Annotated in this window: 56 protein-coding genes, 1 pseudogene and 1 riboswitch (2 of these 58 running past the window's edge); of the genes and pseudogenes, 26 read left to right on the forward strand and 31 right to left on the reverse strand. The window is 46.7% G+C overall.

Going from position 1 to position 57,671, the window contains the following annotated elements; all coding sequences use genetic code 11:
• The 9 genes from NE536_RS02485 to NE536_RS02525 all read left to right on the forward strand — a co-directional run.
• Positions 1 to 406, forward strand: partial view of an outer membrane lipoprotein carrier protein LolA gene (locus NE536_RS02485; protein ID WP_261271693.1) — the 3' portion only. The gene continues 368 nt to the left of window position 1, outside the view; only the last 406 of its 774 coding nucleotides appear in the window; its start codon lies beyond the left edge, outside the window; its stop codon occupies positions 404 to 406.
• Between the two features lie 2 nt (positions 407 to 408).
• The gene (locus tag NE536_RS02490) at positions 409 to 2,940 is read left to right on the forward strand and encodes an MMPL family transporter (protein WP_261271694.1); all 2,532 of its coding nucleotides are present in this window, start codon (positions 409 to 411) and stop codon (positions 2,938 to 2,940) included.
• 23 nt (positions 2,941 to 2,963) lie between these two features.
• Positions 2,964 to 4,253, forward strand: coding sequence for an NAD(P)/FAD-dependent oxidoreductase (locus tag NE536_RS02495; protein ID WP_261271695.1), 1,290 nt, complete (start codon positions 2,964 to 2,966; stop codon positions 4,251 to 4,253).
• A 4-nt stretch (positions 4,254 to 4,257) separates the two neighbouring features.
• Entirely contained in the window at positions 4,258 to 5,046 is a 789-nt protein-coding gene (locus NE536_RS02500; protein WP_261271696.1) for a DUF3261 domain-containing protein, read from the forward strand.
• Between the two features lie 49 nt (positions 5,047 to 5,095).
• Positions 5,096 to 6,295, forward strand: a complete 1,200-nt coding sequence (locus NE536_RS02505) for a beta-ketoacyl-[acyl-carrier-protein] synthase family protein (protein ID WP_261271697.1) — start codon at positions 5,096 to 5,098, stop codon at positions 6,293 to 6,295.
• A 1-nt stretch (position 6,296) separates the two neighbouring features.
• Positions 6,297 to 6,833 carry a hotdog family protein gene (locus tag NE536_RS02510; RefSeq protein WP_425347523.1) on the forward strand — a complete coding sequence of 179 codons (537 nt, stop codon included), beginning with the start codon at positions 6,297 to 6,299 and terminating at the stop codon, positions 6,831 to 6,833.
• Positions 6,834 to 6,997: 164 nt separating this feature from the next.
• A complete protein-coding gene (locus NE536_RS02515) occupies positions 6,998 to 7,723 on the forward strand; it encodes a 3-ketoacyl-ACP reductase FabG2 (RefSeq protein WP_261271698.1) in 726 nt (241 codons plus the stop codon).
• The gene (locus NE536_RS02520; protein ID WP_261271699.1) at positions 7,724 to 8,983 is read left to right on the forward strand and encodes a beta-ketoacyl-ACP synthase; all 1,260 of its coding nucleotides are present in this window, start codon (positions 7,724 to 7,726) and stop codon (positions 8,981 to 8,983) included.
• Between the two features lie 28 nt (positions 8,984 to 9,011).
• A complete protein-coding gene (locus tag NE536_RS02525) occupies positions 9,012 to 9,755 on the forward strand; it encodes a hypothetical protein (RefSeq protein ID WP_259527445.1) in 744 nt (247 codons plus the stop codon).
• 726 nt (positions 9,756 to 10,481) lie between these two features.
• On the opposite strand, the gene NE536_RS02530 is transcribed toward NE536_RS02525, so the two are convergent.
• Entirely contained in the window at positions 10,482 to 11,315 is an 834-nt protein-coding gene (locus NE536_RS02530) for a metal-binding protein (RefSeq protein ID WP_261271700.1), read from the reverse strand.
• A gap of 608 nt (positions 11,316 to 11,923) precedes the next feature.
• On the opposite strand from NE536_RS02530, the gene NE536_RS02535 reads away from it, so the two are divergent.
• A complete protein-coding gene (locus NE536_RS02535) occupies positions 11,924 to 12,379 on the forward strand; it encodes a GNAT family N-acetyltransferase (RefSeq protein WP_261271701.1) in 456 nt (151 codons plus the stop codon).
• A gap of 51 nt (positions 12,380 to 12,430) precedes the next feature.
• Here the strand turns inward: NE536_RS02535 and NE536_RS02540 are convergent, their stop codons facing one another.
• Positions 12,431 to 13,618 (reverse strand): benzoate/H(+) symporter BenE family transporter, encoded by a 1,188-nt coding sequence (locus NE536_RS02540; protein ID WP_261271702.1) that lies wholly within the window; start codon positions 13,616 to 13,618, stop codon positions 12,431 to 12,433.
• Between the two features lie 163 nt (positions 13,619 to 13,781).
• Between NE536_RS02540 and NE536_RS02545 the strand changes: the two genes are divergently transcribed.
• A complete protein-coding gene (locus NE536_RS02545; protein ID WP_261271703.1) occupies positions 13,782 to 14,357 on the forward strand; it encodes a helix-turn-helix domain-containing protein in 576 nt (191 codons plus the stop codon).
• A gap of 146 nt (positions 14,358 to 14,503) precedes the next feature.
• Complete coding sequence (locus tag NE536_RS02550; RefSeq protein ID WP_063884976.1) at positions 14,504 to 14,827, forward strand: rhodanese-like domain-containing protein; 324 nt, start codon at positions 14,504 to 14,506, stop codon at positions 14,825 to 14,827.
• A gap of 84 nt (positions 14,828 to 14,911) precedes the next feature.
• Here NE536_RS02550 and azoR read toward each other — a convergent pair whose 3' ends face one another.
• The 6 genes from azoR to NE536_RS02580 form a co-directional block, all read right to left on the reverse strand.
• Positions 14,912 to 15,508 carry an FMN-dependent NADH-azoreductase gene (azoR, locus tag NE536_RS02555; RefSeq protein ID WP_261271704.1) on the reverse strand — a complete coding sequence of 199 codons (597 nt, stop codon included), beginning with the start codon at positions 15,506 to 15,508 and terminating at the stop codon, positions 14,912 to 14,914.
• A 159-nt stretch (positions 15,509 to 15,667) separates the two neighbouring features.
• On the reverse strand, positions 15,668 to 16,120 hold the full coding sequence (locus NE536_RS02560; RefSeq protein WP_261271705.1) for a thioesterase domain-containing protein: 453 nt from the start codon (positions 16,118 to 16,120) through the stop codon (positions 15,668 to 15,670).
• Positions 16,121 to 16,267: 147 nt separating this feature from the next.
• Complete coding sequence (gene dtd / locus NE536_RS02565) at positions 16,268 to 16,705, reverse strand: D-aminoacyl-tRNA deacylase (protein WP_006079790.1); 438 nt, start codon at positions 16,703 to 16,705, stop codon at positions 16,268 to 16,270.
• A 17-nt stretch (positions 16,706 to 16,722) separates the two neighbouring features.
• Positions 16,723 to 17,328, reverse strand: coding sequence for a hypothetical protein (locus NE536_RS02570; RefSeq protein WP_261271706.1), 606 nt, complete (start codon positions 17,326 to 17,328; stop codon positions 16,723 to 16,725).
• Complete coding sequence (locus NE536_RS02575; protein WP_261271707.1) at positions 17,325 to 18,290, reverse strand: alpha/beta fold hydrolase; 966 nt, start codon at positions 18,288 to 18,290, stop codon at positions 17,325 to 17,327. The genes NE536_RS02570 and NE536_RS02575 overlap by 4 nt, the downstream gene beginning before the upstream one ends.
• 36 nt (positions 18,291 to 18,326) lie before the next feature.
• Entirely contained in the window at positions 18,327 to 19,295 is a 969-nt protein-coding gene (locus tag NE536_RS02580) for a virulence factor BrkB family protein (protein WP_063884972.1), read from the reverse strand.
• Between the two features lie 81 nt (positions 19,296 to 19,376).
• Here NE536_RS02580 and NE536_RS02585 point away from each other — a divergent pair, with 81 nt between their 5' ends.
• The 4 genes from NE536_RS02585 to NE536_RS02600 all read left to right on the forward strand — a co-directional run bounded on the left by NE536_RS02585 (position 19,377) and on the right by NE536_RS02600 (position 22,959).
• Entirely contained in the window at positions 19,377 to 19,598 is a 222-nt protein-coding gene (locus NE536_RS02585; RefSeq protein ID WP_006079786.1) for a hypothetical protein, read from the forward strand.
• Between the two features lie 29 nt (positions 19,599 to 19,627).
• Entirely contained in the window at positions 19,628 to 20,281 is a 654-nt protein-coding gene (locus tag NE536_RS02590; protein WP_261271708.1) for a DUF2959 domain-containing protein, read from the forward strand.
• A gap of 266 nt (positions 20,282 to 20,547) precedes the next feature.
• Positions 20,548 to 21,762 carry a 4Fe-4S binding protein gene (locus NE536_RS02595; RefSeq protein ID WP_261271752.1) on the forward strand — a complete coding sequence of 405 codons (1,215 nt, stop codon included), beginning with the start codon at positions 20,548 to 20,550 and terminating at the stop codon, positions 21,760 to 21,762.
• 174 nt (positions 21,763 to 21,936) lie between these two features.
• The gene (locus NE536_RS02600) at positions 21,937 to 22,959 is read left to right on the forward strand and encodes a GGDEF domain-containing protein (protein ID WP_261271709.1); all 1,023 of its coding nucleotides are present in this window, start codon (positions 21,937 to 21,939) and stop codon (positions 22,957 to 22,959) included.
• Between the two features lie 300 nt (positions 22,960 to 23,259).
• Here the strand turns inward: NE536_RS02600 and typA are convergent, their stop codons facing one another.
• A complete protein-coding gene (gene typA, locus NE536_RS02605) occupies positions 23,260 to 25,071 on the reverse strand; it encodes a translational GTPase TypA (RefSeq protein ID WP_106651716.1) in 1,812 nt (603 codons plus the stop codon).
• A 1,035-nt stretch (positions 25,072 to 26,106) separates the two neighbouring features.
• Here typA and glnA point away from each other — a divergent pair.
• Positions 26,107 to 27,516, forward strand: a complete 1,410-nt coding sequence (gene glnA, locus NE536_RS02610) for a glutamate--ammonia ligase (protein WP_106648392.1) — start codon at positions 26,107 to 26,109, stop codon at positions 27,514 to 27,516.
• A 350-nt stretch (positions 27,517 to 27,866) separates the two neighbouring features.
• Here the strand turns inward: glnA and NE536_RS02615 are convergent, their stop codons facing one another.
• The 6 genes and pseudogenes from NE536_RS02615 to NE536_RS02640 form a co-directional block, all read right to left on the reverse strand.
• On the reverse strand, positions 27,867 to 28,901 hold the full coding sequence (locus NE536_RS02615; RefSeq protein ID WP_261271710.1) for a transposase: 1,035 nt from the start codon (positions 28,899 to 28,901) through the stop codon (positions 27,867 to 27,869).
• Positions 28,902 to 28,940: 39 nt separating this feature from the next.
• Positions 28,941 to 29,138 (reverse strand): hypothetical protein, encoded by a 198-nt coding sequence (locus NE536_RS02620; RefSeq protein WP_261271711.1) that lies wholly within the window; start codon positions 29,136 to 29,138, stop codon positions 28,941 to 28,943.
• A 765-nt stretch (positions 29,139 to 29,903) separates the two neighbouring features.
• Positions 29,904 to 30,674 carry a hypothetical protein gene (locus NE536_RS02625; protein ID WP_261271712.1) on the reverse strand — a complete coding sequence of 257 codons (771 nt, stop codon included), beginning with the start codon at positions 30,672 to 30,674 and terminating at the stop codon, positions 29,904 to 29,906.
• A 55-nt stretch (positions 30,675 to 30,729) separates the two neighbouring features.
• Positions 30,730 to 30,888 carry a hypothetical protein gene (locus NE536_RS02630; RefSeq protein ID WP_261271713.1) on the reverse strand — a complete coding sequence of 53 codons (159 nt, stop codon included), beginning with the start codon at positions 30,886 to 30,888 and terminating at the stop codon, positions 30,730 to 30,732.
• 220 nt (positions 30,889 to 31,108) lie between these two features.
• A pseudogene (locus tag NE536_RS02635) lies at positions 31,109 to 33,284 on the reverse strand (peptidase domain-containing ABC transporter).
• The gene (locus NE536_RS02640) at positions 33,284 to 34,531 is read right to left on the reverse strand and encodes a beta-barrel domain-containing protein (RefSeq protein WP_261271714.1); all 1,248 of its coding nucleotides are present in this window, start codon (positions 34,529 to 34,531) and stop codon (positions 33,284 to 33,286) included. Before NE536_RS02640 ends, NE536_RS02635 begins: the two are co-directional and overlap by 1 nt.
• 459 nt (positions 34,532 to 34,990) lie before the next feature.
• On the opposite strand from NE536_RS02640, the gene NE536_RS02645 reads away from it, so the two are divergent.
• A complete protein-coding gene (locus tag NE536_RS02645; RefSeq protein WP_261271753.1) occupies positions 34,991 to 35,248 on the forward strand; it encodes a YceK/YidQ family lipoprotein in 258 nt (85 codons plus the stop codon).
• A gap of 165 nt (positions 35,249 to 35,413) precedes the next feature.
• On the opposite strand, the gene NE536_RS02650 is transcribed toward NE536_RS02645, so the two are convergent.
• Together NE536_RS02650 and NE536_RS02655 are read right to left on the reverse strand one after the other, a co-directional pair.
• A complete protein-coding gene (locus NE536_RS02650; protein WP_261271715.1) occupies positions 35,414 to 36,535 on the reverse strand; it encodes an aminotransferase class V-fold PLP-dependent enzyme in 1,122 nt (373 codons plus the stop codon).
• 4 nt (positions 36,536 to 36,539) lie between these two features.
• Positions 36,540 to 37,718: a PrnB family protein gene (locus NE536_RS02655; RefSeq protein ID WP_259544427.1), complete on the reverse strand. Its 1,179-nt coding sequence runs from the start codon at positions 37,716 to 37,718 to the stop codon at positions 36,540 to 36,542.
• Between the two features lie 264 nt (positions 37,719 to 37,982).
• Here NE536_RS02655 and NE536_RS02660 point away from each other — a divergent pair, with 264 nt between their 5' ends.
• Positions 37,983 to 39,326 carry an anaerobic C4-dicarboxylate transporter gene (locus NE536_RS02660; protein ID WP_261271716.1) on the forward strand — a complete coding sequence of 448 codons (1,344 nt, stop codon included), beginning with the start codon at positions 37,983 to 37,985 and terminating at the stop codon, positions 39,324 to 39,326.
• 67 nt (positions 39,327 to 39,393) lie between these two features.
• On the opposite strand, the gene NE536_RS02665 is transcribed toward NE536_RS02660, so the two are convergent.
• A complete protein-coding gene (locus NE536_RS02665; protein ID WP_261271717.1) occupies positions 39,394 to 40,005 on the reverse strand; it encodes a TetR/AcrR family transcriptional regulator in 612 nt (203 codons plus the stop codon).
• A 167-nt stretch (positions 40,006 to 40,172) separates the two neighbouring features.
• On the opposite strand from NE536_RS02665, the gene NE536_RS02670 reads away from it, so the two are divergent.
• The 3 genes from NE536_RS02670 (at position 40,173) to NE536_RS02680 (ending at position 42,745) form a co-directional block, all read left to right on the forward strand.
• Positions 40,173 to 41,258: an MBL fold metallo-hydrolase gene (locus NE536_RS02670; RefSeq protein ID WP_261271718.1), complete on the forward strand. Its 1,086-nt coding sequence runs from the start codon at positions 40,173 to 40,175 to the stop codon at positions 41,256 to 41,258.
• A 344-nt stretch (positions 41,259 to 41,602) separates the two neighbouring features.
• Positions 41,603 to 42,193 (forward strand): hypothetical protein, encoded by a 591-nt coding sequence (locus NE536_RS02675; protein ID WP_261271719.1) that lies wholly within the window; start codon positions 41,603 to 41,605, stop codon positions 42,191 to 42,193.
• A 39-nt stretch (positions 42,194 to 42,232) separates the two neighbouring features.
• Positions 42,233 to 42,745 carry a M23 family metallopeptidase gene (locus NE536_RS02680; protein WP_107949659.1) on the forward strand — a complete coding sequence of 171 codons (513 nt, stop codon included), beginning with the start codon at positions 42,233 to 42,235 and terminating at the stop codon, positions 42,743 to 42,745.
• A gap of 133 nt (positions 42,746 to 42,878) precedes the next feature.
• Here the strand turns inward: NE536_RS02680 and NE536_RS02685 are convergent, their stop codons facing one another.
• Complete coding sequence (locus tag NE536_RS02685; protein WP_319000217.1) at positions 42,879 to 43,148, reverse strand: DUF2986 domain-containing protein; 270 nt, start codon at positions 43,146 to 43,148, stop codon at positions 42,879 to 42,881.
• Between the two features lie 414 nt (positions 43,149 to 43,562).
• Between NE536_RS02685 and NE536_RS02690 the strand changes: the two genes are divergently transcribed.
• Entirely contained in the window at positions 43,563 to 45,740 is a 2,178-nt protein-coding gene (locus tag NE536_RS02690; RefSeq protein WP_261271720.1) for a TonB-dependent receptor, read from the forward strand.
• 70 nt (positions 45,741 to 45,810) lie between these two features.
• Here the strand turns inward: NE536_RS02690 and NE536_RS02695 are convergent, their stop codons facing one another.
• Positions 45,811 to 45,978 carry a YqaE/Pmp3 family membrane protein gene (locus NE536_RS02695; RefSeq protein ID WP_261271721.1) on the reverse strand — a complete coding sequence of 56 codons (168 nt, stop codon included), beginning with the start codon at positions 45,976 to 45,978 and terminating at the stop codon, positions 45,811 to 45,813.
• A gap of 263 nt (positions 45,979 to 46,241) precedes the next feature.
• Between NE536_RS02695 and NE536_RS02700 the strand changes: the two genes are divergently transcribed.
• The gene (locus tag NE536_RS02700; protein WP_261271722.1) at positions 46,242 to 47,411 is read left to right on the forward strand and encodes a GGDEF domain-containing protein; all 1,170 of its coding nucleotides are present in this window, start codon (positions 46,242 to 46,244) and stop codon (positions 47,409 to 47,411) included.
• Positions 47,412 to 47,459: 48 nt separating this feature from the next.
• Here NE536_RS02700 and NE536_RS02705 read toward each other — a convergent pair whose 3' ends face one another.
• The 4 genes from NE536_RS02705 to NE536_RS02720 are packed head-to-tail and all read right to left on the reverse strand — an operon-like array spanning position 47,460 to position 50,752.
• The gene (locus NE536_RS02705; protein WP_261271723.1) at positions 47,460 to 48,152 is read right to left on the reverse strand and encodes a TIGR01621 family pseudouridine synthase; all 693 of its coding nucleotides are present in this window, start codon (positions 48,150 to 48,152) and stop codon (positions 47,460 to 47,462) included.
• A gap of 34 nt (positions 48,153 to 48,186) precedes the next feature.
• The gene (locus NE536_RS02710; RefSeq protein WP_220591751.1) at positions 48,187 to 49,443 is read right to left on the reverse strand and encodes a sensor histidine kinase; all 1,257 of its coding nucleotides are present in this window, start codon (positions 49,441 to 49,443) and stop codon (positions 48,187 to 48,189) included.
• 49 nt (positions 49,444 to 49,492) lie between these two features.
• Positions 49,493 to 50,170, reverse strand: coding sequence for a response regulator transcription factor (locus tag NE536_RS02715; RefSeq protein WP_006079763.1), 678 nt, complete (start codon positions 50,168 to 50,170; stop codon positions 49,493 to 49,495).
• 60 nt (positions 50,171 to 50,230) lie between these two features.
• Positions 50,231 to 50,752: a hypothetical protein gene (locus NE536_RS02720; RefSeq protein WP_006079762.1), complete on the reverse strand. Its 522-nt coding sequence runs from the start codon at positions 50,750 to 50,752 to the stop codon at positions 50,231 to 50,233.
• 492 nt (positions 50,753 to 51,244) lie between these two features.
• Between NE536_RS02720 and NE536_RS02725 the strand changes: the two genes are divergently transcribed.
• Positions 51,245 to 51,406, forward strand: coding sequence for a hypothetical protein (locus NE536_RS02725; protein WP_261271724.1), 162 nt, complete (start codon positions 51,245 to 51,247; stop codon positions 51,404 to 51,406).
• Between the two features lie 14 nt (positions 51,407 to 51,420).
• Here NE536_RS02725 and NE536_RS02730 read toward each other — a convergent pair whose 3' ends face one another.
• The 7 genes from NE536_RS02730 to moaA form a co-directional block, all read right to left on the reverse strand.
• A complete protein-coding gene (locus tag NE536_RS02730; protein ID WP_261271725.1) occupies positions 51,421 to 52,524 on the reverse strand; it encodes an ABC transporter ATP-binding protein in 1,104 nt (367 codons plus the stop codon).
• Complete coding sequence (gene modB, locus NE536_RS02735) at positions 52,505 to 53,185, reverse strand: molybdate ABC transporter permease subunit (RefSeq protein ID WP_261271726.1); 681 nt, start codon at positions 53,183 to 53,185, stop codon at positions 52,505 to 52,507. The genes NE536_RS02730 and modB overlap by 20 nt, the downstream gene beginning before the upstream one ends.
• An 8-nt stretch (positions 53,186 to 53,193) precedes the next feature.
• Entirely contained in the window at positions 53,194 to 53,994 is an 801-nt protein-coding gene (modA, locus tag NE536_RS02740) for a molybdate ABC transporter substrate-binding protein (protein ID WP_259574405.1), read from the reverse strand.
• A 77-nt stretch (positions 53,995 to 54,071) separates the two neighbouring features.
• Positions 54,072 to 54,539 carry a molybdopterin synthase catalytic subunit MoaE gene (gene moaE / locus NE536_RS02745; RefSeq protein ID WP_006079757.1) on the reverse strand — a complete coding sequence of 156 codons (468 nt, stop codon included), beginning with the start codon at positions 54,537 to 54,539 and terminating at the stop codon, positions 54,072 to 54,074.
• Between the two features lies 1 nt (position 54,540).
• Positions 54,541 to 54,792, reverse strand: a complete 252-nt coding sequence (gene moaD, locus NE536_RS02750; protein ID WP_006079756.1) for a molybdopterin synthase sulfur carrier subunit — start codon at positions 54,790 to 54,792, stop codon at positions 54,541 to 54,543.
• 116 nt (positions 54,793 to 54,908) lie between these two features.
• Positions 54,909 to 55,385 (reverse strand): cyclic pyranopterin monophosphate synthase MoaC, encoded by a 477-nt coding sequence (gene moaC / locus NE536_RS02755; protein WP_006079755.1) that lies wholly within the window; start codon positions 55,383 to 55,385, stop codon positions 54,909 to 54,911.
• Positions 55,386 to 55,481: 96 nt separating this feature from the next.
• Complete coding sequence (moaA, locus tag NE536_RS02760; protein WP_261271727.1) at positions 55,482 to 56,462, reverse strand: GTP 3',8-cyclase MoaA; 981 nt, start codon at positions 56,460 to 56,462, stop codon at positions 55,482 to 55,484.
• Positions 56,450 to 56,583: riboswitch (molybdenum cofactor riboswitch) on the reverse strand. (Overlaps the previous gene by 13 nt.)
• A 247-nt stretch (positions 56,584 to 56,830) precedes the next feature.
• On the opposite strand from moaA, the gene NE536_RS02765 reads away from it, so the two are divergent.
• Positions 56,831 to 57,671: the 5' portion of an electron transfer flavoprotein-ubiquinone oxidoreductase gene (locus NE536_RS02765; RefSeq protein WP_259588069.1), read on the forward strand. Its footprint extends 809 nt past the window's final position; 841 of the gene's 1,650 nt are visible here — the first part of the coding sequence; the start codon lies at positions 56,831 to 56,833; its stop codon lies off the right edge, out of view.

The following is a 57,671-nucleotide window of genomic DNA, read 5'->3' on the forward strand; positions in this document are numbered from 1 at the left end:
CCAGCGCGATAGCCAAGGTCGAGTGCAGGTCAGCAAGGCCGATGCCTCGGCAAGCGCTGCCGCTATGGGCGATTTATTACCCAGCCTAGTGCGCGCTATGCTCAGTGGTGATATTTCCGGTTTAAGCGAAAACTTCGAGCTGCACTTTCTCATCACAGACAAGTTAAGCCCAGACGGCCAATGGCAATTAGGCCTAACGCCCAAAGATCCCTTAATGAAAAAAGCTATCGCCAATATGGTGTTAGAAGGTGGCGATGTGTTGCAATCCTTAGTGCTGCTGAGCGCCGCGCCGAATGTGACATCACAGGATATGACCCGCATCGACTTTATTGCGCTTTCCCAAGGCACACTCAGCGAAACCGAATTGGCGCAGTATGCGTTGGCGCTCGAGGCGAGCAAACCTTAGCCATGGCCTCCAACTTCGCCGCGCGCGCCAATCAAGCTTTGATGCAATCTTCCCCTAAGTGGCGCCTCGTCGTTTGGTTGCTATTGATGCTGTCAGCAAGTCTGTGGACGCTGCAACTCTGGCAAAACGGCGCACGGGTGCAGAGCGATATTCTCGCCATGTTGCCGCATTTACAGCAAGACAAACTCACAGAGCGCGCCCTTAACCAAGTTGAAGCCACGCTCGCCGACCAAGTCTATATTGCGCTCGTCGCCAAGGATGAAACCACAGCAATCGCTGCGGCTAAGCTGTTGATGCAAAAGCTTGAAGCTGACCTTGTTGCAAGGGGTAAGCAAGGCGCGCTAACCGATATCCGCAGCGCCGATATGCAGCTCGGCGAAGTGCTAGGGCAATTCTATTTTCCCCACAGATTTAAATTACTGACAGCGCCGCAAGCCGAAGCATTAGCCAGCCAAAATATTGAAAGTCTGATTGAGGCAGCCACAGCGCAGTTTTACAACGCCTTTAGTTACGCCAATAGCAACTTGCTCGCCCAAGATCCGCTGCTGTTATTCCCGGCCAATTTACTCGCCCTCGCACCGAGTTCAAAAGTCAGGGCCAGCCAAGGGATACTGCTCGCGAATCAAGGCGATAATGTTGCCGCGGTCGTCATGGCAAAGGGGCGAGAAAGCGCTTTTAATCCCAATGCGCAATTAGCGCAGATGACGGCATTAACTGCGGCCTTGGATGCGGTTGAAGAAGGCTATCCAGATATTACCGTGCTCAAAGCTGGTGCCCTGTTTCATGCCCTTGCGGCAACGCAAACGGCTAAGAGTGAAATATCGATCCTCGGCCTAGCATCCTTACTTGGGGTGATAGCCTTAGTTTGGTTGGCGTTTCGCTCAGTGATGCCGCTACTGTTGGCGATTGTCACTATTTCCAGCGGGCTGTTGCTCGCAGTGACTTTTACCTTAAGTGTGTTTGGCGAGCTGCATTTACTCACCTTAGTGTTTGGCACTAGCTTGATTGGCATTGCCATCGACTACAGTTTTCATTTTTACTGCGAACGCTTAAGCGATACAGAGCGGAGCGCACAGGCCACAGTGGCGTATATCTTCCCAACGGTGACGCTCGCCTTTATCACCAGCGCCTTGGCTTACGTCGGCATAGGTTTAGCGCCGTTTCCCGGCATGCAGCAAGTCGCGATTTTCTGCGCAGCAGGTTTACTTGGGGCCTATCTCACCCTCATTCTCGCCTATCCACTGTTAGCGGGAAGTCGTTTGCCTGAAGGCTCCCGCCCGTTAGCGCTCGCGGGAACTTACCTTGCCTGTCTCACTCAGTTATCGAAACGATTTACCACGCCGTTAGGCATGGGCCTATTTGCTTTAGTGATAGTTGTTTGGTGTCTGATTGGCGTATCAAAGTTAACCGTCGATGACGATATTCGCCATTTGCAGCAAAGTCCTGCAAGCGTGACTGAGCCAGAAAACCAGCTACGCCAGTTACTCAGTGGCGGCACAGATAATCAATTCTTATTGGTACGCGCACCGAGCGAAGAAGCGCTGCTGCAACAGCTTGAGCGAGTGTCACCCATGCTCAATGCCGCTATCGCTAACCAAGAGTTAGGCAACTATGTCAGCCTCAGTCGTTATCTGCCCAGCCATCGAAAACAAGACACGGCTTACCACTTACAGGGCGAAATCTATCAAACTCAGATAGATACTGTGCTCACAAGCCTTGGTTTGGATGAAAATCTAAAGCCAGAACTGCAAGCCGCCTATTTGGCCGCGAAAACAGAGTACATCACGCCTGCTGCATTCTTTACGCTAGGGGCCGGCAAGCAACTCGCGCCGCTGTGGCTCGCGCCAAATGAGGCTAACAGTCCAGTCAGCAATGGCGCGCTAAATGATGATGGGGCAAGCGCAGAACATGGCGCGGAGCATGGAGCAGATCAGGGTGCCGATTATGGAGCTGATTATGGTGCAATAGTCCTCCTTGGCGGCATTCAGCAAATCGATGCCCTTAAGGCGCGTTTTACCCATGATGAAAGCGTACAACTTATCGATAAAGTCGCGGACATTTCCGCCGTCATGGGCCACTACCGACTGTTAACCCTAAAGCTGTTAGCCCTTGCACTTGGCATCGCACTCTTGTTGTTTAGCCTGAATTTCGGCTTTAAAAAAGCCGCGGTTGTGGTTGCCGTGCCGGCCCTTGCGGCCTTGCTCACGCTCGCAACCTTAGGCTTAACGGGCTCGCCACTGAGTCTGTTCCATGCACTGGCGCTCATTTTAGTTTTCGGGATTGGCATAGACTACAGCTTGTTTTTTGCCTCAGCCCAGAACCACGGCAAGGCAGTGATGATGGCGGTGTTTATGTCCGCCTGCTCGACCCTATTGGCCTTTGGTTTACTCGCCTTTAGCCAGACCCAAGCGATTCATTACTTTGGCTTAACCCTGTCGCTGGGCATAGGGTTTACCTTTTTACTTTCGCCGTTGATTTTGACTACAACACAGGCTTTAACCAACAATCCGCTTCTAACGACTAAAAAGTCCTGATGACTACAAGGAACGTACTTTACATGTCTACACCCGTTCACGATTTATCAACTATGCCAAATTCACTCGATATCGATGTGGCCATTATCGGCGCAGGGCCTTCAGGTGCCATCGCCGCTAGCCTGCTGCACCTGCAAGGTAAGCGTGTGCTGGTGTTAGAGAAACAGCATTTTCCTCGCTTCTCCATCGGCGAAAGTTTACTGCCCTGCTGCATGCAATTCATCGAAGAAGCGGGCATGTTAGATGCGCTCAATGCTGCCGGATTCCAGCATAAAAATGGCGCCGCCTTTCGTCGCAATGGCACTTATACCACCTTCGATTTTACCGATAAATTTACCCCAGGGCCGGGCACCACGTTTCAAGTGCAGCGCGCCAGTTTCGATAAACTGTTAGCCGATACCGCCCAAAGCCAAGGGGTCGACATCCGCTACGGCGAAACGGTCGAGGCTATCGATTTAACCGAGAACCCACGCTTAACAGTGCGCAATGAACAGGGCGAGCTTTATCAAATCAATGCCCAATATGTGCTCGATGCCAGCGGGTTTGGGCGCGTGTTACCCCGCTTGCTCAACTTAGAAAGTCCGTCTTGCCTGCCTCCGCGCAGCGCCATCTTTACCCATGTGGAAGACAACATCAGCGATGCTAACTTTGATCGTAATAAGATTTTGATCAGCGTCCACCCTGAACATAAGGACATTTGGTACTGGCTCATTCCCTTTAGCAATGGTCGTTGTTCACTCGGCGTGGTGGCTGAGCCGCAATTACTTGAGCGTTTACAAGGTTCCCTTGAGCAACAATTGATGAGCATAGTCAACGAAGAACCAGGGCTAAAAGCCCTGCTGGCCAATGCGAAAGTGGTGCAGGAATGCGCCACGCTCAAAGGTTATTCTGCCAATGTGTCACGCCTTGCGACCGACAAGTTCGCGCTATTGGGTAATGCGGGCGAGTTCCTCGATCCGGTGTTTTCCTCCGGTGTGACTATCGCCATGCAATCGGCGTCTATGGCGGCAAAATGCCTAACGAAACAACTCAATGGCGAAGCGGTTGACTGGCAAGCCGATTACTCAACGCCTTTGATGCAGGGCGTGAATGCCTTCCGCACCTATGTGCAAGCTTGGTATGATGGCCGCTTTCAGGATGTGATCTTCTATGAAGAACCGAACGAGCGTATCAAGCAGATGATTTGTTCTATTCTGGCGGGCTATGCTTGGGATACGAATAATCCCTTTGTTAAAGACTCGGAGCGCCGCCTGAATATGATAGTCGAACTGTGCCGAAATCCAGCCGCCACTCCAGCATTCGCAGAGGTCTAATCGCATGCTGCTAAACCTTAACGCTAAATGGCTAATCATCCCCGCGCTATTGCTCGCAAGCCTTGGGCTAACGGGCTGTAGTGAACTGCTGTTCAGGCAGACCTGTGTCGGACTCGCTAAGGATATGCGTTATTGTTTGGCACCATTGCCCCATGACTTTGCTCCCGCGACCGATAAGCCGTTGACTCAGCCAAGGATAAAGTCCACGACTGAGCCTACAACTAAGCCCGCCATCATGGCGAGTCAGCAAACCGACAGCAACACAGGCGTATCTTCTCCCCAGTCCTTTAGCCAAAAAGTCAGTATTAAAGTGGGGAAAGAGTCCCACGAACTGCTCACTCAATTGGAGTTAGAGGGCGAGCGCATGACGCTCGTGGGTTTAGCGCCACTCGGACAGGCGTTGTTTACCTTGGTTTATGATGGGAATACACTCAGCAGTGAGCAAAGTGTGCTGCTGGGCGACAATTTTAAAGCCGAGTATTTAATGGCGATGATGCAACTGATCTATTGGCCTGAGCAGAGTATTCGCGCCCATTTGGAAGGTGGTCATTTAGTGACTGGTCTTTGCGATACGGTTGAGGGAAATAAGAGCGACACGCTTGTCGATACCCGAATGAATACAATCCCCTGTCGCCAGATCTATAGCCAAGATACCTTGATCAGTAAAAGCGCCCTGCAAACCCATGTGGTGCAAATCCGTTATCAACAAGATGTCGGCGATGCCCTATGGCAAGCCCACATCAGCCTAACTATGCCACAGGCCAAGTTTGAGCTAGAAATCGAACCTATTTAACCTTTTAACACCCGCACTTCACTGTGCCATGGTAAAAAAACGATACGCTATGATGAACAGAGTCGCCATTACACAAATTGGACTGTGTACCCCGCTAGGGCAAGATCCCCAGCAGGTTTTAGACCGCCTGATCGCAGGCGATACCAGCGCGATGCAGCGCAGTGACACACTCCTGTTCGAGCACCCAACCTTAGTTGCACCCGTGACGGCTGCGCTACCAAGCATTCCTGCAAAGCTCATCCAGTTCGATTGCCGCAATAACCAGTTACTGCTGTGCGCCGCACTGCAAATTGCCGCCACAGTTGAACAAGCGAAACGGGATTTGGGTCATGCCCGCATTGGCGTTGTGTTAGGCACCAGCACCTCTGGCATATCTAAAGGTGAAGCGGCCCTAAGCTATCGCAATCAACACGGCCACTTTCCGGCGGATTACCACTATTTCCAGCAGGAACTCGGCAGCACTAGCGACTTTTTGCGCCAATATTTTGAGCTAGATGGCCCTTGCTACACGATTTCAACCGCCTGCTCCTCCAGCGCCAAAGTCTTTGCCAGTGCCAAACGTTTACTCAGCGCTAACCTCTGCGACATGGTGATTGTTGGCGGTGTCGACAGTTTGTGCCAACTCACAGTTAATGGTTTTAATGCTTTGGAATCTGTGTCCAAAGGCCACTGCAATCCTTTTAGCATCAACCGTGATGGCATCAATATCGGCGAAGGCGCAGCACTTTTCGTGCTAACGGCGGGCGAGTCCGATGTGATGCTCGCGGGTATTGGCGAGTCGAGCGACGCCCATCATATTTCGGCGCCACATCCCGAAGGTGCAGGCGCCATCACCGCCATGCAAGCGGCGTTGCAGGATGCAAACATTGCAGCACAAGACATCAGTTACATTAACTTGCACGGCACAGCCACACCCAAAAATGATGCGATGGAAAGCCGCGCTGTGGTTGAAGTATTTGGCGCCAACACGCCGCCCTGTAGCTCGACCAAACCCTTAGTCGGCCATACCTTAGGTGCAGCTGGCGCGATTGAAGCTGCCTTCTGCTATTTATTGCTTTCGGCACATAATCGCGACCAAGCCCTGCCGCCCCATCAATGGGACGGACAAGTCGATCCGCAGGATCCGTCCATAGCCTTAGTCGAACGCCATCGAGTCGCCGCCAAAGGCGCACTTAACTATGTGATGAGTAATTCCTTCGCCTTTGGCGGCAGCAATGCCAGCCTGATTTTTTGCCGTAACGAGGCCTAAAATGATGCCCTTTATTCAATTCAATTTACCCTTTTCTGAGCAGGATATTGCCGATTTCATCCCCCACAGGGCGCCGATGATCTTGGTCGATAAGATCATCTCTTATCAACGTGATACCTTAGTTACCGAAGTCACGATCACGCCGAAAAGCCCCTATTTCGACGATAAACATCAAGCCGTACCCAATTATGTGGGTATCGAATATATGGCCCAAAGTATTGCCGCACTGGCCGGAGTAGAAGCTAAGCTGCGCAATGATAAAATCCGCGTGGGTTTTCTGTTGGGGTCGCGCAAATTAGCGCTACATGCCAAGCAATATGAACTCGGGCGCACCTATCGCACCCAGGTAAACCGTCTCTATCAAGAGGAGTCGGGATTAGCGGTATTCGATTGCCAGATTTATCTGCTGCCCAAAGCCGGAAGCGATCAAGAAAAAATCTTAGTCGCCACAGCGAATGTGAATGTGTTCCAACCTCAAGACACGCAAGCCTACCTTGATGGAAATCAAGACGCGGGCAATAGAAGCCTTGGACACTGACTCAGACACTAATATCGAGGCAATGCAAAGACCATGCTATAGCAGCAAACTGAATTAGCCTGTCGATAAAAGCGTTAGATTAAACGCCTTAGCAAGCAGCCTTTACCATAAATACATGAAACCCCATACCGACTCCTAAAGATAAAATGGGGTGGAGAAAACAAATGAATAACAGAGTATTAGTCACAGGTTCGAGCCGCGGCATAGGTAAAGCCATTGCCCTCAAACTGGCCGCAGCAGGCTTCGATATCGCCCTGCATTACCACAGCAATCAAACGGCGGCCGATGACACTGCCGTTGAAGTTCGCGCGCTTGGAGTCGATGTGAGCCTGCTCAAATTTGATGTCGCCGAACGCGCGACAGTCAAAGCTGCCATCGAAGCCGATATCGAGGCCAATGGTGCCTATTACGGCGTGATCCTCAATGCTGGCATCAACCGCGATACAGCCTTTCCCGCCATGACAGAAAGCGAGTGGGACAGCGTCATTCACACTAACTTGGACGGTTTTTATAATGTGATCCATCCCTGCGTGATGCCTATGGTACAAGGCCGAGAAGGTGGACGTATCATCACTTTAGCTTCGGTATCTGGGATTGCGGGCAACCGTGGACAAGTGAATTACAGTGCCTCCAAAGCGGGCATTATCGGCGCGACTAAGGCACTGTCATTAGAACTGGCAAAACGCAAAATTACCGTCAACTGTATCGCCCCGGGCTTGATAGAAACCGACATGGTGGCCGATATCCCTAAGGACATGGTCGAGCAATTAGTGCCGATGCGCCGTATGGGTAAACCCAATGAAATCGCCGCCTTAGCCGCATTTTTAATGTCTGACGATGCAGCCTATATCACTCGCCAAGTGATATCGGTCAATGGAGGCATGATCTAAATGAGCGAGGCGACAAATCAAACACGCTTGGGTAAACGAGTGGTCATCACAGGTGTTGGTGGTATTACCGCCCTAGGCCATGATTGGCCAACCATTGCGGCGAGCCTTAAGGCGCAGAAAAACTGCGTCGTCACTATGAGTGACTGGGATAGATACGACGGACTCAACACCCGTTTAGCCGCGCCAATTACTGACTTTGAAGTGCCAAGCCATTATTCGCGCAAGAAAATTCGTTCCATGGGTCGGGTTTCCATCATGGCAACCCGCGCCAGTGAACTGGCTTTAATCGATGCGGGGTTGTTGGATGACCCTATCGTGTCCTCGGGTGAAATGGGCATCGCCTATGGTTCATCCACGGGCAGTACCGATCCTATTACCGCCTTTGGCGATATGCTGAAAACGGGCGATATGTCGGGCATCACCGCAACGAGTTATATCCGCATGATGGCGCACACCACAGCGGTGAACGTCGGCGTATTCTTCGGCTTAAAGGGCCGAATTCACACCACCAGCAGCGCGTGCACTTCGGGTAGCCAAGGCATAGGTTACGCCTATGAAGCTATCAAATACGGTCAGCAAACCTTAATGTTGGCGGGCGGCGGCGAAGAACTCTGCCCCACCGAAGCTGTGGTGTTCGATACCCTGTTTGCCACCAGCACTAAAAACTCGACGCCCGAACTCACGCCACGCCCCTTTGATGCGGATCGCGATGGCCTCGTCATTGGCGAAGGGGCTTGTACACTGGTGCTCGAAGAGCTCGAACACGCCAAGGCGCGCGGCGCCAAGATTTACGCTGAGTTAGTCGGTTTTGGCACAAATTCCGACGGTCAACACGTCACCCAACCGAATGCGCAGACCATGGAAATAGCCATCAGATTAGCCCTCAAAGATGCGCAGCTTGAGCCTAGCGCCATAGGTTATGTGAACGCCCACGGCACAGCAACCGACCGTGGTGACATTGCCGAGAGTCACGCGACTCAAGCGGTGTTTGGCGCAGATACGCCAATTTCATCCCTTAAAAGCTACACGGGCCACACCTTAGGCGCATGCGGTGCGTTAGAAGCTTGGGTGAGTATTGAGATGATGAATGCGGGCTGGTTTGCGCCAACACTCAATCTTGAGAATATCGACCCACAGTGCGCTGATTTGGACTATATCCGTAACGAACTGCGCCCGATCGACACAGATTATGTCATGAGTAATAATTTCGCCTTTGGCGGCATTAATACCTCGCTGATTTTTAAACGCTGGACCAGATAACACCTAAAACCCACATAAGGACATAGCAATGAAACCACTGTTTGCAGGGATGCTGCTGAGCATCAGTTTATTAACCGCGCCACTCTTTGCCAAAGAATACACGGTAGAAACCTATCAAGAAGTCTTTAAGGGCGACAACGAATTTAAGCAGAAACAAGCCATCGAATCCTTAAGCCTTGCAGGCTTATCCGATCCTGCAATTTACGATGTGCTCGAAGCTAAACTGCTTGCCTCTTTACCCCAAGCGACTGAAAAAAATGCCATCGACTACAGTGCTTGGTTAGTCAAAGGCTTAGCCTACTCGGGTAACGACAAGTACAGCGAAACCATCAACAGCATTGTGAATGGCAACTATCACAAAAAACTCAAAAAATACGCATCTCAAGCCAATGAAAATCTAGCGCAATATAAAAAGTGGAATACCATTCTTGGGGATAAAAGCCAATATGCTGCCGACCAAAGTCAGCAAAATAATGCCTTTGCCAATGCACTACGCAGCGATGATTTAGAGTTAATGCGCCTAGCGGCTAAACGCATTATGGATGATCGTCAGTACGATGACTTTATCCTAGCCATCCTCAGTAACGAATTAAAAACGCCACGCTTAATGGCCGATGACAAACTCGCCATCGATACCTATGCCAACATGGCAAAAGCCCTAGCAAGCTCAGGCAATGCAGATTACCGCGACGTGATTGAGAATATTGCGACCACAAGTTCGAACCGAAAACTGCAAAAATACGCGGCTAGCTACCTGAAGAAATTCTATTAAACCAGCCTGTTTTACGCTTAATCGAGAAAATTATGGCCGAGCTTATCCTCGGCCATTTTTATATCCGTTTGGATCACTTTTTAAATTAAAAGAAAATTTACTGTTGGCCTTAGCGTTTGCTGATATTCGCCTTTACAGGCTTGCGATGGTAATCACTCACGACACTGTGAAATCTAAGTTGATAAACGAGAGTTACGGAAGGCGAAGAGACAGTTAAACATAGATATTGTTCAGAGTGAGGCCAACCATGGTACTGGCTCGGCGACGCGCAGCAAGTCCATCCTTGGATGCTCGACCGCCCCGTCCATGGGGCGGACGGTCGTCTCACCAATCACCATGATTTGCCTTTCGAGCATCAGCGTAACCTTTAAGCTCAAAAGACTAGAACGAACAATTAACAAATGGCAGATCCCTTGAAATTTCATGCTAACACAGAATTATATACAGCCTCATGTCTAAGGAATGAAAAACAGACTTTGCAATATCTAAACCGATTGCAGTAATCCTCATAGGTGGGCTCGTCCTCTTTCTGATGAGTTTTAGCAACTATATTGTGGCCCATTCCATTGCGAAGCAGATTTAAAGTGATGAGTCCATTCCATTATCCATGTCCTGACTCACGCAATTTATTCCAAAGCCCAGCGACAACTTCGCAGGAAATTGGTGTGTCGGTAACTTCAACCTGAAAAATCTAAAAAGTTCTCCTATCCAATCTCTTATTTAATCTCACTGTCCCACAGGATAGCTAACAATCGCTGTTGAGCCATCTAAGAACATCATCTGGTTACCGTGTAGTCCATGAAATGGGAATTCAGCATAGGGTAATCCTTGTGACGACATGTTGATGCGAAGGACGGTATCATCCAATCGAAACTCTCTAGCATGCCAAGGAAAGATCCCCTTATTCTTCTCTGTAACCATAAATGCAATCGGAAAGAAATGTAAATGACTCGAAATAGCAAGATTACCCTCATTAAAAAAAGCGATATTTTTAGCACTGACATGCCTGCTTGATGGATAAAACCAATAATACATTTCATGAGTGTCGACCAAAGCATCGTCATCACCCAACACAAATCTCTTTAATGGGTCAAAATATGGGGTAGATTCTGGTTCAACCTTACATTCCTTTACCGATGTCGCTGCCAATATGTGCCCAATCATAGCTCGACAAAACTTAATAGCATCAACCTCAACACTGATTTCAGTATAGGGGCTGGTTGGTATGTTGAAATAGTCCTTTATCTTAGAAGTTAATAACTTACATACTCTAGCGATCTCCGTATCATTATCACCACCAACATGAAGGCCATTACAGGTTTTACAAAGTGTTTTGAATTTGCTTCCATTGCTTGATTCAATACCCTTGACACCATTTCCCGAAACAAAACCTGCCGTTTCAGTTATGTGCCGCTGTTCAACTTTAGTTATAGTTATACTGCCTTGCGGAGGTACATGATCAAATGTCAGTACTCCATATTTCCCACATATTAAACAATATCCTTGGGTTATCTTTGTATGAGCGATTCTTTCAGATATTGACTTACTGTATTTTCCCATTGCCGCCCCCTTGCTATGACATTTTCTCGAGTAACTTAACTGGTACTGTTCAAGAAAGATAGAACACACATTAAAAGAGAAAAAACCTAACTAGCGATTCAATTTTTGTTTTCAATGATTGATGAATAACACTTAAATTATATGCATAAGCCAACACATCAAAAGATCTGACAGACATAACTTTTACTCCTTAACAATTGACCAACCACGCTATAGCCTCAGGAATACACCACCCCCTCGGAGTTGCCGCAGGGCATTAGCGTTCGTTGCGTGATCGAGGCATGGAGGCCGAGATAGCGTCAGTCGAATCAGGGACGAGCGTCTGACGCGATAGCATAAGGACGCTAATTGCCCAAGGGGATTTCAACTACGTAAGGGGCGTCTTGGAGAATCCAAGGAGGATAGGACGAGCAGTCCTCCTTGGTCGGGTGTGGGGTGAAGCCCCACGACTTTGACTTTGATTCTGTGTTTAGCTTTAGCTAAAGCTAAAAACTCTTGGCCTACCCTTTGCTTATCCCCCGCAGCGTTTTAACGCTAAAAACAACGAAACGCGATAACACTATGATGGACAAGCAACAAAAGAGGGAGTTTCAATCTTGAGAAAGACGATGAAAATTATACTAGATGATCTAAAAGGACCTGAAATCGCAGCACTTTTAACGGAACACCTCAACGATATGCGGGCAACTTCACCGCCTGAAAGCGTTCACGCATTAGATCTTGATGGCCTGCGTCAGCCCAATATTCGCTTTTGGACCCTATGGGATGGCAACAATTTAGCGGGCTGCGGTGCACTAAAATGGTTAGATGCCGAGCACGCCGAGATCAAATCCATGCGCACTGCCGCGCCTTATAAGCAGCAAGGCATAGCTTCTAAAATATTGCAGCACTTAATTAACGATGCCAAAGCTGCAGGCGTAACGCGCCTGAGTCTAGAAACCGGTTCGATGGACTTCTTCAATCCTGCACGTATGCTCTACAGCAAATTTGGTTTTGAAACCTGCGGCCCCTTCGATGGCTATCAACTCGATCCCAATAGCCTATTTATGACCAAAAAAATCTAAATATCGCGCGCCTTAGTCTTTGAAATTCATCTCTAAGGCGCTTTGTTGCAGTTAAGTATTCGCTCGCTTAACTACTGATGCAGTTCTGTGCCCGTTCCACCAATGGATAATAAACCCAAGCAACAGCCCCCAAAATGCGCTGCCGATGCCCAGCACACTAAATCCTGATGCGGTGACTAAGAAAGTGATCACCGCCACTTCGCGATCTTCGGTTTTAGCTAATGCAGCGGTAAGGCTATTGGCGATAGTGCCAAGCAGCGCTAATCCGGCGATGGCCAGTACTAATTCCTTCGGGAAAGCGGAAAACAGACCAACCACAGTGGCGCCGAGTAACCCAGTGATAAAGTAAAACACCCCGCCCCATACCGCCGCCCAGTAGCGGGTCGCCGGATTCGGGTCTGCTTCTTTACCCATGCAAATAGCCGCTGTAATAGCGGATAAGTTAAAGGCAAAACCGCCAAAGGGCGCGAGAATTACCCCGATTAGCCCTGTGCTCGTGATCAAAGGCGAAATAGGCGGCCTGTAGCCATTACCGTGCAGCGCAGCAACTCCTGGCATATTTTGCGAGGCCATAGTCACTACAAACAGCGGTAGCGCCACGCCAATTACACTCGCCAGCGAAAACTCAGGCGTGGTCCACACTGGCATCGCCAGTTGCAACTGAACGGCATCTAACTTGAGTAAATCCAATTGAAAGCTCATGCCAATGCCCACCAGCAAGGTCAGCAAGATGATGTAGCGCGGCGCAAAAGGTTTAACGACGACAAACACCAATAGCATGATCAATATGAGGCTCAGCTGGGTTTGCATAGCCTGAAATAGCCCTAGGCCAAATTGCAACAGGATCCCCGCCAACATGGCGGAAGCGACTGACTGCGGCATGATGCGGATCAGTTTATCCATCCAGCCCGCCACCCCGCAAAGGGTAATTAACATCGAGCTCACCAGAAACGCGCCTATGGCTTGGTTGATGCTCAACCCTGCAAGGCTAGTCACCATAAGCGCCGCGCCCGGTGTCGACCAAGCCGTTAGAATAGGATTCTTGTAGTAAAGCGATAACCCTATGCTGGTCACGCCCATGCCCACACCTAAAGCCCACAGCCATGAACTAATCTGTGCAGGTGTCGCCCCCACGGCCTCAGCCGCTTGAAAGATAATCACAGCCGAGCTGCTATAACCCACCAATACCGCAATAAAACCCGCTGATATTTTTGACAAACTCCCTGCATCTCGCCACATATCCACTCCCTTTTTCTGCAATTAATACCGTCATGACTTTGTGCGCTATCACTTATCAAATGAATAAAACAACCTTCGTGCGCTATAACGTACGAGATGGACAAGATAGCACCTGTGCGTTATAACGTACAAACTAAATTTTCATAAAAATGATGGGGCCATTGTGCAGACGATAAACAGCTATCTCGCCACCACGCTCAAAGCACTTCGTAACCAAAAGGGATGGAGTTTAGATAAAGCCGCCCAAGAGACGGGCGTCAGCAAGGCCATGATAGGCCAAATCGAGCGCGGTGAATCCAGCCCAACAATTGCGACACTGTGGAAAATTGCCAGTGGATTCAATATCTCGCTGTCGACCTTTCTCGAACCCACGCCCCAGAGCCAAGGCGCAGTATTCCGTAAACCCGACGAGCTACGCCAGCAACCCGCCACCGACGGCATGTTAGTCGCGTCGCTATTTCCCTTTGAAGAGCGCTTCGGTTTCGAGATGTTTGAACTCACGCTGCTGCCACACTATGAGCGCCTTTCTGAGCCCCATGAAGCTGGCGTCACTGAACATGTCATTGTCTTGAGCGGCACTATGGAAGTGTTAGTCGATGGTCAGTGGCAAACGCTCAAGCAAGGTGAAGCGGTACGATTTGCGGCCGACAAACCCCATGGCTATCGAAATCTCAACGAGCAAGCCGTAGTCTTCCACGATTTAATTCACTATCAACGAGGCAGTGAATCTAGCTTGTAGCAGCTTATCTAACGCCAGTAATACAGAGTTCGAGTATCTGCACAGCCAAAGATCAAACCATTCACTGCCGATATTTTGCCACGCTTGCACTCGCCAATCCATTAGAATAAACTTATTGAAAATTTCCTAATAGTAGGAGCAATGCTATGTTTCAATCTTTACTGGCTAAGTTATCCGGCAGCCACTCGGGCGAAAAGTGTTGGCAATTGATTGAGCAAGGCGCACGGGTGATTGATGTGCGTTCACCAGAGGAATTTGCCTCGGGTCATTTGCCCCAAGCCATTAATGTGCCATTGCCAACGCTCGACCAATGGTTGCATCAAGTCGACAATAAACAGCATCCCTTCGTGCTCTACTGTGGCGCGGGTATTCGAGCGCAAAAAGGCTGCGATATCCTCAAGGCCAATGGTTTTAGTTGCGTGATAAATGGCGGTTCGCTTAAAGATTTAGTCTGCTGCCAACCTAGCTAAAATGCACATACAAAAATGCCAGCCTATTAAGGCTGGCATTATTTATTCAGCTAAATCAAATGACTCAGCTAATCAATGGGACAATTAAGCCTTCAGCTGATCGATACTGTGTTTCGCTTCGCTCATGCCTTTGTCGTGGGCTTCAGGCCCCATATTCAGCGCTTCGGCGTAAACCACTTCAACATTAGTGATACCAATAAAGCCTAAAACCGTTTTCAAGTAAGGTACAACGTGATCCGTTGAGCCATCTTTGTGAGCGCCGCCACGGGTCGTCACTAACACAGCGCGTTTACCTTCCACTAATCCTTTTGGACCCGTTTCAGTGTAAGTAAAAGTCACACCAGCGCGGGCAATGAAATCGATCCAGTTTTTAAGCTGAGCCGGAATAGTGAAGTTATACATAGGTGCTGCGATAACAATAGTGTCGTTCGCTTTTAATTCAGCAACTAAGGTATCTGATAAAGCGAGCATTTCTTGCTGACGTGCCGATAATTCTGCACCACCACGTAAACCAGAAGCGATTTCACCGTCTACCATAGGCAGCACGTCTTTACCGCCTAAATCACGTACTGTGATAGCGGCGCCTTGGGTTTCCCAGTGGCTAGCTAAGTGGTCAATTAACACGGCAGATTGTGAATAACCGCCAAGAATGCTTGATTTTAAAATTAAGACTTTAGACATAATCTGCTCCGAAAATAGGTAAATGACTCAGAGTCAGATGGAATATCTCAACTCTATGACGCTAGTGTATTCGCCCATAAAAAAGAAATAAAGTGGATAAAATTTGAGATTCACTTCGATTTTTTAGAAAGGTTATAGGTTGTTGCGACGTGCTATAAATTAACTCGCTTTCGGCGCACTGACATACAGACCTTCGAATACCGCACAAAGCTTAGCATCACAATACAATTGCACAGCTAACTTCACTTTCACTCTGCGACCTCTTTGCAACGGGCTGAGATCCACATCTGGCCATTGCACTGTTACCACAGGATCACAAGTCACTGGGGCGAGATAACGAATATGGGCATCGGCGAGCACTATGTCACCGGCAACGCCTGCTAACTGCTGGTTCAGCCACACGGCGCCCCAGCCAGTTAAGGTCATCAGCGTATAAATGCTGCCGGCAAACATGGTCTGATGCAGATTGATATTAGGCGCTATCGGCGCCGTGACTCGAAATTCACCTTCGCGGTAATCGAGTGGCGCAATCTGCATAAATTCGCTAACAGGAATAGTACTGTGCCACGTCTGGCATAACTGAGTGAGTAGTTGAGTAAGTCGTTCATCCATGCGCACTTACCTTGATACATCCCTCTTCACAGCTAACACTGAATAAGTTCAACACTCTATCCCCCAGAAAAAACACGCGATAACTAATTTAATAGCTAATGTAATAGCTAACACAATAACTAACGCAATCACTCGTGCGATAAGAAGCTACACCTGCAGATTAAACGTCACAGGGCCATCATTGACTAAGGACACTTGCATATCGGCGCCGAATTGTCCGGTTTCTGTGGTCACGCCCTTAGCGCGGCAAAATGCGACAAACTCTTCATACAGTGCCAAGGCTTGATCCGGCGTACCGGCGCCCGAAAAACTCGGTCTCAGACCGCGACCCGTATCGGCGGCCAAGGTAAATTGCGACACCACTAATAAAGAGCCACCGACTTGCTCTAGGTTGAGATTCATCTTGCCATTTTCATCGGAAAACACGCGATAACTCATCACTTTAGTTGCCAGTTTTTCCATCTTCTCGCGGGTATCTTCCTGCTCAACGCCCAGCAGAACCAACAGGCCCTTATCGATTGCACCTATGGTTTGATTATCGACAACCACACTGGCGCGGCTCACTCTTTGAATTAACGCAATCACAACTTTTCCTTTTTAGATTAAGGCTTAACGGGAACCATTTGCTGCATGAGCGGGATAGGACGAATATATTGATCGATACCATCGGGCAAGGATTGCGCGACTTGTGCCAAACCGCCATTGGTCCACAGCATAAAACGGCGTAACTCTTCAATTTCAACATGGTCGGCAAAGGTGACAGTGCCTTGTATTTGGATCACCGCGCCTTGGTCCAGCAACACAAACTTGGCAAAATTAAGCTTTTGATTCAAAGTGCCAATCACCACAGGCAGCTCTTGGCAAGCCTGTAATTGCGGGTGCACGGCATAGAAACGATTCATTAAAATACGGTCAATGCCCGCAGAATTAATGCTCGGCTCAAGCAAAAACTGGTTATCGCCAAACTGCACCGCAACTTTAGTCGGCGCAACTTTGGTGGCCAAGTAGTTAGCGTTAATCAACGCTTGATACAAGTGCTCAGCGGCAGCTTCATTGGTCAGTCCACCCAGTTCAACGACTTTGGGGGCGACGGGGGCACTCACGTTCTCCTGAGCCACCACTGGGTCAATCGCGCGGGTTTGCGAGGGCGCCGTAGCGGCACAGGCGGTTAATCCGAGTAAACTGGCACTAATGAGCAATGTTTTCATTGTATTTCCCTTTGATGTATCCACGACCACATAGCATGGATTTCTGCTGTGACCGCCAAAAACAACGACTCGCTATTGAGCATATGTCCGCCGTCGGCAACAGATTGAATCGTAATAGCATGCTCTAACCCAGCCCAAAAATCGCGCAATAGCGCCGCTGGGCAAATCGCATCCTGCATTCCTTGCAATAACACACTACGCGCCTTCACCCTAGGCGTCACGCGTTGCAACACACTCATGGCATTGAAGTAATCATGTCGAGCAAAGTGCAATTCGATATCCGCTAACGCTAATACTGGGTCGGGTAACTGTCTTGGCAACACCAATCTCGCCCCCGCGAGCTTTAGCTCCCACTGAACCCAACGCCGCGCAAAATGGTGCCGCAGGTTTTCATCGGCCGATGCCAAACCTTGATGGTACGAATCCAGCAGTTCAGCCAGCGATTGCGCAACAGGCGCATTGCCACTGAAGAGTCGATAAGCCGCAGGTTGCAATTTTGCCGCGCCGTCAGCGCCATAGAGCCAATCTATGCCTTCTTTAGACGGAATAAATAACGCCCACAGCACTTGCGCTATCACCCGTTCGGGAAATAATCCGCTGTAAATTAAGCCTAATGTGGCCCCAAAGGAGCCGCCCGCTAAACACCAGCGCTCAATACCTAACGCGAGGCGAATCGCCTCCATATCGCAGATCAAACCATTAAGATGATTATGGGCTAAATCGCCAAAGGGCAAGGATTGCCCAGAACCTCGTTGATCTAACAGCAAGATCCAATATTGATCGCCATTAAATAAAGCTAAATCACCGATATCACAACCCGCTCCCGGACCACCGTGCAAATATAACAGCGGGATACCTTGAGGATTTCCGTATTGTGCAAGATGTAATTGCTGACCATTGCCAACGCTAAACCAGTCGCGGCGGATAAAAGGGGGAAAGGATTCAAGCACTGATTCAGGCATTAAGTGTTATCGCCATTACTTAACCGTTTAGGGATGTTATTCCGATTTCGCCACGGCCTTGAGTGCATCTACTTCTGCCGAAGTTAAGGTTACAGGCTGATTATCTTGGCAGTCTTGTAAAGGCTTACCATCTAGATCCGTTTCATCCTCATCGGAGCTCGACTCATAATCTAAATACTCTGGCATAGCCGCGGTAATTTCCGCGCCGAGTAATACTATCATCCACGATAAATACACCCAGACAAAGATAATAGGGATCACGGCTAAAGCCCCATAAATAGCTTCATAGCTCGGAAACTGAGTCACATACAAGGCAAAGGCTTTTTTACCTAACTCAAACAAGATTGCGGCGACAATCGCCCCTAATAATGCATGTAGAAACTTCACCTTTTGATTAGGCACCACCATATACAACAGCAAGAATGCAGCAACTGAAAACAGCATGGGCAAACGCTCAAGAAACACGGGCACCACACCCGACAACTGACCGTCAAAAACCTTCAATGACACTACGTAGGAAGTCGCCACCAAACTGGCCCCCACCAAAACAGGACCCAAAGTGATGACCATCCAATACATAGAAAATGCGACCACCACGGAACGCTTCTCTTTAGTACGCCAAATGTTATTAAGGGATTTGTCGATGGCGGAAATCAGCAAAATAGCGACCACCACTAAAGCGGCAATCCCGACAGCTGTGCCCTTAGAGGCATTAGCTACAAACTCATTGATATACACTTGCACAGTATCGCCGGCGGCGGGTAAAAAGTTCTGATAAACAAAGCCTTCTATCTGCCCACGTATGCCTTTAAACACAGGAAAAGCGGACAACATAGACATAGTCACGGCCACCATAGGCACAAGTGACAATAGCGTGACATAGGCCAAATGTCCGGCGCGGATATTGATCTGATCTTCCACTAAACGCCGCTGCAAATGCAGCAGGAAGTGCCAGATCCCGAGGAATAAGACGCGAATTTGTGCCAGTTCTATCTTCTTAGTCACGGGTTTCTCTTGATTCTGTTGGTATAGACTCGTTATCTTCGTACAATAAACACTTAATTTACAAGTCTAAGGAGTGAATTGATGTCTCAACAAGGATCTGCGGGTAACGTTATTTCCGCTATTGCTAGCCTATTTTTCCCTGGGTTAGGCCAACTATTACAAGGCCGCATTATGGCAGCACTGTTATTTTTCATTATCACAGTGGTGGGTTATGCACTCTGGTGGCTAATTGTGCCCGCGGTAATAGGTGCTATCTTTCATCTGTGGAGCATTATCGATGCGGCCCGATTTAAGGCCGATTAATTTCAATTCACTCAGTGACGGAATACCCAATGAAAAGACTGATAACTTCAGGCCTGATTGCCGCATGCCTCCTGCTCAGTGGTTGCCAAAGCGCCTATTACGGTGCGATGGAAAAGGTCGGTTACCATAAACGCGATATTATGGTCGACAGAGTTAAAGACGCGAAAGAATCCCAAGAGGACGCCCAAAAAGAGTTCAGCTCGGCCCTCGAAGAGATGCAAGCCCTGCTCAATCACGATGGCGGCAGCCTAGAAAAAGCCTATAACAAGGCCAAGGATGAATACGAGTCAGCCCAAAGCGCCGCAGACAACGTCAGCAACCGCATCAAGAAAGTTGAAGATGTGGCCGAAGCGTTATTCGATGAGTGGCAAGATGAAATTGGCGAGATCAGCAAAGCCAGCCTGCGCCGTAACAGTGAAGCTAAGCTCAAAGAAACGCGACGCGCCTACGAACAATTGATCAAAAGCATGCACCGCGCCGAATCAAAAATGCCGCCCATCCTCACCGCCATGAAAGACAATATGCTGTATCTCAAGCATAACTTGAACGCCCAAGCCATTGGCGCGATCAAAGGCGAATTTACTAGTCTGCAAACCGACATTTCGGGCCTGATTAAAGAGATGAATAAATCGATTAATGAGTCGAACAAGTTTATCGAGTCACTCGAAAAATCAAAAAGTTGAACCAAAGCTGCTACTTAACTCCTAAGCCCTAGCACAATAAAGTGCTGGGGCTTTTTATGCTTTGTGTGACCTCGTCCGCTGTCCCTGCAAGCCATACTTTATTTGTGCAAGCCCAAAACACTTGGCTTTGTGAGCTATGGCGCGCTTTAGTGGATTGATAGCACCAATCTTAGACCTGCCGCACAATTTCATTTAGTACTCAAAAACTTATCATCAGCTCATCACTCAGACACTGTACTCGTTACTCATTTGCTGTATTCATCACTATTACTTTTATCGAATCACTTACTCTGATGTTGGCACTCATGTATCTCGCCTCACTGAGCTATTGGAGCGGCAAGAAATGGGGCGCTGTCGTAACACTGTTACTCAGTGTCAGCGCCGTCGCGATCAGCCTTTACTGGCCTTTAGCACTCGGACTGATTATTGCGCTGCCGTTGGCATTATTGGGGCATAAATTTGCACCTGACTCCTTCAAAGGTGAGATTAAGATCAATACTCTGCGGCAAGGCACTCAGCATGTCTTGGCGCTATCGCTTTTGCTGGTTGCAGTGCAATACACAATCAACACCATACTGCTTAAGCAAGGGATCACACCTTGGCTCATGCGCCCCGATGTGGTCGATGCTTTCCTGCCGATTGCTGGCGGTATTGAGCTTAAGGCCATTGTCAGTCTGAACTTATGGGATCAAACCCATCCTGCGGCGGCGGTGATGTTAGCTGCGGTATTACTCACAGGATTACTCTGCAAGCGAGCATTTTGTGGTTGGGCTTGCCCATTAGGTTTGGCAGGGGAATATCTGTATGCCTTTAGAAAACGCTTTATTAAATCAGAACTAACACCACCCGCTTGGCTCGATTGGCCACTGCGTATGCTCAAGTATCTATTGCTACTTGGCCTCTGTTACATAGTGATTGGTATGCCAGCGCAATCGATTCCTAATTATCTCGAAGGTAATTACCATAAGATTGCCGACTTGAAGATGGCACTGTTCTTTCTAACACCTAGCCTAATTACCTTATTAGTGTTTACGCTGATCCTTGCCTTAGCCGCATGGCGCCGTCAGGGATTCTGCCGTTACTTGTGCCCCTATGGTGCCATGCTCGGGATCTTAAGTTTTGCGAGTCCCTTAAAAATCCGCCGCGATAGCCAGCACTGCCTTATCGAAGCAAAAGGGATGAAATGTGACAAGTGCACCCGCGCCTGCCCAGCAAACATCATAGTGCACACCAAAACCACGGTTCGCAGTGACGAGTGCCAAGCCTGTATGCGCTGCGTTGCCGCTTGTCCAAAATCTGCCGCCCTTGGCCTAGGACTTAAATCCGGCCACAGACTCGGCCACAAGGGATTACTGGCATTAGTACTCATCGCCTTATTTATGCTGCCGCTTGGCGCTTACTTAGCTGGCTTCTGGCACAACCAAACACCCGACAATATCCGCATGGAACTGATCCAAGTAATAGATAGAGTGGGGCATTAGCTAATACTCCAAAATACACTGCAGATAATGGCTTACATCACTATCTACAGTATTTCTTAATATATAAGTCATAACATTGATTACAATCAGGCAACGACTCGATTTTATCGCAGATACTATTCCTATACGGATACTAGAAAAGTGGTTTTATGTTCCCTAACATGGAGCTAGCCTATGCGACCCAACCGACAGCAACTGATCCGTTCGTTATTTGACGAATATATTGAGATGTATGCCTCCCGTGATGACAGGCTAACCCGCCGCTTTAGTGAGAACTTTAGCGGCTATGCTGGCAGTAGTGACCAGCTTGTCACCGACAGGGAAGAATGGGTGCGGATCACTCGGCAGGACTTTGCACAAGTGCCTGAGCGGATCCATATCGAAATGTTAGATCTCTCCTTACAAGATCTTGCCGACAACCTAGTGGTTGTGACTGCCTTTTTCCATATCCACTTACCTATCCCTAATCCTATGCTTTCCCGCGAGACAGCACGGCTAGTGTTGATATTTCGTCTAGAACACAAAGACTGGATGATTGCCCACAGTGGCATATCCATCCCCTACGGCTTAGCCCACAAAGGGGAGATTTACCCGATAGCACGATTAGAAGAGCGTAATGTCGAACTTGAGACCATGATCAAGGCACGCACCTGTGAGCTGGCAGAAGCCAATAGGCAACTCGAAATACTCAGCAATACCGATGGTTTAACCAATATCGGCAACCGCCGCCTATTTGACATGATGTTACAAACTGAGTGGAGCCGAGGACAAAGGAGCAATTCCTCACTGGCCCTCATCATGCTCGATATTGACCACTTCAAACAATTTAACGATCACTATGGCCACCTCGCCGGCGATGATTGCCTTAAACAACTGGCCAGTACTTTATCCCAATCGGGCCGCAGAGCCGGCGAACTCGTGGCTCGCTACGGTGGTGAGGAATTTGTCATTCTGTTGCCCAATATCGACAAACAAACGGTACTCGACACAGCGCAGCATATTCATCAGTTAATCCAAGCCATTGCCATTCCACATGCGAATACCGACCTTGGTATTGTGACCGTCAGTGCAGGAGTCGCTTATCTGCAACCCTCAAACCAACAAAGCCATTTAGAGTTAGTTCGCCAAGCCGATGCCGCGCTTTACCGTGCAAAATCAGCAGGCCGCAATTGCATACGGGTGATGGATGAGGAGTAATACAGGATCTCAAGATTCAGCATTTTTAACTAATCGCCGGCATACCCTATTTTCTCATTGCAGAACAACAGAGTTACAACGTTGAGCAGAGCCCAACGTGCCACAGAGAATATATGCAGCAAGAACTAAGCTTTTAGCTGTATAACGAAGAAAACGCCACATCTGATCCATAGTGCAAACTATCGATATGCCCATGACCAAATCAGCCCCAACAAAAAGCCCCGCATAGTTTCCTATGCAGGGCTTTTTAAACCGATTGACTCACCTTAAGGGTGTGCAACCTGAATCAACAGGCTGGCATTAACCGCGGTTAAAGCGCTTACGATCGTTTTCAGTCAAGTGTCTCTTACGAACACGGATGCTCTTAGGTGTTACTTCAACCAATTCGTCATCATCGATGAACTCAAGCGCTTGCTCAAGTGTCATTGTGATTGGCGTAGTCAGCACTTGCGCTTCGTCAGTACCTGAAGCACGCATGTTGGTCAGCTGCTTACCTTTCAGACAGTTAACTGTCAGATCGTTTGAGCGAGCATGGATACCAACTACTTGGCCTTCGTATACTTCAGCAGCGTGGCCAATAAAGAGACGGCCGCGGTCTTGTAGACCGAACAGTGCGAATGTCAGAGCCTTACCTGTCGCGTTAGAAATCAATACGCCGTTAGCGCGTTGACCGATATCGCCACCTTTGTGTGGACCGTAATGGTCAAACGAGTGGTAAATTAGACCTGTACCAGAAGTCGCTGTTAAGAATTCAGTTTGGAAACCGATTAAACCGCGGCTTGGGATAATAAAGTCGATACGTACACGACCTTTGCCATCAAGCTGCATGTCTTTCATTTCAGCTTTACGGGTACCTAACTTCTCGATCACTGTGCCTTGATCTTCTTCTTCAACGTCAACAGTTAACGTTTCGAATGGCTCACACAATTCACCGTCGATGGTTTTCAGAATAACTTCTGGACGTGATACAGCTAACTCATAACCTTCACGACGCATGTTTTCAATCAAGATTGATAAATGCAATTCACCACGGCCTGATACGCGGAAGCGATCTGGACTTTCAGTTTCTTCAACACGCAGTGCCACGTTGTGGACCAATTCTTGTTGTAAACGCTCAAGAATGTTACGTGAAGTCACATACTTACCTTCTTTACCCGCAAAAGGTGAAGTGTTGACTTGGAACGTCATGGTCAGAGTTGGTTCATCAACTGATAATGGCGGTAACGCTTCTACAGCACCAGCAGCACAGACAGTGTCAGAAATTTTCAACTCACCTAAACCAGTGATAGCAACGATATCACCTGCGTTAGCAACTTCAACTTCAGTACGCTCTAGACCCATGTAACCTAATACTTGGCCCATTTTACCGTTACGGGTTTTGCCATCAGCACCAACAATAGTGACTTGTTGGTTAGTTTTGATGCTACCACGCTTGATACGGCCGATACCGATAACACCCACGTATGAGTTGTAATCCAGCTGCGAAATTTGCATCTGGAAACTACCTTCTGAGTCAGCATCAGGGAATGATACTTTTTCAACGATAGTTTGGAACAGCGGCGTCATGTCTTCACTTGCAACATCTGGATCTAAAGTTGCAAAACCGTTTAACGCTGAAGCGTAAACGATTGGGAAATCTAACTGCTCGTCAGTTGCGCCTAAGTTATCGAACAGGTCGAATACTTGGTCGATAACCCAATCAGGGCGCGCGCCTGGACGGTCAATTTTGTTGATAACAACGATTGGCTTTAAGCCTTGAGCAAACGCTTTCTTCGTTACGAAGCGAGTTTGTGGCATTGGACCGTCAACGGCATCAACTAGCAATAATACTGAGTCAACCATAGACAGAACACGCTCAACCTCACCACCGAAATCGGCGTGGCCTGGGGTATCAACGATGTTGATACGGTAGTCGTTCCACTTGATGGCAGTATTTTTTGCCAGAATCGTGATCCCACGTTCCTTTTCAAGATCGTTGGAGTCCATCACCCGCTCAGTAGCTTCTCCTCGGGTTGCAAGGGTGCCTGACTGTGACAGCAACTTGTCTACCAGGGTCGTTTTGCCATGGTCAACGTGTGCAATAATGGCGATGTTACGTAAATTCTCTAGCACGGATAAACCTCTTACCATCAAACAAAAATAGGGATATTTCAGTAATTCGTTATAGTGTCCTAACTCGACCCACCATAATAAAAAGCGTGCCATTCTACTCCAGAGCGGCCTTGGCGCACAGGATTATTTTTGAACACTTATAAAACAATCCGCCGATCCTTGGGTAATTCCTGCCAATATTCCATTGAGTGAAATCCTCTACCGCCACAGTTAAAGCACTGTTCAATTGCCATATTCGTAGGAAAAATCCGAGTTAAACAGCTGAATTTCCTATTTTTCATAATCTAGACGCAAAGTATTTCTGCTGATTTAAACATCAATCAAATTGATGTTCACGTGACAAAATCATCTCGACGTGAAACAGCAATAATTTCTAGCGCAGATTTAACTGGGCGTTGATATTGGCATTTATGACCGCGAAAACTGAATGCCTTTAAGACTCACTTCATTGTCACGCAATACCTTTATTACGCATCACTTATTTCACTTGGCCTGTGAACAGCAAAGACATTTCGCACATGAGAACGAACTCTTTCCTAATAATATGATAATAAACCACTATTGAATTGAGAATGCATGGCATAGTTGAACAGACTAGCGTGGTTTTATGACAACTATGCGGCGGTGAAATCGCCCAGAGAAAATAGTCCAGAATAGTGCTGAAATAGTTACTAGATTCAGTGCCGCTATCCTTATGTAGTCCTCCCTGTGAGCCAAGGCGCGATTGCCATCTCACTGCCACATAAGCGATGCATACTAGTGCTTTGAACCTTATGCTTTGAAACTTAGCTTTGCATGAATCAATTCAGTGCGCACCAAAATGGATGAATGCACCAAAATGCCTCAGTCAATAGCACCAAAGTGGTGCAAACGTGAATCCAATTAAGTGCAGTAAAGATTTTAAACCATGTTAATCAGTAGCTTAAATTATTGGCATGGATATCGCTATATAGCTCGTAAGTTTGGCTCAAGATAAATCACTTGAGTTAAAAGATTATAGAAGGGGCATCCCTTTACCCTACCGGAGGCTTGAGAATGTCAGTTGAATCAGTTTTAAAGCAACTTGAAGAATTAGAAGTTAAGTTCGTTGATTTACGTTTTACCGACACTAAAGGTAAAGAGCAGCACGTATCTATTCCTTCTCATCAGGTAGATGCTGATTTCTTCGAAGACGGCAAAATGTTTGACGGTTCTTCTATCGCAGGTTGGAAGGGTATTAACGAATCAGACATGGTACTGATGCCAGATCCAACGACATTCGTACTGGATCCTTTTACCGAAGAAACCACAGCGCTGATCCGTTGTGACATTCTTGAACCAGGCACTATGACGGGTTATGACCGTGATCCACGTTCAATTGCTAAAAAAGCAGAAGCTTACCTGATCTCTACTGGTATCGCTGATACTGTTTTGATTGGCCCAGAACCAGAATTCTTCCTATTTGACGATGTCCGTTTCGGTACTGACATGTCAGGTTGTTTCGTTAAGATCGACGCTAAAGAAGCGGCTTGGAACTCAGCGACTAGCTACGAAGGCGGCAACACTGGTCACCGTCCATTTGTTAAAGGCGGTTACTTCCCAGTTGCACCGGTTGACTCATCACAAGACCTACGTAGCGCTATGTGTTTAGTGCTCGAAGAAATGGGTCAAGTGGTTGAAGCGCATCACCACGAAGTGGCGACTGCAGGTCAAAACGAAATCGCTACTCGCTTCAATACTTTGACTAAGAAAGCGGATGAAATCCAAATTCTGAAGTACGTAGTGCACAACATGGCACACGCTTACGGCAAGACGGCGACTTTCATGCCTAAACCTATCGTTGGCGACAACGGTAGCGGCATGCATGTTCACCAATCTCTGGCGAAAGACGGTGTTAACTTGTTCGCTGGCGACAAATACGCAGGTTTAAGTGAAACAGCTCTGTACTACATAGGTGGTATCATCAAGCACGCTCGCGCGCTGAACGCTTTCACTAACCCAAGCACTAACTCTTACAAGCGTTTAGTGCCACACTTTGAAGCACCTGTTATGTTGGCCTACTCTGCCCGTAACCGCTCTGCATCAATCCGTATTCCAGTGGTACCAAGCCCTAAAGGCCGTCGTATCGAAGCGCGTTTCCCAGATCCACATGCCAACCCATACTTAGGTTTCGCAGCGCTGCTGATGGCCGGTCTTGACGGTATCCAAAACAAGATCCACCCAGGCGAAGCAATGGACAAAGATCTGTACGATCTGCCTCCAGAAGAAGCGGCTGAAATCCCACAAGTGGCAACGTCATTAGAAAACGCCCTTGAAAACCTGCAAGCTGACCATGAGTTCCTGACTAAAGGCGGCGTGTTCAGTGAAGATTTCATCCAATCTTATATCGTACTGAAAACAGCTGAAGCTGAGCGTGTAGCACGTACTACTCACCCACTTGAGTTTGAAATGTACTACAGCCTGTAATGGCTAACGACATGTAATTACTTACTGTATAAATGAAGCTGTAAAATATAAAAGCCCCAACAGTTTTGCTGTTGGGGCTTTTTTGTATCGCTATTTTAATAATGCAACGAAATCAAACGACTGTTGAATCAGTTCTCTGAAGATTTGATTCATCTTAAGGGAAAAACTGCCCCAAAATAGCTGCAAACGGGGCGCTAGCGCTGGCTTTAGCAGTTGGCGTGAATCAGTCTGGTGTAGAGTGATTCACATGCTCATTTTTGGACAAAAGCGTGCTACGTTTTGCGCGAAATTACCTTCATTTAGGATAAACAAGCATAATCCTCAGCGCTGAATCCTGAGCAGTGATGAGCCTATGGATGTAATGCTTGGCTTGAGGCTTTACCTTTACACCATTTACCGCTGTTGTGCTGCTTTTTAAACTCGCACATGCTATCCCATCGACCACTTATGCCACTGTATTGACGACGAAATTCTTTGGCTGACGTGAGCCACGCCTCGGGCGCAATGCCTAATTCATTGAGTAGTTTGGGCCGCTGATTATCGATATGGCCTTTTTTATCAAGGCGAATAGCGCGGCCCGTCCAATCAATAAGTTCGAGATAATCGGCAAAATGAAACGGAATTCCCGCTTGCTCATTCAGGTGTGCTGCACCATCGAATTGGGCAAGAGATTTGTGGGGGATGTGAGCTTGATTGGTTGAGGAATTTGTTTGTAAGGTTGAGATGGTTAATGGGCGATTTGGTGAATATAGCGAGTTAATTCGCTCCTGAATCGATGTAAAATCAGAGGATTGCAAAGAGTTGGCGATACCCGCTCGAATAGGATTTAAATCGACATACATCATACACGCCAGCAGGGCTTGCTCATCTAACAGTGCTTGCGACTTAAAACGACCTTCCCAAAAGGCGCCTTTACACTCATCTTCACGATTGGCCTTGCGGGCAATTTCTTCATTTAAACAGCGCATAAACCAACTGATACTACTTAATCGTTCATGCCACTCTGCAAGTAAGCGATCAAGTAACATCACTTCACCGTCGATTAAAGCATCACCATTCATATACTTAGTCGCGACAGCATGGCCTTTAGTAATTTGACACCAGCGACGAATAATATCTTTTTGCGTTAGCGATTTGGCCTTGTCGACATCAATTTTAAGCACTAAATGATAGTGATTACTCATCACCGCATAGGCACAAATATCGATACAAAATATCGCGGACAAAGCTTTGATTTTATCGACAATCCAGCCGCGTCGGTGCTGATAACTGCGACCAGTAAGTTTATCCTCACCACACAAAAAAGCTCTTCGAACACAGCGATTTATCACATGATAGAAAGGTGTCGCATTAGCATCAATTAACTGTCTTCTGGCCGAGGTCATGACAAGCTCCACTAAGACAAAATCAGTATAATTTAAAGCCTAGTCAAAGAAACTAAAAAACACAAAAAGATATGGCTGTCCCCAGTTTTGTAATATTTTTACATCATAAAACTCAGGATGACGGGAAAAATCATTAATAGTCACCGCTTGGATAGAAAAGCTAAAAAAAAATGAAAATAAAAGCATTTTTAATCTATCACAAGATACTGAAAAAACACTAAAAAGGAAGCGATTCATAAAACCTCTTTGTCTTTAAAAGTTATATAAAAGTACTAACTAGCTGTTCCGAATAGTCGATCGCTGCACTCGTAAAGTTTCTACAAGGGACTCGGAGCACGCATCGAGCGCTGAGTCTTGCCACCTTCAGGCTTTGGCGCCAGATTACACAAATGCCTTAACCCACATGGGTTCCGGCAAGATATAGCACTATTAAAAATCAATACTCAACTTATAAACAACAATGATAACCAATATTTATGGTTAAATAAAAATGAAAACATCATTATGAATAATTGCAACCAATCATCAAAACTTACCATGAAAATAATTAAAAGCCATGAAAGCAAATGAAAAAAACGTAACAAAAGAAAGTAAAAAGTTCAAATAAATCAATCTGCGGTATAAGAAAATTTCTTTTAAAAAATACGAAATCTATAAAATCGGAATTGAAAATAACAATACTAAAATGGAGGCGTCAGCATTATTTACATCTAACGATGCATACCCCCAAAGAAGAGTTGTAATAATGTAAAAAACTAACCAGAATGTGTTTGTCTCAATTTTCATAATATTTACCAAAAAAATGAGGGGAAGCTTACCCCCTCATTTATAAATAATTAGCGCTGAGAGTTCATAGCATCAACAGCACCAAAAGCAAATCCTGCTGATGCGGCAATATATCCCTGCTTTTTCTTTTTTTAAAGTTAATGCAACCATTCACCATTTTACTTTACGTTTTACGAGCTAATTTAATAAAAACTATTCCATGAAGGTTTTATAAAACTATGTTTTATTTCTGTAGAATGTAAATGCATCAAATATGATTTTATCAGTTGTTATTTGCTTTTTAATCTCATTCAACTCGAAATAAGTAACTAACTTACCGTTGATGATTTTCTCCGGGGTCCAATTACCATCTAGTAAAACTATATTTTTTACTCCAAAATATTCCAATGCTTCGACGGTATAACTCCACAATTGCACTCTGTCACTATAAAAAACAGCAGGTTTAACTTGACCGTATATAGTGATAAGCATGCTTACGTCAACTTTTTTAAAAAAAAGACACTCATCTATAACTTTGTCTATTTGTGTGATTAAGGATATGTTTGATAAAATATTTTCATTACAGTCATTTGAAAAGCCAAATATTGCATTCATGTCTGCTGGTGTTAATTTTTCATTTTTTAATCTAATATTGCCACCATGCCAGCCAAGAAATGATTTTTTACTTAAATATTTATGGTTACCTGCTAAAAAAAGATAATTAGCACATGAGGATATACAATATTTGTCAACCTCAACATCTAAATTTTTATTTATTATCCATTTTGAAAAATCAATAGCAACATCAGCGTACCCACCAAAACTATTAAAGATTATCCTGGTGACATTCTGATTTTTACGTTGAATCCTCTGGACAGCATCAAAACCATCTTGATTGATAGCTCCATTATAATATATTGTATTGTTTTTATAAAAAATAGTATCTTCGGCAAAAACAGCAATTGGAAGAATAAAAACAATAAACCCGAATAAAAATACATTCCACATAAACACCTCTAAATATATCAGGTATTCGTGTGTTGAATACCTGACGCCAATTCAATTAAAAATTATATGTAGGGCCATCCCAAGGACCCTTGTCGCAAATTAATCTAGGACCATCAGCCCAAACATACTGTTCATAACAAATCATTCCTCCGCAAATTAATTCCAACTCATCCAAAGACAACTCTTCCAACTGATTATCTCTATTATTTCTCATGATAAACTTCCCTTATTAATCTATTATAAAACTTGCTAAACCAACTTAATTTAATGCATACCTTATACACTAAACTCAATCTCTTTAGCGGTTTTCCAAAGGCTCGGTTTCCGGCAAAAGTCACCGAGCCTTTGTTTTAACCTGCTAAATTCCGATATTAAACGCAATCTAACAGTCTAAAATACTTGTCTTTTCTATCTTAAAGCCATTCTCTGGGCATTTACGATGCCGACTGGGCTTGCTGTAATTCTTCTGCACTCATTATTTTCCCTTGGTGCATTAAGACCACTCTATCTGCCTGTTTAATAGTTTCTGGTCTATGGGCAATGATGATGCGGGTCATACTCAGTGCTTTTATCTGCTCACTGATTTTTGCTTCATTCATAATGTCCAGATGACTTGTTGCTTCATCCATAAACAAAATCGAGGGTGACTGATATAAGGCTCTCGCAAGCAATAAGCGCTGCACTTGCCCACCGGAAAATTGGTTACCCATATCGCCCACTAAACTGTTATATCCCATTGGCATACGTGCAATATCCATATCTATCGCTGCATGCTGTGCGCATTGTTGCATCTTCACGTAATTAGGCTCTGGGTCAAAAAACGTAAGATTGTCAGCAATTGAGCCTGAAAGCAGGGTATCGTCCTGCATAACAGCTGCGATTTGTTGCCTATACTGGGTTAAGCCAATATGGTTTATATCTTGTCCATCGAGCAAAACACGTCCATTCGTTGGTATTAACAGGCCCAGCATTAACTTCACTAAGGTGGTCTTGCCGCAGCCAGAAGCCCCTACAATAGCTACCGATTCACCGGCCTGAATATCAAGGCTAAGGTTACGAATCACTTCAGGTTCATTCATTCCGTAACTAAAGCTGACATTCTCTAAACTTAAGCGTCCTTTAACGATGTTGAGCTGTGTAAAACTCTCTTGATGCGCCTCTTGTTCATGAAGAGCGATATCAGAAATACGGTCAAGGTGTAATCGCAACATTCGAAACATAATTAGCTGTTCAATTAAGCTTGCCACTCGCTCAGTCATTTGATTTTTGTAAGCAATAAAGGCTAATACCATGCCGATGGTGAGGCCACCGCTCATGACAATCATTGCCGCCATGTAAATAACAATGATATTTTCAACTCCGAACAACAGTTTGTTCATCGCATCGAAGCTGATTTTTAGCCTACCTAAACGAATATCTGCGTTAATGACTTCACTGTAACGATTTTGCCAAATACCTTGTCTAGCACTCTCGCAGGTAAACAGCTTAATTGTTTGAATACCCCTGATATTTTCTAAAAAATTACTTTGCTCCTTAGCTTGCGCTTGAATCGACTCTTCGGTGGCTCGATGAAGTGGCCTGTATAATGCAAAACGCATCAAGGTATACAATGCCACGGCAGCTATGACGACAAGCGTGAGTTTTACACTGTAAATCAGCATCATCACTAAAACCGCAATGGACATAACGCCATCAACAACCGTTTCAACAAGGCCAGTTGTTAGCCGCTCGCGTACTTGTGCCAGAGAGCCAAAACGCGACACTAAATCACCAATGCCGCTTTTCAAAATAGCTCATGGGTAAGCGCAACAGATGACGTAGTAAGTTAACCCCCATTTGCATATTCAATAGGCTAGAAACCCTTAACACTAGCCAGCTGCGCACACTGGCGGTAAACACGTTTATCACCACCAACAGCCCGAAGCCAATGGCCAGCACAATCAGCAACGGCTGATCCTGACTCACCAACACCTCATCAACCACCCATTGCATGTAATAAGGTGTGACTAAAGCAAATACTTGTAGTAGCACTGACAGCACAAATAGCGTAACTAATGCAGCATTTACACCGCTGATTTTGGTCCACAATTGGCTTAAGCGCATTTGTTGGCGCTCATCTTGCTTTACAAATGCCTTCGTCGGTGTCAGTTCAAGCGCAATGCCCGTAAAATGCTTGGCAAACTCTTGTAGCGATAAAGTGCGCTTGCCTACAGCGGGATCGTTTACGCTGATGTTCTTCTTGGTTACACCTGTCAGTACAACAAAGTGGTTCATATCCCAGTGAAGGACACAAGGTAAAGCTAATTTCCCTATGTCTTCAAGTGGGCATTTCAGCGCTCGGCTTGAAAGGCCAATAGAATCACCTAGCGCAATTAACTGCTGTAAATTCATCCCTTTTAAATTAGCGGTGAAGCGCTTGCGTAACGCCCCCATGTCTAACTTGTGACCGTTGAAGCTTGCTATCATCGCCATACAGGCAAGGCCACATTCAGCCATTTCAGCTTGTAAAATAAGTGGCACACGCTTATTGCCAGAGAACTCAAGTAAGTCAACGGGACTATTGCTCTCGCTTGCCATCAAGGCGGCATGTTTTTCAGTTGCAATTGTCATTAACTCACCCTTCCACGCAGGCTGTAAATTGGATCAAGTAGCCAATCGAGCAACGTGCGTCTGTCTAGAACAATGTCAGCCTCTAAGAGCATACCGCTTTTAAGGGGGAATGCTTCACCATAAGCCTGCATGTCTTGCGCGGATAAGGTTGTTCTTATACGGTAAACAGGCTCTGATAACTTAACGGGTAAATCGGCTTCGCCATCGAGTAGTAATGCTTTATCTACACGCAATACCTCACTGTGCAGAAAACCAAACCGTTGATAAGGAAATGCATCAAAGCGTAATCTAGCCTCATCACCCTGTTTAACAAACCCCGCACTTCTTGTTGGTAGTAATAACTCAGCTACCAATGAAGAGCCTTTTGGGATAATGCTCATTAATGGGCGATTGCTGGCAATAAACTCGCCCTCAACAACACTTACTGCCGCCACAGTACCTGATTCTTGAGCGCGTATAACAAATTTGTAACTATTCTCCGCTTCATTTAATTGTCTTTGAATATCAGATTGGCGCTTATGAACATCTGACTGTTTTAAATTAAATTGGAACGGTAAGCTCACTAATTCAGAGTGAGTTTGATTTAACTCGCGGTCAATCGATATTTTGTTCGACTCTAAGTTTTCCACTTCTTGCTTTACTTCAATTAATTTTGATAATTGAAGCTGATAATCAAGCTCTGATAAATAACCATCTTTGTAGAGCTTGTCGTGTTGTTTTTTCTGTGCAACTTGTATGTTTAATTTTTCTGCTAACAACTGTTTTTGTCTAGATAATACCTTCATCGACTCCGATAAGTCAGATAACCTTTTTTCGAGCCTGAGGGTCTCGGCTGCATTCAGCTCTATGTTGTTATCTAATTCTTGATTTAAAATACTTTGCTGTTGTTTTAACTCACTTATCAGTGTTTCGCTTAACTCAAAACCAGATGCCATGCTGCTTCTTATTATGACGGTGACTAATGGGTCGCCTGCATTGACATCACTACCTTCCTTTACGTGCAAGATATCCACATTGCCACTGCGATTAGCGTAGGTTTTTATCATACCTTTGTCAGGCACTAAATATCCGCGAACCGTTTCCTTGCGGGCGTAATGTGAAAAATATAAAAATAAAATAATCGCAGTAACTATTAATAATATAGATAGGGATACGGTATATATAGAAAGAGGTTGAGCTAAAGATATATCTCCATAAAGCCGTTGTTTTTGTTCGTCTACAACCTGCTGACGAAATAGATTTGACATAAGTTCCCTTTAACATTGCATCATTTGTGCTTGAATAATTAGCAGTTGCAATGGTGTTGCCTGTTGCTTATTTGAAACACATTAGTTTCAAATGTATCAAGTTGAAATAATACTTTAGTGCCAATTCTTTTTATGACTTAAATTTATTGATGGTGTATCCAAAACAAGAGTCGCCGTTAACAACTAGGTTATTGAGCTTGGTTGTATCTCGTTTCTGTTGATGAATAATTGACAGATATAATCATATAGATAGAATGCCAAGCTGTTGAAACAGAACAGGTTGGCGTCAAATGAAACCTGATCTGGCTCCACATCACTAACGCTCTCAGTTGATCAAGTGAGTAGATCATACCGAAGCAATGCAGTTTTTCACATATAAACAATGGAGTGGTTATGCGTTGGTTGACTTGGTTGGTCGTGTGCAGTTCTCTCACGGGATGTGCAACGATAACGTCGAGGATGGGAGAAGATTCAACTTGGGGCCACTCTTTCTCGAGTGTTCAAACGGCTGTTGATAATGGCGAGGAGTGTATGATGATCTCCGCGTTGGCGGCCCCGCCCTTGCTGCTCTTTACCATCCCGCTGACACTCGTTGACATGAGCAGTGCGTTAATCATCGATACTGTTATGCTACCTGCAGATTTAGCGATCACGCCCAGCGATCCCAAGCTCCACACCCCGCGACCTATGGTCTGCCGCTATGACTACAAGATTTAAGCATGATCGCACCCAATAAATAACCTCAAGTTGCCTGTGTGGCGGTGAGTTAACGCCGGCATACGGGAACGACCATGTCGCGGTTTGCGTCCATGAGTGTTGTGCCTTGTTAGTTGTAATTACGTAGTACAACCTAGCCTAGCAAGCCATTTAAAATCATTTAAGTTAGCGATTTGCTTTTATCACGTCCAGTAACAACTTGATATCGGCCATATTGTTATAGATATGCGGCGAAATACGGATCCCCATGCTGCGAGCATCGACGCTGATATTCGCGTTCGCTAATGCCGTCATGATTTGATGTTGTTGCTCACCAAACTGCAAAATCAGCGTACCGCTGCGTTTTTCAACATCCCGTGGCGACACAAACTCATGTTCGAGCTCTTGCGCCACAGCATCAATTAACTGCTGATTACATTTACGCAGCAAGGGGATGCCTAAACCCGCAAGATAATGAATGCTGTGAGCGGCAATGGCATAGGGGGCGATTGAAGGCGTTCCACCCCAGAAGCGCATTGCGGAATGCTGGTAACGAAAATCATGGATATCGAACTCGAACGGATTCTCGTGGCTAAACCACCCCACATCCTTTGGCTGACAACTATCCAATATGGCGGGATTAACCCAAAGATAGGCGGCACCAGGGCCGCCGCAGAGCCATTTCACACTCGACCCGATTAAAAAATCAGGTTGTAGGCGCGCGAGATCTAGCGGAATAATCCCCGCCGATTGCGCTACATCCACTAAGCTCAAACAGCCTCGCTCACGGGCTATGGTGAAAATATTGGCTAATGGCGCCTGCTGCCCCGTATTCGAGTAAGCATGGCTGACAAACACCAGATCCACATCGCGACTGATATGTGCGTCCCACACATTAGGGTCAGTGACATCAAGTCCCTTAGGAATAAAACGCACTTCGCAGCTAGCTGGCAGCGCTTTTTTAAGGGCGAAACCCATGCTGGGGAAATCAATCTCACTCATCAACACAACGGCGTGTTCGCGATTTAATCGGTCGAGTGACATAACGATTTTAGTCAGTGCACTGGAGAGATTAACCTGAGGGCAAAAGTCCTTTTGGTGGCCGTTAAACAGTTTAGATAAGGCAAAGGTAAAATCATCAATCACACTCAGCCACTGACCCCAAGGCTCGCGCCCCGATTCCTGCCAAGGCGCAAAAAAGGCTTCTTTGAAGACCTGTTCGGTCGATTTTAACGGTCGACCGACGGAATGGTTCAATAGATATCCTGGACCCGCGAGGTAAAAGTCCTTTTTATAGTCTGCAAACATAGTGTTATCTCAAACTCTCTTTTAATTTTTTAATCTCATAATAACGCGTCCGAATATCGCTGCGCTGAGCGGCGGCGCGCCTATCTCTGAGTCGCTCCAATGAACCGAGTAGCACATGCAGTGGCGGACCACTGGCGGTAACCTTAGCTAAATGCTGCTGCTCCATACTTGTCGAAGGCTCGGCAATATATTTAGTCACTAACTCATTATGGTGCTGAATCGCAGTCTCGCCATGTAATTCGCAGACTTCGATAAAGAGTCGCAAATTTTCTTGATACCAAGTTTGGTTCGCACTGTCTTTTGCCTGCAGGAAATCATCCATCAAATTCGGTCGACGCATGCACTCACGCAATATTTGCTGATCCTCTGGCATCATGTATAAAAATTTGTCCACCAGCATTTGCGAGTAGGAAGCTTCATTGGCGAAACAAAGACCTAGTGTTAAATCGATTACATTAATCCCCGCAAAATCCCCGGCGTTAGCGCCGCGATAAATGACCGAGCCCACCCGATACGGTTTGTAGTAAGGGCGAACACAGTAAAAGAAACGATCCGTATCTAATCGATTGAATAATTGAGTATTCGACTCAATCACATCCTGCAGTGCCTGTTTGGCGACTCGCAATAAATCGTGACTGATGGGATGGGAAATACCCAAAGGCTGGATCTTCAATAGCGCATCTGCGGCGCGTTTATAGGCCAAAATGCCCTTAGTGTTGTAATCCACAAACAGCTTTTCAGCAGGAAGATCGGTAAAGCGCTTATAAATGCCATTGTGGGCACGATTGTGCGTGGTTAAATGTGCGGTGGCAAAGCGCGGCGTGACGCCTATTGAAGCGCCGATGTGCATGGCAAGCGCGGAGGCTTCGGCTAATGGCGATGTGGTTTCCCGCGAAGGCTCGGTAATTTCATGGCGTCGACAAGCCGCCATATACAGGCCCACGTTGCCGAGTAAATCAAAAGCACTGTCGAACCCTTCGTCGGTATTGCCCTCATCGAGCAAGGCCTTAATCAACTCTCGCCCTTCACTCTCCAGCGCCAACTTAGCTTCTGCGCCAATATCGAGCACATTGGCCCGATCGGTTTGTTGGTAGTAAAGCTGTTCTAGCTCTGAGTTGAGCTCTACAAAGCGACTGCGGATCCAATCATCGAAGGCTTCGGTATTAAAGGTGGCTGGTTTCACGGGCTTATCCTTGAGTATTGTTATCGTTCTTGTAAACGGAGCGAGCGCAAAGTCTTAGCTCAATCCATAAAACTCGTTAACCAGAATGCAACTTATCGCCACGTGTTTCTAGCGCTAGGTCAAATTTATGAAAATTCTAATGCCACTTTTTATTTACACCTTGCTCCAGCGCAAGTTATCAAAATCAATCGCCTCGCAAAATAACGCCAAATACAGATAGTCCTAATACAAATAGCGCGGCAGGTTCCGCAGGAGTAAATCAAAATGATTTTAATGGAATTTATTGTCGTACTCGGCTGCTTGCTGCTGGGTACCCGCTACGGTGGTATGGGACTCGGACTGATAAGTGGTATTGGATTATTTTTACTGATATTTGTCTTCGGTTTAGCGCCGGGACAACCGCCAGTACAAGTTATGCTAACGATTCTTGCGGTGATCGGCTGTGCGGCCGTATTGCAAACCGCGGGCGGATTAGATGTGATGATGCAGTTTGCCGAGCGCCTACTGCGCCGTCATCCACAATACATCACCATTCTAGCGCCGCTAACCACTTGGACACTCACCTTTTTGTGCGGTACTGGCCATGTGGTTTACACTATGTTCCCGATTATTTCCGATATCGCGTTGAAGAAAAATATTCGCCCAGAACGCCCAATGGCGGTGGCATCCGTCGCCTCACAAATGGCAATTTGTGCTTCGCCTGTATCAGTCGCGATTGTGTCTATGGTGTCGATTCTCGCATCGCAACAAGGTGTGGGCCGTGCCTATAATCTGCTCGAGATTTTAATGGTATCAGTACCGGCATCGCTATGCGGTGTCATGGCTGCAGCGCTTTGGAGTCTACGTCGCGGTAAAGATTTAGATAAAGACGAAGAGTTTCAAGAACGAATTCAAGATCCTGTGCAAAGAGCCTTTATCTATGACAAGAGCGAAACCCTGCTTAATCAACGTTTTCCTAAGGAAGCTTACTGGGCAACGGGGATTTTCTTTGCGGCTATTGCTGCTGTGGTGCTACTAGGTTCTTTTAGTGAACTGCGCCCTGCATTTGAAGTTAAAGGGAAAACAACCTTATTATCGATGAACTTAGTCATCCAGATGATGATGTTAATTGCGGGGGCTTTTATTCTGATGACCTGCAAAGTCAAACCGACTGAGATTGCTAATGGTCCAGTTTTTAAAGCCGGCATGGTGGCGATTTTCTCCGTATTTGGCGTAGCTTGGATGAGCGATACGTACTTTATCAGCCATATGGATGTGCTTAAGGAAAACCTCTCCCACGTGGTGCAAAGCCAGCCTTGGACCTATGCCTTAGTGCTGTTTCTTATCTCTAAGCTTGTTAATAGCCAAGCGGCGGCGCTGACTGCCATTGCGCCTATGGGCCTCGCCTTGGGGGTCGATCCAAAACTCTTGATTGCTTTCCTTCCTGCAAGCTACGGTTATTTTGTGCTCCCTACTTATCCAAGCGATCTGGCCTGTATCGGCTTTGACCGTTCAGGCACAACTAAAATAGGTAAGTTCATTATTAACCACAGCTTTATTATTCCAGGTTTTATCGGTGTAGGTACCGCATCGAGCGTGGGTTATCTGCTGGCGACAGCCTTGCTCTAGGCTGTATTTTACAAATAACAAAGGCCGCTGATGCGGCCTTTGTTTTGAATAGGATTAAACGCTAGGTTTAAGCGCGATACATAGCCAAAAACATCTTAATATTGGCGTCGATAATCGCTTGCTGATTATCATCATTATTTTTCATATGGAACAGCTTAGGCCAGAATGCAAACGCCTTAAACATGCCCCAAAACTGAGTCGATGCCATTGCAATATCATCGATATTCAGCGCCTTGTGTTCTACCGCTCCCGCAAGCCAAGCTTCGAGTCCACCTTCTTGCTTCGCAAGTTTCTCCATCGCTTCAGTCGCTTGGACAGGCGAGCGAATAAACTCTGCCATCACCACCCGCGCCACATCGAGAAACTCAGGCTGCTGATACAAAGCCCAGCATCGATGCGCAATTTGCTGCAACTGATCTTCAAGACTCTGCGCAGGATTGTAAACTAAGGTCGCCGCCTCTTTCGTTCGCGCCCACAACTCTGTGGTTGTGGTATCAAACAGCACTTCCTTACTCGGAAAATGGTTATACACAGTACGTTTAGAAACATTAGCCCGCTGGGCGATCCTGTCCATACTGGCCCCCACAAAGCCATTAACCATAAACTCTTCCCGTGAGGCACGCAGAATTGCCACACGTTTCTGCTGAGTGTTTGTCAATTTAATGGAGTTGTCTGCCATGTTTTCCTACGCCATAAAAATCATTTGTCGACATTTTACACTATCCAGTTTACTTTTACACCGCCACATGTAAACTACACTGTGTAGTTTACTTTTTAATATTGTACATGCAATTATAAATGCGATTGAAGATTGTCTTAACCTTACTACGACTCGGGAGCTTTATCATGGCCACTCAAACAGAAACTGACGCAAATACTAAGACTTCGGCCCATGTTAAGGGTGACACATTCAGCAATGAAGCTCCCAATACCCACAGTGGTGAAGGTAATTTACTTTCTATTCTATGGCGTTACATGACCGAAAGCATTCCTGATAAGAGTCCAAACCAAGCACTGCCAATCCAAAAAATGCAGCTAAACCCCACTGCGGATGCAACACCTATGCTGTATAAAATCAGTCATTCTACAGTGCTGTTGCAACTCAACGGTCAATATTGGTTAACCGATCCTGTTTTTTCGAAACGCGCCTCGCCAAGCCAAATGTTTGGGCCAAAACGATTCCACGAGTTACCAATCGAACTCGATAATATTCCAGCGCTCGCAGGGATTATTTTGTCCCACGATCATTATGATCATTTAGATAAACACAGCATTTTAGCCCTCGCCGAGCGCACGCAAAAGTTTATCGTGCCACTGGGTGTGGATAAACATTTGCTCGCGTGGGGCGTGCCTGCCAGCAAGATAGTCGCGCTCGATTGGTGGCAAGCAACCCAACATGCGGGTCTGAGTTTTACCGCGACGCCAGCACAGCACTTTTCGGGCCGTGGTATCACGGACAAAAACCAAACCCTGTGGGCATCTTGGGTTATTCTGTCCCCTGAGATCAAACTGTTTTTCAGCGGTGATTCTGGTTACTTCAGCGGCTTCAAAACGATTGGCGACAAACTCGGGCCTTTCGATTTAACCTTAATCGAAACGGGTGCCTACGATGAGATGTGGGCAGATATCCACATGCAGCCAGAACAATCACTGCGGGCGCATTTAGATCTTCGTGGACGACACTTAATTCCGATACATAACAGCAGCTTCGATCTCGCGCTACATAGTTGGTACGAACCATTGGAACGAATCTCTGTAGCCGCTAAAGCCTATTGCGTGCCGCTGCTAACGCCGGAATTTGGTCAAGGCATCAACCTAAGCGATTTAGCCCATAGCCCTGCTTTGAATCACGCTTGGTGGAAAACCTATTTGCCCAAAGACAGAACCGTGTTTGAAATCATTCCAGCGCGTATGAGTTCAGATAAGCTCTAGTCAGAACTCTTATCTGAGCTTTATCAGTACACTAAAAACGTTAAATCATTGGCTCTCCAACACAGGAGAGCCACTGCGGATTACCATTCAACAGATTCTCACTCGTCGGCGCTCAGAAGCTTACAACTTCAGTATTAAGCCTCCTCCTGCAAACACTAAATTCTAGACGCCTGCTTGATTTTGGGCATAAGATCGCTTGCCTTGTCATTTTTTATACCCAACTGAATTAATGGTATTAATGCTTCTAACTGACCATATTAAAATAGCGGGCACAAGAACAAGACTGGTGATTTTAATCTTTGGATACACCATGATCACTTAACATTTCCCTAAAGGTCGCGCTCATGTCGGTGCTCACTTGGCTTAAGAAACAACTTCATCGCACTTTTTATGGCAACAGCCCACGAGAGCGACAAGCTGACTTAGCCGCCATTTTTCATCCAGCGCAAATGCCCGACATCGACTTGCCGACAAACCAAGCCTATCCGCAAGTAACATCAATAGTGCAGGCCGATATTTATGCCTATCAAGTTCACGGCTTACTGACCTTAGAAGGCAAGCAAACCTTAGATACGTTAATCGGCAATGCAGGTTTTGCGGTATTGCCCGAACATGCCGCCAGCTTTAATGGCCTGATAACCCATCCGAGCCAAGCGACCAGCTTGCAGCTCCACCAATATGCCGATTTTTCGGGGATCTGCGTCAGTTTAATCACCAACGACAAAGCACTATTAGAACAACTGATTGCGTTCAAATCGACTTTACCTCACCCTTGGGAAAGCTTTCCCAATGTCGATCCCGACACGCTCGGCAGTCTTCAAGGGAATATCGATTTTTGGTGCAACTATTTTTGGCGCCCCTATTGGCTGTCACTTTCAGCATCTGAGCGCTTGCAGTACCCCGTAAATTGGCAGGAATTCAGTGATTTTCATTAGAGCTTGAGAAAAGCACTAAGGCTTAATGCAGGATAAAAAATGAAGTTAACATATGTTGGATTAGCACTCGCGTTACTGCTACTTGGCGGTTATCTGATCCCTGAGTCACCGGTGATCCCGGTAAAAGGCGCCAGCAGTAAAGATTGGAACAGCCAAACCTTTTGGTATGAACCTTGGGGTCCGTCGGGCGTACATAAGGGGATAGATATTTTCGCCGCCAAAAACACCGCCGTGATTGCGCCAACGCCTATGCTGATCTTCTATCGAGGCGACTTTTTTAAAGGAGGCAATGTGGTAGTTGGTCTAGGTCCTAAATGGCAAATTCATTACTTTGCCCATTTAGCACAAATTGAATCAGCCACGGGATTAATTGCCCACCAAGGTGAAACGCTGGGTACTGTCGGCGATACGGGTAATGCTCAAGGTAAACCGCCACATTTGCATTATTCCATTTTGAGCTTATTGCCTAAACCTTGGCTGATAGATACTTCAACCCAAGGATATAAAAAGGCCTTTTATCAAAACCCCATCAGCTACTTAGAAACACACTAAGACTTAGGTGATGAGTAACATAGCGGCTTCGCGACAATATCAACTACAAATGAAGATTCAGCAACTCGCCATGTCGGCAAACTCAGTGAATGTCAGCATGGCCGTCACATTATATGAAGAAATGAACGGAGACTTATGATTCAGCAGACTTACTATCCAGAGTCACAGAGTTAACTGCCGCAGCACCCACAGCATGACACTCGGTATCGGCCTCTGCAGCTAATGATTCCCTATCCGCCTTCGCAATGTATTTAGGTTTATTGCTCGATTGCAGTTTGGCATTGGCCTTTTTCGCCTTGCTCTTCAAGGTTTGGTTTATCTTCTTTTTACGGTTCATCAGGGCACCAATGCAGATACGGAATAAAGGGGCGCGATTATAGCCTTCCACCTGCACGCCAGACAATCGAAAGCACTAAGTCAGATAGCCTCAGGCCATCAAACCCACGCCCAACGCTAACCAAATTAACAAGCCTAGTTAACAAACCGCGTTTGCAAGCCAAGTCATCAAGCCTGCGACCAAACCATCAGATCGCGAAAGCCATGCTAAACGCTAAATAAGGTCATATCTTACCGACATGAACTCGCACTAGGTAACCCTTGAGGTTTAATCTCGATACCGAGTGCTGTGTCGCAATTTATCAATACTGCTGCCAAATCGTGCAATTTCCTGTATGACACGACTAGACAAGCCGTTATTCCTCCCCTAAAATCGCGACAGAATAAAAATCGTTATCATTTGTAATGCCGTTTAATGGAATATGGACTTATGCCAAAGGAGCCGGTGTAGCAAACTCATTCGCCCTTAGCAGGAAGTTATATGACATTCAAAACCTCGTTTGTTGCTTTAGCCGTATTTGCAGCGCTAAGCCAATCCGCAGCGGCTCAAGATGCCCCCGATAGCAATTCAAATAACAAAAATAAAGACATAGAAAAAATCACTGTCACCGCGAGTCGGATGGATAAATCCCCCAGCTCAATCCCCAATACCGTCACTATCATCGACCGCGCCCAGTTAGAAGAACAGTTCCGCACCACTAAAGATTTATCGACTATTCTCGGTAACCTGGCTCCGAGCTTTTCGCCAAGCCGCCAGAAGATGAGTAACACAGGCGAAACCCTGCGTGGTCGTCCGCCGCTGATCATGATCGACGGCGTACCGCAATCAAACCCACTTCGCAGTGGGGGTCGCTCGGGTCAAACCATAGATCCAGCCATGATAGAGCGTATTGAAATCATTCACGGTGCCAATGCAATGCACGGTCTCGGTGCCCAAGGCGGCATCATCAACTACATCACTAAAAAACCGACAGGCGACAGCGAACAGGTTGTAAGTTTCGATGTGACAGTTCCTGATTCGATGAAATCCAACGGCTTAAGCTTTGGTGCCAGCTATGCGTTTTCTGGCGAGTCAGAATTTATCGACATGATAGGCTCGGTTAGCTACCGCAATAATGGCGTCTATTACGATGCCAACCATAACGTCGTTGGTGTGGACACGACTCAAGGCGAGTCGATGGACAGCCAAAGCAAAGACTTCTTGATCAAACTTGGCCACAACTTCGACGAGTCGCGCCTTGAGTTAATGGTTAACCATTACACCGCAGACAACAATGGCGATTGGATGCCAGTTGCAGGCGACAAACCCAATGGCGTGCCCACGGGCGCAGTTAAGGAAACTCAACCATGGGAAGCGGCTAACAACCAAGTGACCACCACCAGTTTGACTTACACCCACGCCAACATTGGTGGCCAACAACTTAACCTGCAACTCTTTAATCAAGATTTTAAAGCGGTTTATGGTGGCGGCTGTTTCGACAGTTTCTACGATCCATCCTTCGAAGGTAGCGACCAAGTGATCCAGTGCGGTGTCGGCAGTACAGGCGAAAGCTTGTACTACGAGCAATCGCGTAATGCTTCAGTTAAATGGGGTTTAAAAAGCTCATTGATTGCTAAAGATATTGCGGGTTCAGGGATTGATGCGGCCTACGGTGTCGACCTTTTCCGCGATACCACAGAGCAAGATTTAGTGAAAACGGGTTTTTCGTGGGTTCCGGAAAGCACCTATGACAACGTCGCGCCATACTTGCAGTTAGATTATGATTTAATTGAAAATCTAACCTTATCGACCGGTGTTCGTTACGAACATGCCGAATTAAGTGTCGACGACTACAAAACCCTATGGGGTGCGGGTAATAAGCAAATTGCAGGTGGCTCAGCCACCTTCGATGAAACCTTATTCAACGTCGGTATCTCCTACAAAATCACCCCAGACATTCGCGTTTATACCAGCTATAACCAAGGTTTTGGCATGCCGGATATCGGCCGAATTCTGCGTGATGGTAAAAGCTTCCCCGGCGACAATCCCAGCATAGATGACTCATTGGCACTCACGCCGATCGTCACAGATAACGTCGAAGTCGGCGCCGATTACCAAGGTAAATACTTAAGCGCCAAGCTAGCTTACTATCGTTCGGCCACTGATTTTGGTTCACGTTTAGCCTTAAATAGTGATGGTTTCTACGACGTGAAGCGGGAAAAAAGTGTGATCGATGGGATCGAAGCCAATGTCACCGCCTACCTCACCAGCAATGATGATCTCGGCATGAATATCGCCTTCCAGCAGGGCGAATACGATTCAAATGGTGATAACCAAGTCGATACCGATCTCGATGGTGCAAATATTTCACCCAACCGTATCAACCTGTTCTGGACCCATAACTTCGATAATGACATGTCGACTCGTGTTCAAGCCAATTACTACATGGACCGCGACTTTAAAAATGCGGTGGGTAACAAGTATGCAGAATTTGATGGCTATACCACAGTCGATGCTTCCTTCTCTATGCCGCTTTACACTGGCACCCTGAGCTTAGGTCTGCAAAACCTGTTTAATAAGGATTATTTCAATTATTACTCACAAACCATGGGTACAAATGATCGTTATTTCAAAGGCATGGGACGTACTGCGACAATAGGCTACACCTTGCCTTTCTAAGTGAAAGCCCATTTGAAACATAAAAAAGCGCAATTACATTGCGCTTTTTTATTGTGCTGAAGAAAGCCAATTATGCCTTGGTCACGACCCAGAGTGCATGTAATAAACCGGGGAACCATAACAGTAAACACAAGACTATGTTTATCAACAGATCTTTACCCGCTCCTGCCTTCAAAAATACAGCAACAGGAGGCAATAGAATCGCAATAATGACTAAGAGTAATTTATTTGTATCCATAACAGGGCATCCTTAAAACGGAGATGGTAGGCAAATCAACAAGGTCTAACTTCGCAGGAAGACTCAGAATTTGCAAACTTTTTAGCTTACAGAATGATAAATACTCCAAGTGATTCTCTAAACCAAAGCACTTAATATCGCTATAAATTCAAAGGAAGATGTAGCCCGCCTCATGCCGTTAAATACAGGTTAAGATATCCTATAAACTTCAACCGAAAATGCCTAAAAGCATCTATAGTTAAAGAAAAATATGAACTAAAAGAATGATATTTGATCCCCAAGCCCTATTACTCATCAAATTTATTTGCCTACTGGCCAGCACCGCAGCCGTGGCATGGGGACTCATTGCCAAACCTTTAGCGATTGCGACTCAAGCCAGTATGCGTTTTTCTCTGGCGAACTTGTTCGTCCTCCTTGGCATCATACTCAACAGCCAACGCTCCGAAGCCTCTAGTTACCTTTTTTGGTTCTGCTCCGATATGGCGATTCTGTTTGGATTCATCCTATTACGCTGGGGCACTAAGGCACTTTTCAGACTGAGTCCCAGCGTTAAATCTGACCTTATTCTCTTAGCAATCACAGCCGGTGTGATGCTCTCGGTCCCCCCCAGCTTCAGCTCCGAACGCACCTTAGCCGTTGCTTTCTCCGTCTGCGCCGCACTGATTTTTACCATGCTGACGCGGGATAACTATCAGGCCATCAAACGCGATACAGGTAACCGAGTCGCCATCGCTATGGTCACGCCTTTAGTCGCCATGGTGGGTATTTTTACCATTCGTATCTTCATCGCCCTGTTGTCTCCCGAAGAAAGCCCGATATTTATCGCCATGCACACCCAAGAAGCGATACCTGTACTGTGGTTTTATGTATTTCTAACCCTATTAATCAATATCGTGATGATAGGAAATGCCATGACGCGGCTCGTCAGCAAAATCCGTATGTTAGCGGAACGGGATCAACTCACAGGCCTGTGGAATCGCCGGGCTATGCATAAATTTCTCAACAATATCCATCAACGCTGGCTAAGGGATAATGTGCCTTACAGTATGATTTTATTGGATCTTGACCATTTTAAAGAGATTAACGATCAATACGGCCACGATGCGGGTGATCTCGCCCTGCTGACGGCGGCGAGACTGTTTGGATCAGTATTACGTGAAAATGACGCGCTATGTCGTCACGGTGGTGAGGAGTTTCTGGTGATTTTGCCAGCGACCGATGCACCCGCCGCCAGAGCCGTTGCCGAGAAATTACATCAAGTACTCAAGGACAATTCATTTATCTGGCAAGGTGTTACGATAAAAATCCATGCCAGTTTAGGTTACGCCACTATCTATCAAGGATGCCAGCCCGACAAGCTACTCATTCAAGCAGACCAAGCCATGTACCGCGCAAAATCTGAAGGCCGAGATCGTATTTGCCAAGCTTGCTAGGCTTTCGCAAAATCTTGCTAGCCTCACGCAAAAATAACGCGACTCGTATTAATCCCCTTTCGCTGGCCAAGCCAAAGTATCGGGTTCACGCCATGAAACTAGCGCCTCAATCACGCCTGCAGTGCCAAAATGCTCACCTTGAGTCGGCACATCCCTATACGCGTAATCACGCCAGCCAGTGACTTCGTCACCATAACGAAAATGCAGACAGTAGGCATGCAAATAACACCGATCCGCTGCCGCACCACCGTATAAATCATCCCCTAAAATCGGTACGCCTAAACTGGCCAAGGCGACTCTTAATTGATGGGTTTTACCTGAGTGAGGTTTCAGCAAATATAAACGTAATCCCTCGCCGACACTCAAGGAGAAAAACTGCGTAATCGCAGGATTCTCTTTAGTGCGCAGCAACTTAAACATGCTACGACGCGACTTTGCCATGTCACCCATCACCCAGCCTTGTTTCTTCTTCGGCTTGCCCTTCGCGAGGGCGAGGTAATATTTCTGCACTTTATGGGCGGTAAATAGCTCAGTAAATTGCTTGGCGGCGACCGCGCTCTTGGCCAAAATCAACAGACCTGAGGTGGGCGTGTCTAATCTATGTACGGCAAAAAGCTTAATCCCTAAATCTTGCTCAGCCTGCGCCACCACGCCTGCCGTCCCATCCTGACTGTGGAAATGCACTTTGGCTGATTTAGAAATAACAATAAAATCAGCCTCATCGGCTATGATTCGATACATGGAGTACTCGGCGTTGGTAATGCGGATCATCGACTTAAAACTGAATAGTGACCACTAAGCCAGGATGATTATCCGTGAGATTAATTTTGGCATTGTGCCGTGAGAGAATCGCTTTGACCATAGATAATCCTAAACCTGTGCCCTGTAAATGCCGGCTAGGGTCGAGGCGGACTAAACGTTCGAACACTCTTTCTTTACTGTCGTCGGGAATACCTGGGCCATTATCGCGGATCTGAATTTGTGGGCCTGACTGGATAATTTCAATCCGCGCACCTTGACCAGAATACTTCATCGCGTTATCGACGAGATTATATAAAGCTTGGAATAATAAGTATTTATCACCAAAAACCTTATGATCAGCCAGCAGCGACAAACTTAAGGTTTGCTCGTTAGATTCCGCCACAGCATCGGCCATATCCAATAAATCGGTACACAGTTGCGCTAGGCTTAACTCCTGCAAATCGAGCGTCTGCTGACCTTCTTCGATACGCGTGAGCGACAACATGGCATCAAATGTCGCTAAACAATGGTCGAGCTCCTCGGTCAAAATGGCGCAACCCTCGCTAATCTCATTGCTGGGTTTACTCGCCAGCTCTTCAAGACCAATGCGGATATGTGACAATGGAGTACGTAAATCATGGGCGATATTATCGGTCGCACCACGCACTGCCATCAGGTTATTTTCGAGGATATCCAGCACATTATTAAACTGCAGCGCCAACATATCGAACTCATCCTGACGCCAACTCAAGGGCAAGCGGGTATCATAGTGGCCGCGTTCAATCTGTTCACTCAAGCGGTTGTATTGCACTAATCGACGTAAAATCGCCTTAGAAAATAGATAGCCGAGCGCTAAGGTCAACACTATCGTCAGCATCACGGCAGTCGCCGCAGCACTGATAAACTTATCGATTAACGTCGCTAAGTTATCGGTACGGGTCGCAATTAACACTGGGCCGTAGCGAGTCATCACTAGCCCGCCGGTAAGAATATGCAGCTTATCTGGGCCACCGGTTAAGATGGGGAAATCTCGCGTTTGCGGCAGCATGGGCATGCCTTCGGGCATAAAGCTCAAGGCACCGACCATATCGTAGCTATTACGCCAGGCAATTAGGGCGGTTTGTGGATCGGCGGCGCGGATTTGAGCGGCAAAACTACGGCGATCAACTGTTAAGGCAAGTTGCTGATAACGTTGGGTCTCCGACTCTAAATATTGAGTCACTTGATACTGTTGCTCGATGATCAACTGTCGATAGAGGGCAAATAGCAGCGCCCCAATGATCACAGTCACTAAGGTCGAAAAGACAATTGTGATGCGCCAAGCGCTGCTTTGGTAAGGCTTAATGCCTTTGTCGTAAGCGATAACCCGCTCCCCTCACGGTTTCGATAAGCTCGCCATGGCCTAACTCTTCAAATTTACGGCGTAATTTTGCGATATGAACATCGATAACATTCGTGCGTGGATCGAAGTGATAATCCCAAACAGCTTCAAACAACAAGGTGCGACTAATCACTTGATTCGCATGTTCCATCAAATACTTAAGTAACTGAAACTCTTTCGGCTGCAACATTAACTCCTGCCCGTCTAAGGTCACATTACGGGTCAGTAATTCCATCTTCAAGCCGCCAACAACGAGATCAGTAGTGACTGGTACAGATTGGCCACGGTGCATGAGTTTTTCGGCGCGCACTAATAACTCTGAGAAGGCAAACGGCTTAGTCATATAATCGTCGCCGCCCGCGCGCAGGCCTTTTACTCGCTCATCAACATGCGCTAAGGCAGATAAAATCAGCACTGGAGTTTGATTGCCCGTTGCCCTTAAGGCGGCCAATAATTTCAAGCCATCGAGCTGGGGTAACATGCGGTCGAGGATCACGAGATCGTACTGACTACTCGTGGCGAGTGACAAACCTTGGTGGCCATCGCTCGCCGTTTCGATATTGTGGCCCTGCTCAAGAAATCCTTTGACGATGTAATCAATCGTCGTCGCATCATCTTCAACTAAAAGTATTTTCATCTGTATGTTGCGCTCCTCAATCCTAAATACTCGTTTGAGCACTCGATTGACTTAGATGTTTCAATCCCACTTGAGTAAAGGTAACGGGCGTAAATTTTCGACATCAAAAGCCAATTTAAACTTACCCGTATCGTCTAGCAGCTTAAGCTCTAAATAACTGATACCTAAGTCGTGATCTAACTTTGCCTCGGTTAAGAAGGCTTTGTGATCTTTAGTGGCCTTAGCGATTAAGCCTGAAAATGTTTGATCTTTTGCTGCGATCAAACGTGTAGCCTCAACCTCACCGAGATCATCCGCGCTCACTTTACTCGCCTTTTGTTTCAGCAACTTACCATCGCGGGCACGATATTCAAACCGCGTTATAGAATTGGCTAAGGGATTAATCAACTCAAATTGGTAGACTAATTCACCCTCTTGCTCTTCCATATTAAATTCGGCAATCACGCCGGAGAACCCTTTTTCGATCTGCTGCATAACGCTCAGCGGCGGTACATAGTCTCCACCCGCAAACATCGAATACATGCTCTGAGCCGCTGTTGCGACGCCAGATACCAACATGAATCCTAGCAACCATAGTCTCATGGCTCCTCCATATAAATCAGCTAAGTTTGTATCTTATGAGACAATCAGTTAGAAGTCGATGGGACCAATTGTCCCTGAGCGCGATTCCAAGCTAATCCCCCATAATGTACCACTGGATACAGCACCACATTGCATTAGCCTTCACTCAGGTTGGGTCATAAATGGATCAAAAAAACCTTTGAACATCACCTAAGTTATTAGCTTTTAAGCCAAACACTGAATCATTTTGTGGCTAATCTGTTAAGTCTACCTAATACCAGCTGAAACACCGATGGAAACAAGATTAAGCTTTGATCATCTGGGGACTTTGAAACATGACATTTGCGGTGAAAAAACATAATTTAGCTATTTAAAATCAAGCTGATTGAATTTTAGCGGTTATTTTAGTCTATCTGTGTCATTAAAAAGTACGATTGGCAACTAGGCCGCACTTAACTAAAGTCAGTCTGATAACCAAGCGTCAAGTAATGGCATTTTTTAATCGGAGCGAATATGAAACCAGTAACACGATGGATAAGTTTAAGCTTGTTACTCGTCGCAGCATTAAGCGCCTACGCCTATGGCAGCGCCACAAGCGCCTCTGCATTTATCATCTTAGGCATGCTGTTGGAAGGAACATTTTGGATTGGATTGCTGGGTAAAAAACGTCATTAGAGTGCGATATCACATTATTCCAAAATATGAATTTGTTCGGATTTGAGTGCCACTGTGGTTTGCATTCCTTTCGTGAGTGCAAGCTTTTGGGCAAAATGCAGCGAGACTTCGGTGTTAAGTTGTAACTGAGTCCCCGTGACATAGCAGATAAGGCGAACCGACTCACCCATCACCAGCATGGCGTCGATCGTGACATCTAACTTATTAAAACTGCGGCATAAACGCCCTTTGAAAATCGAATTAAACCGAATACCTTGGTTGGGGATCACCCAACGCACTTTGCTGCCAACGGCGCGGTCTTTGCCATAGTCGCAGGCGATCAACTGCTCGCCAAACTTAAGCCAAGTGAGGTCTTTTGTGCTGTCTTGAAATACTACTTCACCGTCGAAAATATTCCTTAGCCCCATCTGCCGCGCCACCGCTTCATTGCGGGGCCGCGACAACACCTCGAAAGGTGCTCCCTGCTGTAGCATCTTCCCTTGGCTGATCAAAATCATCGAATCGGCTAGCAACAAAGCTTCATTTAAGTCATGGGTAACCATGATCACTGGGCAGAGTAACTGCTCTTTGAGGCGCGCCAGTTCGAGATATAAACGCTCGCGGGTTTCCCGATCAACTGCCGAAAAAGGCTCATCGAGTAATAACACTGAAGGTTCGCGGGCAAGTGCACGGGCAAGCGCAACACGCTGACGCTGACCGCCAGATAAATGCGCCGGCAATCTATCAGGTAAACCTTGTAGGTTGACTCGCTCAAGCCAATCTTTAGCGCGCACAATACGCTCAGATTTGGGGATATGATCAAGCCCAGCGACTACATTCTCTAAGGCAGTGAGATTCGGAAATAAGCCAAAATGCTGCGGCATATAACCGATATGGCGTTGCTGCGGGCTTAAGGCGATACGCGCTTTATCATCAAACCAAGGCCGATCGCCAAAATAAATTTGGCCCGCATCGGGGTGATTTAACCCTGCGATCATCCGTAATAAAGTCGTTTTGCCACCGCCAGACGGCCCCACCACAGCGAGCACTTCGCCAGCCTTGCAGCGAAAATCAGCATTGAGTTTAATGTGTTTATGGTTTTGGATCTGACACTGCAGATCAGCGATGATTTGCGCCACGCTGACCTCCTAAACGCCGTGACAAACTGGTAGTGAGCGCCAAAGCCGTTACCGCAAACAGTAATAACACTAATGACATAGTGCCTGCGGCATTAAAATCGAAGGCTTGCACACTGTCGTAGATAGAAATCGAAATTGTCTTAGTCTCGCCAGCGATATTGCCGCCCATCATCAGCACTACGCCAAACTCGCCGAGCACATGGGAGAAACACAACACCAGCGCGGTTAGCACACCCGGCCACACCATAGGCAATTCAATTTTAAGTAATATTTTAAGTCGGCTCATACCACAACACGCTGCGGCATCGCGGACATCATTCGGCACAGCTTCAAAGGCCCGCTGGATCGGCTGCACCGCGAAAGGGATATTGACGAACACAGAAGCGATAACCAGGCCTGAAAAATAAAACACGAGCTGCTGGCCAGTTAGTTGCTCTATCCATTGTCCGAGCCAACTCTGACTACCGAGCCCCACCAGCAAGTAATAGCCAATCACGGTCGGCGGTAACACTAAGGGCACCATGATCAGCGCTTCGACCCAAGATTTACCGACAAATTGGCGGTAGGCCAAGGCTCGCCCCGCGAGTATCGCAAGGGGGATCAGCACCAAGACTGTGATGCTACTGAGTTTGACCGATAACCACAGCGCCTGCCAATCCATTGGAATCCTTAACTTACCGGCAAACCAAAACCGTATTGAGTGAATACGGCGCGGGCAGCGTCTGATTGTAGGTATTGGTAGAAACGCTCGGCGGTTGAGCTCGCCTTAGGCATTAACGCCATACGTTGATTCAGCGGACCGTGGAGATCTGTGGGCAAAGCTAAGTAATGACCGAGGGCCTGAAACTGCGGCGCAATTGCCAGTGATAAAGGAATAATCCCGCCTTGAGTCGAGCCGCTGATCGCAAACTGTGCCGCTTGGGAGGCGTTTTCGCCTAAAATCAGCTTAGTTTGTAGCTCATCCCATAAACCGAGTTTTTTCAATAACTCACGGGCACGTTCGCCATAGGGCGCATGGTCAGGATTGGCGATCGCAAAGCGCTCTAGCTGGCCCGCTGCCAATAATGCTTTTAGGCCATTGAGTTCGATATCTAGTGCGAGCGGCGAATTTTTTGGGGCGACTAAGGCTAAACGGCCAACAGCATACTGCACGCCCTCGCCTTGGGTAAAACCGACTTTGTTCAGCTCGGCAATATAACGCTCATCGGCGCTCAGCAGCATTTCAAACGGCGCACCGTGTTGAATTTGCGCGACAAAATTTCCCGATGAACCATAAGAGACCCGTACTTTGAGACCCGTTTCTGCGGTGAAGTTTTTAACAATGTCATCCAAGGCAAACTTGATATTAGCCGCCGCGGCGATGGCAGGAATCGGCGCATTATCCGCTGCTCGACTGGTCGATGGTACGACGGCTAAGCAAAACAGTAATGCAAAACCTAGGGAGTGGAAGAAACGGGTCAAACTCTGCATTGGGTCACCTCAGTGCCGTGTTCGCGTTTATCTTGAGCTAGCAAGCTGCGTTGCCACTGCGCGTATTTTTGCTGCAACTAGTCTTTGTGTTGCCACAATTTGGCAGCTTGTTCATCGGCATCTTTCGCCTCAACCCAGCTTTTACCTTGCTCACCCGCTTCTAATTTCCAGAATGGCGCCTTGGTTTTTAAAAAGTCGATTAAGAATTCACAGGCAGCGAAGGCGGCTTTGCGATGGGCGCTGGTTACCCCGATAAACACAATTTGCTCACCTAAGGCCATAGTGCCCACGCGGTGAATCACAGTGACCTTGTTCAGTGGCCAGCGACTGCGCGCCTCGACAACGATTTGTTCTAGCACGGCTTCTGTCATGCCCGGATAGTGCTCTAAGGTTAAGTCAGTCACGGCGGCGCCATCATTAAAATCACGCACTTTACCGACAAAAGTGACTACAGCACCATCGCTATCATCTTGAGCTAACTGACGATATTCGTCGGTCACACTAAAATCGACTTCTTGCACTCGAACTGCGGGTAATAAACGCATATTAACCTCCGGTAACGGGTGGGAAAAAGGCGACTTCATCACCATCGTTTACAGGCGTATCCCATTGACTGATGGTCTGATTTACTGCCACCAGCAATTTGTCTGAGGTTAATACTTTGGCCCATTTATCATCGGTGGCGGCCAGCGTCGCACGTAACGCTTCGGCGGTTTGTGTCTGCTCGCTCGCCTCTAGGCTTAATTTAGCTGTGCCCAACAATTCTCGAACTTGAGCAAAAAACAACACGTTAATCATAATCTTCTCTCGTTTTTGATCCGCTTAACTGACTCACTAATAGCGCGTCAGACTTAAGCTTGGACAGCTTCGCTCACTTGGTAATCTGCCGAGTGGCTAAAGCCTATTCTGTCAGGCTAAACCTTAAAATGTCCCGACTTGCCGCCGCGCTTTTCTAGCAAACGGACTTGGGAGATCACCATATCTTTTTGCACGGCTTTGCACATATCGTAGATAGTTAATGCCGCCACTGAGGCCGCAGTTAAGGCTTCCATCTCTACACCTGTTTTGCCGGATAATTTACACAGACTGGTGATACGCACGCGGTTATGTTCAGGCTGCGCCTCTAAATCGACTTCAACTTTAGTCAGCATTAGTGGATGACATAACGGGATAAGATCTGAGGTTTTTTTCGCTGCTTGAATACCCGCAATACGTGCAGTGGCAAACACATCACCCTTATGGTGGCTGCCGCTCATGATCATCTCGAGTGTCGTGCTCGCCATCTCGATAAACGCTTCGGCACGGGCTTCGCGCTCGGTAACGGCTTTTTCGGTGACATCGACCATATGGGCGTTGCCATCGGCATTAATATGGGTAAATACATTGCTCATTGGAGCGATCCTTTCGTTTGAGGACAAAACAAAGTGCAAGGGAAATTGGGCTTATACTCGCGCTAAATCGGCGCTGACGAAGAACCTAAATACGGGCTAGCCACCAATAGAGGCGAGATGCTGAGTGACACCGGTAATGCCTTGATGCAAGTAATGGGTGGCTTTCTTCTGGGCTAATTGACCGTGCAAACGCTCAATTAATTCCGCTTGTTGGCTGGAATGCTGCAGCAGATCACGCAAATCGACACCGGATTCGGTGAAGAGGCATAAGTGCAACTTGCCCTTCGCCGATACGCGCAAGCGATTACAGCTGGCACAGAAGTTAGTCGCATAGGGCATGATCAAACCAATACGACCTTGATAATCACTGCGGCTAAAGTTTTGCGCTGGACCATCATCGGCGCTCGGCGTATCTAATTGCCAACCATCCGCCAGTAACTGCGCTTTGATGTCAGCGCCCGCTAAATGATGTGCTTCAAAATACTCACGGCCTAAACCCGTTTCCATCAACTCGATAAAACGCAGGTCGATTGGCGTGTGTTTAATCCAGTGTAAAAAACGTGGCAAATCTTTATCGTTTAAACCTTTAAGCAGGACGGCGTTGATTTTTACGCGCTCAAAACCCGCCGACAAGGCGGCATCAATCCCCCGCATCACTTCATCGAATTTATTCTCGCCAGTGATCTGGTAAAACATTTTGGGATCTAAACTATCCACGGACACATTGATACGGCGCAAGCCCGCATCGAACCATTCTTTAGCATGCTTTTCGAGTCGATAGCCATTAGTGGTCGTTGCTATGGTTTGAATGCGCGGGTTATCGGCGACGACACGTATGATGTCGGTAAAGTCTTTGCGCAGGGTCGGTTCACCGCCTGTAATGCGGATTTTTTGGGTGCCGACTTGGCTAAATGCAGAGACTAAGTTTTCTATCTCATTGAGAGATAAAAATTTTGGTTTACCTTCTGGATGATAACCATCAGGGAGGCAGTAACTGCATTTGAAGTTACAAACGTCAGTGACTGACATCCGTAAATAGTGAAATTTTCGACCAAAGCTGTCTTGTAATTGAGACATGATCACCTTTCCAAGTGTGGGAGGTGAGAGCATTTCTTATCCCACCCCGGTGGCATTATTACCACGGCTACACCTCCATATCTTTCGACTTAGGTAGGCAAGCTCGGAGAACCGTCGTCGGTGATTATAGGCCGAAAGTACTCACTAGCTATACCCCTAAACAGGTATTTATTAACCTAGATCACGCTAGCGTGAATAATCTGTGACAGTCCTCACCTAAAGATTTGTATTGAATTAGACTAAACAGCAGCGTAATCCACTGTGACCTTATCTTATTTTCAGGTAAGGTGGTACAAGCAATAAAACGCCCGTTTACAAACTACAACACTCGATAAAAATCGGGGAAACGTGAAGGAAGAGGTGAACTGATGGAACGCGAATCAATGGAATTCGATGTTGTTATCGTCGGCGCAGGTCCAGCAGGCTTGGCCACCGCGTGTCGATTAATGCAAATATCACAGGATTCAGGTAAAGAAATTACCGTCTGTGTGGTCGAAAAAGGCTCAGAAGTGGGCGCGCATATTCTGTCAGGCGCAGTGTTCGAGCCAAAAGTGCTGGACGAGCTATTCAGCGACTGGCGCGAGAAAGACGCCCCAGTAAAAACCGCTGTCACCCACGACGAAATCTACCTACTCAGCTCCGCCACCGACGGCCGAGTGATGCCTAATGCCTTTGTGCCAAAAACCATGCACAACGACGGCAATTTTATTATCAGTGTCGGTAATCTATCCCGCTGGCTTGCTAATCGCGCCGAAGAACTCGGTGTCGAAATATTCCCCGGCTTTGCCGCCAGTGAATTGCTATTTAACGTCGATAACAGCGTTAAAGGTATTTTGATTGGCGATATGGGGGTGGGCGCTGATGGTGAGCCTAAAGACAGCTTTATGCCAGGCATGGAACTACACGCTAAATATACTGTTTTCTCAGAGGGTTGCCGCGGCCACTTAGGCAAGCAACTGATCGAAAAATACCATTTAGATAATGGTAAAACACCCCAGCATTACGGCTTAGGCTTCAAAGAAATTTGGAAAGTCCCCGCTGAGCAACACGAGCAAGGCAAAGTAGTGCACACCGGTGGCTGGCCACTAACCGAGGGCGCATCGGGTGGCGGCTTTCTGTATCACATGGAAGACAACCAGATTGCGGTCGGTCTCATTATCGATTTGAACTACAAAAATCCGCATCTGAGCCCATTTGACGAATTCCAGC

Origin of the sequence: Shewanella septentrionalis, from assembly GCF_025370265.1 — a bacterium.
GTDB lineage: Bacteria > Pseudomonadota > Gammaproteobacteria > Enterobacterales > Shewanellaceae > Shewanella > Shewanella hafniensis.

What these genes read in the sequence shown, in the direction of transcription:
- NE536_RS02645 (WP_261271753.1), top strand. Translation starts at nt 34,991, where the DNA reads ATGGGAGAAGATTCAACTTGGGGCCACTCTTTCTCGAGTGTTCAAACG.
- NE536_RS02515 (WP_261271698.1), top strand. Translation starts at nt 6,998, where the DNA reads ATGAATAACAGAGTATTAGTCACAGGTTCGAGCCGCGGCATAGGTAAA.
- NE536_RS02525 (WP_259527445.1), top strand. Translation starts at nt 9,012, where the DNA reads ATGAAACCACTGTTTGCAGGGATGCTGCTGAGCATCAGTTTATTAACC.
- moaD (WP_006079756.1), bottom strand. Translation starts at nt 54,792, where the DNA reads ATGATTAACGTGTTGTTTTTTGCTCAAGTTCGAGAATTGTTGGGCACA.
- NE536_RS02640 (WP_261271714.1), bottom strand. Translation starts at nt 34,531, where the DNA reads ATGTCAAATCTATTTCGTCAGCAGGTTGTAGACGAACAAAAACAACGG.
- modA (WP_259574405.1), bottom strand. Translation starts at nt 53,994, where the DNA reads ATGCAGAGTTTGACCCGTTTCTTCCACTCCCTAGGTTTTGCATTACTG.
- NE536_RS02615 (WP_261271710.1), bottom strand. Translation starts at nt 28,901, where the DNA reads ATGACCTCGGCCAGAAGACAGTTAATTGATGCTAATGCGACACCTTTC.
- NE536_RS02530 (WP_261271700.1), bottom strand. Translation starts at nt 11,315, where the DNA reads ATGGGAAAATACAGTAAGTCAATATCTGAAAGAATCGCTCATACAAAG.
- NE536_RS02660 (WP_261271716.1), top strand. Translation starts at nt 37,983, where the DNA reads ATGATTTTAATGGAATTTATTGTCGTACTCGGCTGCTTGCTGCTGGGT.
- modB (WP_261271726.1), bottom strand. Translation starts at nt 53,185, where the DNA reads ATGGATTGGCAGGCGCTGTGGTTATCGGTCAAACTCAGTAGCATCACA.
- NE536_RS02500 (WP_261271696.1), top strand. Translation starts at nt 4,258, where the DNA reads ATGCTGCTAAACCTTAACGCTAAATGGCTAATCATCCCCGCGCTATTG.
- NE536_RS02600 (WP_261271709.1), top strand. Translation starts at nt 21,937, where the DNA reads ATGCGACCCAACCGACAGCAACTGATCCGTTCGTTATTTGACGAATAT.
- moaA (WP_261271727.1), bottom strand. Translation starts at nt 56,462, where the DNA reads ATGTCTCAATTACAAGACAGCTTTGGTCGAAAATTTCACTATTTACGG.
- NE536_RS02715 (WP_006079763.1), bottom strand. Translation starts at nt 50,170, where the DNA reads ATGAAAATACTTTTAGTTGAAGATGATGCGACGACGATTGATTACATC.
- NE536_RS02590 (WP_261271708.1), top strand. Translation starts at nt 19,628, where the DNA reads ATGAAAAGACTGATAACTTCAGGCCTGATTGCCGCATGCCTCCTGCTC.
- NE536_RS02520 (WP_261271699.1), top strand. Translation starts at nt 7,724, where the DNA reads ATGAGCGAGGCGACAAATCAAACACGCTTGGGTAAACGAGTGGTCATC.
- NE536_RS02720 (WP_006079762.1), bottom strand. Translation starts at nt 50,752, where the DNA reads ATGAGACTATGGTTGCTAGGATTCATGTTGGTATCTGGCGTCGCAACA.
- NE536_RS02705 (WP_261271723.1), bottom strand. Translation starts at nt 48,152, where the DNA reads ATGTATCGAATCATAGCCGATGAGGCTGATTTTATTGTTATTTCTAAA.
- NE536_RS02575 (WP_261271707.1), bottom strand. Translation starts at nt 18,290, where the DNA reads ATGCCTGAATCAGTGCTTGAATCCTTTCCCCCTTTTATCCGCCGCGAC.
- NE536_RS02490 (WP_261271694.1), top strand. Translation starts at nt 409, where the DNA reads ATGGCCTCCAACTTCGCCGCGCGCGCCAATCAAGCTTTGATGCAATCT.
- NE536_RS02650 (WP_261271715.1), bottom strand. Translation starts at nt 36,535, where the DNA reads ATGTTTGCAGACTATAAAAAGGACTTTTACCTCGCGGGTCCAGGATAT.
- NE536_RS02665 (WP_261271717.1), bottom strand. Translation starts at nt 40,005, where the DNA reads ATGGCAGACAACTCCATTAAATTGACAAACACTCAGCAGAAACGTGTG.
- NE536_RS02570 (WP_261271706.1), bottom strand. Translation starts at nt 17,328, where the DNA reads ATGAAAACATTGCTCATTAGTGCCAGTTTACTCGGATTAACCGCCTGT.
- NE536_RS02680 (WP_107949659.1), top strand. Translation starts at nt 42,233, where the DNA reads ATGAAGTTAACATATGTTGGATTAGCACTCGCGTTACTGCTACTTGGC.
- NE536_RS02700 (WP_261271722.1), top strand. Translation starts at nt 46,242, where the DNA reads ATGATATTTGATCCCCAAGCCCTATTACTCATCAAATTTATTTGCCTA.
- NE536_RS02505 (WP_261271697.1), top strand. Translation starts at nt 5,096, where the DNA reads ATGATGAACAGAGTCGCCATTACACAAATTGGACTGTGTACCCCGCTA.
- azoR (WP_261271704.1), bottom strand. Translation starts at nt 15,508, where the DNA reads ATGTCTAAAGTCTTAATTTTAAAATCAAGCATTCTTGGCGGTTATTCA.
- NE536_RS02630 (WP_261271713.1), bottom strand. Translation starts at nt 30,888, where the DNA reads ATGAGAAATAATAGAGATAATCAGTTGGAAGAGTTGTCTTTGGATGAG.
- NE536_RS02560 (WP_261271705.1), bottom strand. Translation starts at nt 16,120, where the DNA reads ATGGATGAACGACTTACTCAACTACTCACTCAGTTATGCCAGACGTGG.
- NE536_RS02625 (WP_261271712.1), bottom strand. Translation starts at nt 30,674, where the DNA reads ATGTGGAATGTATTTTTATTCGGGTTTATTGTTTTTATTCTTCCAATT.
- NE536_RS02670 (WP_261271718.1), top strand. Translation starts at nt 40,173, where the DNA reads ATGGCCACTCAAACAGAAACTGACGCAAATACTAAGACTTCGGCCCAT.
- NE536_RS02535 (WP_261271701.1), top strand. Translation starts at nt 11,924, where the DNA reads ATGAAAATTATACTAGATGATCTAAAAGGACCTGAAATCGCAGCACTT.
- glnA (WP_106648392.1), top strand. Translation starts at nt 26,107, where the DNA reads ATGTCAGTTGAATCAGTTTTAAAGCAACTTGAAGAATTAGAAGTTAAG.
- NE536_RS02695 (WP_261271721.1), bottom strand. Translation starts at nt 45,978, where the DNA reads ATGGATACAAATAAATTACTCTTAGTCATTATTGCGATTCTATTGCCT.
- NE536_RS02675 (WP_261271719.1), top strand. Translation starts at nt 41,603, where the DNA reads ATGTCGGTGCTCACTTGGCTTAAGAAACAACTTCATCGCACTTTTTAT.
- NE536_RS02495 (WP_261271695.1), top strand. Translation starts at nt 2,964, where the DNA reads ATGTCTACACCCGTTCACGATTTATCAACTATGCCAAATTCACTCGAT.
- NE536_RS02540 (WP_261271702.1), bottom strand. Translation starts at nt 13,618, where the DNA reads ATGTGGCGAGATGCAGGGAGTTTGTCAAAAATATCAGCGGGTTTTATT.
- NE536_RS02510 (WP_425347523.1), top strand. Translation starts at nt 6,297, where the DNA reads ATGATGCCCTTTATTCAATTCAATTTACCCTTTTCTGAGCAGGATATT.
- moaE (WP_006079757.1), bottom strand. Translation starts at nt 54,539, where the DNA reads ATGCGTTTATTACCCGCAGTTCGAGTGCAAGAAGTCGATTTTAGTGTG.
- NE536_RS02690 (WP_261271720.1), top strand. Translation starts at nt 43,563, where the DNA reads ATGACATTCAAAACCTCGTTTGTTGCTTTAGCCGTATTTGCAGCGCTA.
- NE536_RS02585 (WP_006079786.1), top strand. Translation starts at nt 19,377, where the DNA reads ATGTCTCAACAAGGATCTGCGGGTAACGTTATTTCCGCTATTGCTAGC.
- NE536_RS02550 (WP_063884976.1), top strand. Translation starts at nt 14,504, where the DNA reads ATGTTTCAATCTTTACTGGCTAAGTTATCCGGCAGCCACTCGGGCGAA.
- NE536_RS02725 (WP_261271724.1), top strand. Translation starts at nt 51,245, where the DNA reads ATGAAACCAGTAACACGATGGATAAGTTTAAGCTTGTTACTCGTCGCA.
- NE536_RS02620 (WP_261271711.1), bottom strand. Translation starts at nt 29,138, where the DNA reads ATGAATCGCTTCCTTTTTAGTGTTTTTTCAGTATCTTGTGATAGATTA.
- moaC (WP_006079755.1), bottom strand. Translation starts at nt 55,385, where the DNA reads ATGAGCAATGTATTTACCCATATTAATGCCGATGGCAACGCCCATATG.